Source organism: Enterobacter sp. NFIX59 (genome assembly GCF_900113755.1).
Lineage (GTDB): Bacteria > Pseudomonadota > Gammaproteobacteria > Enterobacterales > Enterobacteriaceae > Enterobacter > Enterobacter pseudoroggenkampii.
On record NZ_FOQN01000005.1, the window covers coordinates 114671 to 167214 of the forward strand.

The window sequence follows — 52544 nt, forward strand, 5'->3', positions numbered from 1 at the left end:
TCCGGTTACAACCGCGTTGCACCACAATGGGCTATTCACTATAGCCTGGCCTATACCAGCTGGAGCCAGTTCCAGGAGCTGAAAGCGACCGGAACCAATGGTCAAACGCTGTTCTATAAGGACGAAAGCTTCCACGACGCCTATCGTATTGCGCTGGGTACCACCTACTACTACGATAAAAACTGGACTTTCCGCTCCGGTATCGCATTTGACGACAGCCCGGTTCCGGCAGACAAGCGTTCCATTTCGATTCCGGATCAGGACCGCTTCTGGTTAAGTGCAGGCGCGACATATGCGTTCAACGAGAATGCATCCATCGATGCGGGCGTTTCTTATATGCACGGTCAGAAAGTGACGTTCCAGGAAGGCCCTTACGAGTTTACCTCTGAAGGTAAAGCCTGGCTTTTCGGTACGAACTTCAACTACGCGTTCTAATCGTACTGGAATCAAAAAAGGTGAGCATTGCTCACCTTTTTTATTTACTGTGAATCGATATCTTTTAGTTCGTTTTCGATAGCCTTCGCGTTTGGATTCTCTTCCGGCTTCAGCTTACCGCCGTTGGCGATAAAGTCATGATTCTGGAAGTACGCTTCACGCACCATAATGTACGGGTCAGAAGACTGGCGCAGCAGACCATCAGAGTCGAGCAGTTGCGCACGGGTTTCAATCCCTTCCACCGTCCATTTACCCACAGAAAGCGGCCAGGTCAGCCACGACAGAACCGGATACAGCGTATCGACCATATCGCCGCCGTCATCACGCACGGTGAAGCTGCCATAGAACGGCAGATGAACGTAAGGGCCGTAACCAACGCCATAATGCCCCAGCGTACTACCAAAACGGTGCGGCTGTTCACGCTGCAGTTTCGGGTTCGCCATACCTGCGACATCAATAAAGCCGCCCATCCCCAGAATGGAGTTCAGGAAGAAGCGAGTAAAGTGCACCATCCCCTGATACGGATCGCCCTGCAGGAAATAGTTCACCATTACCGCAGGCTCTTCGAGGTTGCTGGTAAAGTTACTTAATCCGTTACGCGCGGGCTGTGGAACATAATCGCGCCATGCTACTGCCACCGGGCGAACCACATACGGGTCCAGCACGTTGTAGTTGAAGCTATACATTGAGCGGTTAAATCCTTCGAGAGGATCGGAGCGTCCCGTTTGCTCACCGGAGCTGGCGCAGCCCACAAGCATCGTCGCGCCCAGCGCAAGCGCCGACAGCCGAAGTTTCATAAATATCTCCCTGTTCAGTATGGCTATCGTTGATTGCCATCCGTAACGGAGCCGTTGACGCTCCGTCTGTAAACGTGCAAGCGATTGTAACAGCACGTTTACCGATGTCTATGAGCACAATTACGGGCAGTAACCACCGTGACTCTGATCTCAGCATAGCCTGGCTTTTGGAATTCGTTTCGCTGGCAATTTTATAATGTCTTTTGAAAGAGATGTATCACCTTTGTTGCCATTGCCGCCAATTTAAGAGCATCCCCACAGGCATTCCGATAAAAGCCGCTACGCTTAACAAAAAGATCAACCTCCGGGAGCAAATATGAAAGACGTGGGCGAAGAAAAAATTGGCGAGAACAGTGAGGAACTTGAAATTGAAAGCGAGGAGAAAGCGCGCGGCGAGAAGATAGAAATTGATGAAGATCGCCTCCCCTCCCGCGCGATGGCCATCCACGAACATATCCGCCAGGACGGTGAAAAGGAGATGGAGCGCGACGCGATGGCCCTCTTCTGGTCAGCCATCGCTGCCGGGCTCTCAATGGGCGCATCTCTGCTTGCGAAAGGGATATTTCATGTGCAGCTGGAGGGTGTACCCGGCGGATTTTTACTGGAGAACCTCGGCTATACCTTCGGCTTTATTATTGTCATCATGGCCCGCCAGCAGCTGTTTACCGAAAACACGGTGACCGCCGTTCTGCCTGTAATGCAAAACCCCACCCTCGGCAATTTCGGTTTATTGATGCGTCTGTGGAGCGTCGTCCTGCTGGGTAATATCATCGGCACGGGCATCGCGGCCTGGGCGTTTGAACACATGCCGATCTTTGATGAACCCACCCGGGACGCGTTTGTGAAAATTGGCATGGATGTGATGAAAAACACGCCGGTGGAGATGTTCTCGAATGCCATCATCTCCGGCTGGATCATTGCCACAATGGTCTGGATGTTTCCTTCAGCGGGGAGCGCCAAAATTGTGGTGATCATACTGATGACCTGGCTGATTGCGCTCGCGGACACCACGCATATCGTGGTCGGTACCGTTGAAATACTGTATCTGGTCTTCAACGGTACGCTTCACTGGAGCGATTTTTTCTGGCCGTTCGCCCTTCCGACGCTGGCAGGAAACATCTGCGGCGGAACGTTTATCTTCGCGCTGTTAAGCCATGCTCAAATCCGTAACGATATGTCGAACAAACGCAAAGCCGAGCTTAAGGCACGGGAAAATGATGATAAATCGACAAAAAAACCGACCTGAATGGTGACTCTTTGAGCAGTCAGGCGGCGATGCGCTTAACGCACAGTGTAAATAAGGCTATACTCGTGCCGCCTCGTCCCCTTAGTTAAATGGATATAACGAGCCCCTCCTAAGGGCTAGTTGCAGGTTCGATTCCTGCAGGGGACACTTTGACTTCCACGCGTTGTTGAACAAATTCGCCTGTCCACCGCAGAATTCACTGCGACGAAGAATCCCTTTTTATTTGAGCGTAACGCGTTGCCAGCTGTTTAAGACGCAACTCCAGCTGGGTCTTTTCGGCTTCAGGAAGCACACCTCCTGCGGGATGCTGTGACAGGCGTCTGAGTTGTTCTTCAGCCGGTATTGTTTGGTTAAATGACTGTATAGTCGAAAAAACCACCGATTTAAGCTCACTCACCGTGATGTATTTTCCTTTCTGTTCATCCAGACTACTCAGCCGGTGGCTCAGTTGCTGAAGCTTCATCATTCCCTGATTCCAGCTGTTCATGGCTTCAACAGGCAACGCTGCCGCGTTAAATTTTTGCTGCCACTGCACGGCGAGCGGCTTCGCTTCCTCCGGCTGCAATGTCTGAAGTTGTGCTAACAGCTGAAGGCTGTAGGAAATATTCCAGTCAGGAGGCAGCTTCTCCAGTCGGGCAAGCTGCTGCTGCGTTTCTGTGATAAACGTGGACGGTAAAGTGCCTCGCTGTGCTAACGCCTCTTGCTGAGCAGGAGTAAGCACTCCAGGTAACGGCGCCAGCGAGGCAACAGCCTGAGTCGTTAAGGGATCGGGTCTGGACACAAAGCCCCCTCCCCACGCCACGGCGACGCAGACCACCAGCATAGAACACATCCCGGCGACAAAGGGCTTCCATGGTCTGACCGACCCGTGCGCTGTCGTAAGCCCCTCAGCATTAGGCTGGTTTTCCGGCTGCACAACATAGACCCATTTCACTTCGTCAAACGGCTCTGCCCTCTCCAGAGGTAATTCGCGACCGGGCATTATGCTCGCATTCAAATCTGATGCGTCATTACTGTTTTCCAACCGTTCGGCATTTGAACGTATCAACGTTCGTAACGTATCGAACTGGCTAAGGTGTTTGAGCTCAAGGCGCTGGAGCACCGCACTCAGCCGGGTAAGCAACGCTTCAGCACGATAAAGCTCACTAAGATGGCTGTTGTTGAGTGGAAGCATACGCATGCACTGCTGCAGGCGCTGGCTCAGGCTGCTCAGGATTTCCATACGAGCGTGTAGCGTCTTCGGCCAGAAAACGTGCCACTGGTGGCTAATAAGGGCCTCCAGAATCGCCAGCCCTTCGTTCAGACCAGTCAATCCAGACAGGTGAGTCCGGGCAAGGGTGTACCAGGCCGCAGTCTGCAACTCCACACCGTTTTGTTCAAACAGAGAGAGACAGCGTTTTTCGACATATTGCCAGTTCACATCCGGGCGAGCAGGATGCGTCAGCTTGCTGAGCTCATCGCGGAGGGCGGCGTAATCTGGCAGCGTGCGCGGGTCGCCGCCGGTTTTTAACGTTATATTTGTGGTCATCCTGGAGGGCCTGCATATCCGTGTGGTTAATTTCGTCAGTTGATGTGAAGGGCTATTTTGCGTTTAAAAGTGCAATGACTCAGAAATATCGCTATGGCAGCAGCGCTAAAATCAGACCGAAAAATACACCTTCATCAAATAGTTGTCCGGACCGGGATGAGGTATCAGGGGGAGTAAAGATCCAGCCATTTGCTTTCCCCACCCTCATGAACAGACGTCCTTGAGAAATCACCTTGTCCCCGGAATAGAAAGTCACCTCGACACAACCGGCGACGCCCTGTCCATACAGAAAGATCGGCATAAATTTGACCGCCCGGCTGTCATAGCGCAAAACGATACCGGAAATCTCAAAAGCCCCGCCCTCCACCAGCAGATCCGGAACGGATACGGTCAGTGGTTCCACTTTCAGTCCCGTATCCGTCAGCCACGCGTCCATTTGATCCTGAAGCTGGGCCATTCGCTGGCGAAACTCTGCAATATCAGCCTGACTCTTGCTGATAGCAGGAACAGGTGCAGGTTGGCGTGCCTGCAACTTCTGCAGGAACTGTGATTTTACGGACATGATGTTATCGGACCTTATATACGGAGAGTGGTGTCGAGATATTGTTGTTGCCTGAGATGCCTTAACAGGACCCGTCCTTCGGGCATAAATTCAGTCCCGTAGCGCACCAGGCCACTCCCTTTAAGTTCAGCGTCAATGGCATAGCGCAGTTCACCGGGGACGTTCTGTTCCAGCAGGACAACGGTTATTTTTTTCAGGCGTGGTTCATATTTGAGCAGGACGGCAGACAATATGCCCATCAGCTCATGGGCCGTTCCCGGCATGCCCTGCAGGATTTTGGTCATATCCGGCAGGCCGTAGTCAGGCAAATGCGCCAGCGTGCCGGCACGACAGTTGAGGATACGCTGCATGTTATCGAGCACGGACAAAATGACCTGGTTCTGCTCGCTGACCTGATGCAGGTCGAGGCCGCCGGTGAAGTTGCCATAAAGTGTTTCATACAGTGAAGGACGGGATGACTCACTCATCTTTCAGCGCCTGCAGAGTCAGTCGATTGCTGCCCGCATCAATCACCCGGGCCTTCTCCGGATCAAGCTCATCGCGGCTCAATACTACACGCCAGCTGTTGTTCTCCTGGTCAGGTGACATAAACATCCCGGCCACTGCCACGTACTGCGCATCGTTTTCCATTGGCATATCAACCGTTACCGCCCCCCCCGGCTGCAGCCTTATATCTTTCTCCGCCACGAGGTCTGCCTTGACGGCCTGGCTGTCGTCTTTAAACAATGACGGGTAGTCCGTGCTGTCAAAGGTTTTGCGGTCTTTAAGCTGATAAATACGCACCACCGTCGACAGAGCGACACCTCCAGCATTGCTGTTCACGGCTTCACGGGCACGAATATCGAGATGCAGGATCTTCACCTGCTTATAAAAAATCGATTTAGTCACGGCGACAGTGCCGTCCGTAACACTCTGAGTAAGTCCACAGCCAGCCAGCATCAGCGTAATGCCTACAGCCAGCGTAACCAGAGGAAATTTACCAGCGGTAATCGCCATCTTCATCAGTCTCCTTGCGGTGAATGTTTTCCTGTACGCGCTCGTAGCGGCCAAGATTGATGGTTATTGTTTTTGGGTGTGATGTTGTCTTAGCCGCATTCAGCGGTCGCATCACGGCAGTGCGGCCCAGTTGCACTGCACCCGCTTTGGGTTGAGTGCTCATTATCGCGTCCGGCAGCAGTCTACGGTCGACACACAACTGCAGGCGGACATCCAGGCGAGAGCCAAGATAGACGTGCAATAGCGCCATTAGATCCGTGTAAAGCACCCCGCCGGGCAACCAACCCGGTACTTCCACAGGGTCTGTGGTGGTCAGACGCATCAGTACCTGGCTGTTCACATCGGTGGCATAACTGCCCATCACCGGGCGATGCGTCAGTGTGACAGGCTGGCTAACGCTCATTCTCAAAGGTTTCTTCAGCGGTACCCGACGCCTGTCGTGGTGCCAGATTTTCGCCTGCGTATTAGGTGCCAGAAGACGTACCAGTGAAGCCATGCCTTCCGCAGTACGTCCTGGCAACAACATCACCGGCAGCAGCGCCAGAAAGCGTGAGGCAGGCGCCGCTATACTTTCTGTGCAGCCGTCAATCCCAAGCCCAGCCAAACCCAGCAGATACTGTGAAGTTCTGTCCTTACCGCCTTCTTCAAACGTTGCCGGATACGAATATTTACGCCAGATACGGTAGTACTGAGCAATCAGCCGGTGGTTGAAGATATCGAGGAAGTCCGCGTTAGCTTCGTACCCTTCCCGTCGCTGAGCGATGTCATCGATATAGTGCGTCGGCAGCGGAGACTCCACGCCGTAGAGCCCCATAAAGGTGGTACGGATTGTGGGTGGAAGGTGCGGATGTTCCGGTAGCTCTGCTCCTTTGATTTCAGAGGCTGGGAACCCCATCCCCGCATGGGGTCGGAAACGAACCGGCTCATGTCGCACCTGCCAGGTGCTGCCGGTGACCGGTTTATCCGGCTGGCCCTGCTCCAGTAGCTGACAGAAACGGTAAAAATTCATGTACGGCAGCCGGTCGCCCAGTTGCGCTATCAGCCTGGCAGACGCGGACTGTGATTCTCTTTCCACCGGATGCATTTTCCTTCTGGCTGAACAATGAGGGTAAGCTGGTTGAACTGGTTCATATCGGCATACAGCGCAAAGAATCGGTTGAGCATTTCACCGAACAGGTGAATATCACCCTCACCGGTGAAGCCGTTGCTGTCGAGGGTTACCTCGATATCCAGCCCCCGCAGCAGGTAGCCCTGTTCAAAGCGTTGAAGGCGATGATGCTTTACATGCTGAATCGCCTCCAGACGCCGGGTGTTCAGTTCATCTTCCTGCCAGTTATACAGGGCAAGCGTGCCGCGCAGCACTTCGGCGGTACTCATCATGTTCAGGAAACCGGATCCCAGGTGGCTCAGAACCCGCCAGTGGAAGCGGTCTTCAGAAGGCGGATAGACTGGCAGCGTTGGTTTGCAGAGGTTACGTACTGAAAGTTGCGTACTCACCACCTGCTCACAGCGGTCAAGCAGTGTGCTCTGTAATGCCCGGCGTGGTAACTGACCATTGGTGCCGGTGATTTGCAGCGACACGGCCTCACGCTCAAACAGGCGGTCATCTTCCCACTGGTGCCCGCCAAGGATAAGCCAGGTGTCATAGAGCCCAGTCACGCTGCGCTTAACGCGGGTGTGGTAATAACGGGGGGGAGCATAACGGCGCATCATCCCGCCCTTGTGCCTGAAGCTGCTAAACGGAACATACTCCGCGTCATTGGTGCGGTTTGAGCCAGTGACTGAATCCACCGAATAAATCTCGGTATGTCCGTCCTGCAGACGTTTTGGACGCAGCAGGTATTCGTTTTCAAGCCCGGTGATGGTGAGCGGGTCAGCCTCCAGCGTAAACAGGTTAATCACCGGCACGCAGTGGAGGCGAACCGCATCATCAGTGACCGGTAGGTCAGATGACCATGGCGTACTGAACACCACTTCAACATCAAAATACTCAGCCCCCGCTGGCGGCGTTATGCCCTCAAGGCCGTTAAGGTGGACAAACATAAACTTGTCGCGGAAGGTGAAATACTCCAGCAGAAGCTGGTAGCCGCTGAACGCGGTATCGCCTTTCGGCCACAGGCAGTCTTCGTCACGAAAGCCGCCCGGTGAGAAATATCCGTCAAGCCGGATACGGTCAGTTTGACCAGGCAGGCGCATATAGAGTGCGGCCTGCCGTTTGGTCAGCATAAGGTGTAGCTGGCTGCTGACCGGTGCATCCGCCCCTAGATAGAGGCTCAGGTCACTGAGGTCCGCATGGGACCAGTCCGCCTGTGTGCTGCAGGCAAAGCGCATTCGCAGTAACGAGCGCCCGTCCGGCTCAGTGGTCATGGTCACCCGAGAGATATTCAGCGGGTTGAGCATCACATCGCGGGTTGTGCGGTAACGGCAGACCGTATTTTTCGGCCCCACCGGGCGGGAGTACACTTCCAGCCCCGCGGGCATCACCTCTGCCATCTTAACGGTCTGAAGCGCAGGCGTGAACGCGACCACCGAGAGTGACGGAATGGTCCGCAGGTAATGTGGCCAGAGCATACTGACCAGTCCTTCAGTCAGCTCCGGCAGGTCGTCGTCAATCTTTTCGCGCAGCCGCCCCATAGAGAAAGCAAAGCCTTCAAACAGGCGCTCTACATACGGATCGGGTGTGCCGGCTTTATCCAGGTCCAGCATGGCTGCCCGGTCCGGATGGGTCTGGGCAAATTCTTTAGCCGCTTCACGGAGGTAGCGCATTTCCGCGTCGTAATAACGCAGAGTCAAATCTTCCATTTTTTTCTGCTCCTGTGCATTTAACCGCAAAGCACGGCACCACGTGCTGGATCGACAGCGATCAGCCCGGCAAGTAACTTGTCCATTAACGGTGTAAGTCGTGCCTTATCAGCCTCACTGCGGCCGGCTTTCAGGCGCAGGAGTTTCAGATGACGGGCCTGTACCTCGAACAGCAGCTCAGGCTCCCAGTTGCTGAGAGTCACGTCTCTGGCGCGATCACCCAGTTCAGCAAACAGATGCATCGCCAGCTCATTTTTACCGTACTGCTCAGCAATGCGGCCCATCAGCAGACGTAACAGCCACTTCTGGCGATCGGTGGTCACACCCGGGCGCTTCTGTAGCCAGGCCAGCGCAGTATCCGGGCCTTCACTGTCCGCCAGCACCACGGCTTCTGGCTCCAGCGCCAGAATGTCATCATTGCTGGCAGACATCTGAGCGGATGGGGTGTCATTGCCCCACCCGCCAGTTGTGTCCATCACGCTTTGCTGGATCCAGTTCAGCGTTACTTCATCCGCAAATGGCGTTCCGTCACTGAACGCGAGCGTTTCCAGACCGGACAGACGGGTGAGCAACCCTTTCAGGTCAGCGGCAATAATGCCAGCCAGAGTGTCCTGACCTGATTTCGTCAGGGCCTGGTGGATGTACCACTGCAAATCCAGCCAAAGGTGATTAGCACCGCGGGAAAAGGCGCTATCTGCCGTTTCAAGCATCTCTACCCAGTTCTGCTGCAGATAGAGACGTTTAAGTAACGCGCGCTGGTCTGCTCTTGGCGGTTCGATGCGGGTACGGCCCTGCGCATCCGGGGCCGGAATTGCCCGCAGAGTATCGTGACGCAGGCTCTTCATCAGATGGTGTGCGGACAGCCACCCGTCCGGCTGTTCGCGCAGATATTCGGCGAGCGTGCGGGCCTGTGCCAGCAAATCCTGACCGGAGGTGATACGTCCGATGACCGGGGCATCGTAGTGGCTAGCAGTCGCAGGGGTTTCGCAGGCACTGGCGTTCTGCGGCACAACCGCATCCACACCACCCGCTTTCTGCAAGCGGCTTTCAAGAGCACCATACAGCGTATTGAGTTCCGGTCGGATTTCATCCGGCTCATTTTCCGTCAGTTGCTCTATCAACAGCAGTGCCCCGGTGGTACGTATCGCATCGTTCCTGACCACTTCGGGGTACAGGGAAAGAGAGTCAGTCATTCGCGATCCCGCCAGCCATTCCAGTGCCGCCTTACGGCTGCGCTCACGCTGTGGATGCAGTTGTGTACCAAAGCGCTCCAGCAGGCCGCACAGCAGTTCAAGACCTTCAGCGAGCCCCTGCTCACCTTCGCGGTGCAGCTTTGCCCAGCAGTAGTAGGTGGCCACACGGATATCTTTGGCGGTCGTGGTCAGAAGCTTCTCTGCAAGCTGGCAGATAAGTTCGGTATCTGCACCTGAGAGTTTGTTGACCTCCTCGCGCATCTGCTGAAAGTCATCGTCATAACCCGGGTCGTCACCCTGAGGAGATGGACCGGACAGCGGCTGCAGCCAGCTATCCCAGAGCCTAACCCGCTCACGGGTGGTCGCAAGGAGTGGTTCCTGCTCAGTCTGGCAGGCGCGGAGTAAAGCGTTGAGCGTGCTCATCAATATACGTCCTCTGTATCATTGCTTGCGCTGGCGACCTGGTCTGATGCTGCCACGCCTTTCGTGCTGAAGATGGTCTCTGGCAGGCGGAAATTACGCAGTTTCAGCAGCGCCAGAGGACCCTCTCCCGCTTCGGTACGCAGGGTGTAATTGAGTGTTCGACCGTCCTGCGCCGTCCAGCTCAGACTGTAGCTGCTACCCACGCCCGAATAAGCACTGACGGCAGCTTTGTCGAGCAGTCGTATCCAGCCCCAGACGCCTAGAATATCCGCATACTGACGGGTGCCTGCCTGGGTGCTTATCCAGCTCAGGTTCGCACCAGGAGCCTCAGTATCCGCAGGCCAGGTGAAGCGCTTCCAGGCTGGCATCTGGTTAACGTATATCAGCTTCTGGCTGTCGATAATCATGGTGGTCTGCATCACGCCATCGGCAGTACCTGGACGTAGTTCGAAGTTCATCCCTGCATTGCCTTCGGTGAAGGCCACATCGGAGATATGACTCAGGGTGTTAATGGCATTGAGGAACTCTGGGTTAAAGGCCAGCCCCTGCGAGTTGATGCTGTCCGGCACCCAGTGGTTTCCTTCTTTGTGCAGCACGCCTTTGAGACGGGTCTGCAGGAACTGAGCGATACGCCCGGAATCCGCGTTGAGGTATTTGGCCAGCAGCGGCAACGAGACATCACTACTTGAGTTGTTAAACGGATAGCGGCTACCAAAGGCACTGTTCCACTCAGCCACTACCGCCTGCTGCCACTGGGCATTGAGGCTGTTGGCCGCAGGGGTCAGCACCTGCTGCCAGGCCTGCTCCATTGGATTCACAAACACCGTTCGGCCAAAGCCGCTCCACTCCTGCCCCAGACCGGCGGCAATCAGGCTGCCGTAGTCGCGGGTTTCGGTGAGGTCCACAGCTTTACCCTGAAATACGGTCTGGGCAATGGTCTGGGTCATCGCCTGCGGGTCGGCGGCATTGGTCACCTGCTGCAGACGCAGACGCACCTGCGTCACACGTGTCAGATACGACTGCAGACTCTGCTCTTGTGCTCCCGTGCGGCTTTTATCCATCAGTGCCAGGACCGGGCCAAAGGTCGCATCAAGCGGGCCATGAACACCGGCACTTTGGTCAATGGCATCTTTGTTGTCGCCACCCAGCAGATTTTTGGCTGATTTCACCAGTGAATCTGATATCGCTTCGCCTGTCTGTCCGGTACGCCCCTGAACATTCAGAGTGTTCATCAGCGCCACCAGAGGCGACTGACGCACGTCGGCCATCAGGGTCAACTGGTCAATGGAGTCCGACAGCGTGGTGGCCTGGTTCCAGCGCAGGCTGTTGAGGAATTCCAGCCAGGCGCCGCCAAAATCGGCAAAATAACGCTCCGTCAGGCGATTTTTAAGTGCTTCCGGGGAGATTTCATCCTGCTTATTGACCGGACGTTTGCTGTCAGTCAGCACCCAGTCGAGCTCGTCCCGGCGCGCCTTCACCACCTTCTCGATGGCGGGCTGAACGGCCTGCTCCCAGGCCTGACGGGTAAACATGCCAGGTACAATTTCGGTGGTGCTGAACAGGCGGGCAGCATCGGTATCACCTGTCATATCTTCAAGACGCATATCCACATACAGATGTGCCACCTGTGAAAGCATTTTCTGGTACAGAGTCGATTCGCTATTACGCACCCCCATCAGGCGAACCAGCAGGGAACGCGCCTGGCTGACCATGTTTTCATCAGCTCGCAGTTTCCACTCAGCATGTGTGACCAGTTGTGCACCATAAAACGACAGCAGCGACGGGGCCACGCCTAGCCAGATACCGTCCTTCACACCGTCACGCTTCAGCCAGTCCTGAAGCAGCACCGTGCTAAACCAGGCACCATCCATATGCTCAGGACGCGCCAGCATCAGGTAAAGTTTCAGCTGGTCATAGGTCGCTTTTGCCCTCTGCTCGCGCAGCGGGCTATCCGGAGGCAGCGCGTTAAAGGCACTGACCTGCTTCTGCAGATGGTCTGCAGCCGCATCCCGCAACAGCGGCAACGCGCTGTCCTGATAGCGTGGCCAGAGTGCGGCCAGCAGGGCGTTATTCTGGCTCAGCCCGGCCTTTTCATACCACGGCACGCCATGCTCAGAGCGGTACTGCAGACGGGCCATGGTTTTCTGAAGTTCAGACAGCGCGTGCAGGCGCTGCTCCAGCGGCTGATTCTGTAGGGCGGCAAGTGCGGTCTGGGCATTCGCACCTGCAATCTGGCTGCGGTTGGTGACATACGCGATGCCCATCCACATAACCCAGCTCACCATCGTGAGCGCAGCAGCAGATGCCATTACCTTGCGCCATGGAATACCGGGCTTGCGAGGACGCAGCCCGTCAGGAAGCGTCCGGACTGATTCAGGCAGAACATTCCAGCGCTTATCCATGCCCCAGTGGTGCGGCACAGTGCGTTCTGCACCGGCTGAAGGCTGACTGAACACCACACCGGCCAGCGGCAGCGGGCGATACGGATTGAGCATCACCGACAGCGGTGCGGTCACGCTTTCCGGCTCACGAATGAGCTGATCGGCAAGGGACAGCAGGAAGTTATGCCTTACCTTGTCACAGGTCTGCTGCACACCCTGTGAGGTCAATGCCGGCGTCAGTGCCGCGAGTTGGTCAGCCAGCGCTTCCAGACTGCATCCGGCGGGCAGCAGACAACCTGTCGCCTGCACGATGCGGCCTTCCGGCTTACCGGCGCGCGGATGTAGGGACCAGACGTACAGGGGGAGTTTCCAGCCAAGCGCATCCATGCGGTTACTGATGGCATGAGACAGGGAATCCATGATGCTTTCAGAGGGAACCGGTAACGGTTGCTCCAACCCCGGCGCTAAAAGCCTATCAAATGCTGAGGTGACCCACACCATGCCATCCACCGGACGGCGGCGCAGCTTACGCAGTGCGGTCAGCCAGACACTGTCGGCTGGGGTGTTGAGGTCACCGCCCCACAACAGCAACGTGCCGCGATCTTCCTGCCAGAGCTGGGTGGTGAGGCCGGGATTCAGTTGCTCAACTTCAGCCGCCGTACCGGTTATCAGGAGGATGCGCGTTTTGCGTCCCCAGCGACGGCCATAGAGGTTGCGCATAGCAAGGTGGAGAATATTAATCGTTTCACTGCATTTTCCTTGCTCCGCACGCGATATGTGTTCCGTTTGATGACTTTTCCCGGTTAATTCACGAAGCTGTTTCATAAAACTTAAAGAAATAAACCATTGCCACAATCGGACAAATAAATCATCACAGAGTAAAATGAACAAACATAAGCCCGAGACAGCCAGGGAAGCCGCCATTTTTTTCTCTGGAGAACGAAGATAAACAAAGGGATTTTCAGTCCATATCAGTCCACCGCCTATAGCCGCAATGAGCAGTACGACTAGCCAGGTACTGAGGCGTTTTTTCTTTTTCACATCACTATCCTTTGCGTAGCATTATGCAGGGCGGACAATAGCCATTTGGGTAGTTCGAGCGCCAACAAGTAACCACTGAGGCAAACCCGAAGTAACAGCATGTTCGCAAGCGCAAATCAGCGTTATATTGCCCACTGCAGCAGCTGGCCTGCCAAAGGCATCATCCAGAACCTGCTCCCCTTTTTTAGCAGTTAAAAATCCCCACTTGTCCATCATCTGAAGAACAACGGACAGTGCATCGTTTTTCACCTGGGCCCGCCAGAAATACCAGGGTAATCCAGAAGTTACTTTTCCCCAATTTGCAGTATCCGCAACACTATTTTCGGCATCTCCCACAACAACTGGGCGGTGTATCCACGCTTGCGGTTTAATATGCAGCCGCTCCATGCACAAAGGAGAAGCCAGCAATAAAGCGGATACCGATTCCGCCTGTCGATCGCGGGCCAGTAGAAATAAATTGATTTCAACGGAAAGGAGCAGCGTATCATCCTGTTTGTCGAGCCACTCATCTACCCACATCAATCCATTGTTTTCGGTACTGATGGTAATGTCGTTAACAGCATGTAATTCAGGAAAAGCTCTTCGCCAGGTAGTGAAAATTTGCTCATCTTTCAACACGCCATCATGATGAAGGCGAACAACGAAGTTACCGGTGAATTTTGCTATCTCTCCGTGTAACTGCTGGCTAACGCGGGTCAGTACCACATCCAGGAAGGACAGATACTCGGCTTCATTACGTACTTTCGATGCCGTATGGAGTGAGGCCGAAGTCAGCGTGGACTGAAGAGATGGATAATAGTTTGTCTGAAGTGCATTTGATCCCTGCAAAAGTGCTGCAGCAAGTTTGTTACTGGCAACAGGCGTGGTATAGCTCATCCCAAGCACTCCAACGGCTTGCTGCCCCAATAAAACTTGTTCATTATGCTGCTTTTGGTGTAAATGATTCCACCACATCACGCGATCTCGTTCGTTCTCATAGTGCCTTAATCTGGCAATATAACCGGCCATTCCCACCGAGAAAGGAATAAGAAGCGAACAAAACCAGAACCAGGCGGAATGCGTACTCAACCCTTTTGGCCAAAAAGAAAGCACCAATAAGGCTCCCGCAATCAGGATAATAACAATCGCTAGAACCCAGCGAGACTTACTCGGAGGAACGGGTAATGGCTCTGCCTTCGGGATCTGTTTAAGATCAACTGGCATAATTAACGTTTTCCGGCAACAAGTAATGAAGAAATGAGCGTACAACCACAGCCGCAGCGATGGCCATGTAATGCAACAGGTCTGCCATTAATTTTTGAACCTTCATCGCCCTCTGCAATAAACGTTTGACCATGCATAGGGCAGGTTACTTTATCCATCAGACAAGCAACCTCTAACCCCATAAATTTCACACCGGAACTTCCTTCAATTACAGTGCCACCGTGAGTCGTTTTATCATTAATTCGAATTACACCCTGCATAATTATTCCTTTAAACCAGATAATACATAGCCCCGAGTAACACCATCGCGATAAAGATAAGCCAGAGAAATATGGAGCGATATTTATCCACCAAGCTTTTTTTGAGTTCCCAACCTGAGCCATTGACAATACTAAATACAGGACTCTTTATATCTGATGAACTAAATTTATAAGAATACTGTTCTCCAATCGCCCCATCTTTTTTATCCCCCAGGATTTTTCAAAACTAAATTCTTTGCGACTACCCCATTGAACTTGTTTTTTTAAACCCACTGCCTCAATGCTTAGTTCAGTTTCGATATCGGTTGATTTTTCTCTGTAACTCACTCTGTTCTTTGCTTCATTAAAAATCAATGTCAATTTGTATTGCTTCTTCAGGCCATCAACGCCGAATAACTCGATCCATTTCGCATCCACAATCTTCCATGAAGCAACTAGCTTATCTCCTTGCTCAATTACAGAAAACGGAATACCGCCATCCTGATTCAATTCCATAAGTCGACATTTTAATTCCGAAAGAGGAATAACTCGATCACTATTCATATCACCTCCTGTTATTATCGTTATAAATACCTGAAGTGTTTATAAATGAACATTAGTAAAAGTGAGTCAGTCATTCTTTTATTGGGTCAGGTGCATTAACTACACATCGAACCGTAGTGCTAACAGGATAAGGGTTATCTGTAATTCTGAAACCACGGTAAAATGTTAATCCTACATCACCGGTGGGGTCTGGGTTATTACCGCCACGCAATACTTTTCGGTATTGGCCTGTTCGCTCATCCTTAATAACAGGTTTCTCAGGCCCTTGCGGATTTTTTTTGTCGGCTACATTATAATAATTAGGATCATACCAATCCTTCACCCACTCATAACCGTTATCGGCCATGCCATAAAGTCCAAGAGGCGATGGAGGATATGCATTGACGGGAAAATGAACGGATGTGCTATTAATCCCGACCATATCCTCTACAGCCTGGCGATCCACATCCGTAGCATAATTTACTCCCTTCCCATTTTTTTTATTTTCTCGCCACACACCATCATCAGTTGCTACAAGAATATACTGACCACGGCTACGAGCAGAATATTCCCACTGAGCTTCAGTCGGGAGTGAAAAGGGTAAACCAGTTACCCTTCCCAACCAAACACAGTAATTATTGGCTTCAGTCCAATTCACTATGGCTGGACTATTTTTGAAATGATTCATTTCTGCCAATGTAGCATTCTTCCATTTTTTGTCGAATATTTGGGCAGGCAGATTATTAATTTTGAGGTAGAACTTATAGTCCTCATGGGTAACTTTAAATTTACTTATGGAAAAACTGCTCAATTCAATTTCATGAAGTGGTTTAGTATCTTTTTCTGAAGAGCAGTATGGGCCGTCTCCCCTCATTTTCTTGCAGAAATCGCCCATCCAGAAAGTCCCTCCTTTTACATAGACTAAATCCGCTTTAACACGGCTTAGATAGCGCTGAATCTCTGCTTGTTCTTGCGGGGTATGTTTTATTGAGTTCGTTGAATCATCACAACCGCAAATAATAAGAACCAATAAAATACTCCATTGCTTTTTTATATTTTTCAATTTACAGGCTCCGCATTATTAACCACGCATCGGACTGTTGTGCCATCAGGGTAATCACTATCTGGAATATTATAACCGCGGAAAAAAGTCAGACCAACATCGCCAGTAGGATCCGGATGATCTCCTCCGCGCCGCACCTTCCAGTACTGCCCGGTATCCTCATCTTTAACAACAGGTTTTTCTGGCCCCAGAGGATCTTTCCTTGGGGAGTGTTGATAATATTCAGGGTCATACCAATCCTTAACCCATTCATAACCATTATCTGCCATGCCATATAAACCGAATGAAGTTGGTGGATACTTATCAACTGGAAAAAACACAAGCAAACCATTTACCCCAAACCGTTCTTCAACTTTATTTCGGTCTTCATCAGTTGCATAGTTTTCTCCTTCTCCATTTTTCTCATTTTCTCGCCAAACCCCATCATCCGTTGCCACTAAAATATTCCTTCCACGGCTACGTGCGGCATATTCCCATTGGGCTTCAGTGGGGAGGGAAAAGGGTAATCCAGTTTCATATTTCAACCAATTACAGTAGTTATTTGCTTCATTCCAGGTTACTATAGCAGGACTATTATTAAAGTGCGTCATTTCAGCTAATATATCATTCCTCCATTTTTTTTCGAAACGCTTCTCTGGCAAACCTGCCATTTTTAGATAAAAATTATAGTCTTCATGTGTGATTTTAAATTTACCTATCGAATAACTACTGAGTTCTACTTCATGAAGTGGTTTTGTGTCTTTCTCTGGTGAGCAGTAGGGACCACCATCCCTCATTTTCTTGCAGAAATCGCCCATCCAGAAGGTACCCCCATGGACATAGACTAAATCCGCTTTAACACGGCTTAGATAGCGCTGAATCTCTGCTTTCTCTTGCGGTGTATGCTTTATTGCACTCGCTGAATTATCACAACCACTGACAAAAACCATTAAAATGAGACTATATTTACCCAGACGATTTTTTGACATTATTCATTTCTCTCCCATTTTTGGTTATACTGGGTATCTACAGGCACAAAATGACATAACGAGGAATAAAACGGGTTTTCGTCACAGTGTAAAAAATACTGTTTCGAACAGTTCGGTGAGAATGCATATCCGTAGGCAGGGCTATTTTTCAGGCGACTCATGACTTCATCAAAATCCCTCAGGTTTAACTTATCAATAATAGCCTCGAGTTCTTTATCCCGGTTGAATCCTATCTGTAAGAATATTGCTAAATCTTCCTGAGCTAGCTTGACGATTGCCTCTTCCTTGCCAGGGCGGACGCTTCCATCTTTTGTTATGCGTGTCAACACCTTCTTCCATTCCCGCTTCGTCTGAATGCTGGACAAAATATGTAATACAGCTTTCTTTCTATTTTTATTGGGGTCAGGTAAAAAACCATCCCCCTGATTATTGATATCTATACGGTCATATGCACCGTCACCCATAAGGATATATAGAGCAATACCCTTTGCCTCAGGAGAAAATAGATACACACTGCCAGGCTTAGCATTAATCACGTTCGCAAAATCATTACGCTCTGTTGATCTACGCTTGGCATCAGTTAGCTGCGTTGATATTTTATCAATAAAATCATTAAAATCCGACTTTATATCTTCAAATTCAGCAGAAATACTCTTATAATATTCCTCATAAATAGCTCGCCCCCCCATAATCAAAACATAAGATAACGCCATAAACGCTTCTTTAGTAATTATAGTCAAATGCTTATAATCAATGCCATATAACTGATAAATAACCCAGATAGCAAACTCAGGAAACAGTTCAGGCGTAATTTCACCTTCTACCTCGCCTTTCGCACCTGCGCCCAGACAGAGGCTACCTTTAATATGGAATCTGAACTTACCTTTTACGAAACGGACTTTAAATTCACCACTCAAACCTATGCCTAACTCCGCATCGCCCCCAAGAGTTAGCGAAGCGAAATCCTGAAATTCCCCCAGATACGCTCCTTTTTTCTTCTCTGACTGACTAATGGGAGGAAGAATTTCTTTTAGCGCCGGAGAATCCAGCCCAAAGGTATGCAACATATTCGGGAGTTCGTCAACCAGCGAATCGAAAGGCTTTAACCATTGCAAAGCCCCCCCCATGCTACCACCGACTTTTGCGCCACCAAAGGCTTCCCCTTTAAGTTCCAACCCTTTTGGGTTCTCTTTGCTGTCTTTAATTGTTACGCCTTCTTTTTTTCGGGTAGCGAAACGCGAACCAGGCGTTCGGTTTCCCATCAGCAACTGCTTATTACCAAACGTAACAAACTGCAGGTTGCCTTCCGCCTGCGCCGAGGCGCCTACATACCCCCTCAACTCCCCCTCAATCTTTGCTCTCAAAATCCCAATTTTCGCTTCCTTGGTATCACTTACCATAAATTTTAGTTCCCAGCCGACCCGATCTGGAACATAAATAGTTGAATTCACTTTGCCGCAAAAGACGGTCAAAGCCGCTTTCGCCTCGCCTTTAATATGTACATTCCCCGTATCCGGGTTCCAGGTATTCAACGTTGAGGCATTAGCCGTAAGCCTCAAGAATTGCGCGCCAGCAGAAACATCAATATAATTACCGTCTTTACTATATTCTTTATATTGATTATTCCATGCATTAGCCCATTCAGTCAGCGTAGCTTCATAGCTAATATCTCCACTGACCGTCATGGTGTTATCCATCATCTGCTTGATGGCATTTTGTGCAGCAACTAGCTTAGTTTTTAACGCACCGATATTGATTCCGGTAATATTGCCTTTATCATCCTTAGTAAAGATCGCATCACCGCTGAATGTATCAACCGAAAGAATAGTAAATTTGCTTTTAAGCGCGTCATAATCAGACTGTTTTATATAAGAGTAGCAACGTCCAAACATTCCTTTATTTAAGGGTTGAACAGGAATCATCTCAATCACGGGTTTATAACCCGTACTCTCATCAAATTCACCTAGTTCAGCCTGAAGATTTTTCGTTGCTTTGTCGAGAGCAGCTTCAGCCGTAGTGATCTTATCCTCATATCCAGGCAATTTATCTTTATTCGCAATATCTTTCAGATTATTACCATAATCCTCTATTGCCTGAGAATAATTGATCTTGGCCTTATGTTGTTTATCTATTACCTCGCTAAGCTTGCTCATCAGTTTTTCAAGCTCCGCGGCATCGCCCTCATCAATAAAAATTAACTCAAGCGTCTCTATGCGAAAATAACACTGACATGACTTGTGCAGAACAACTTTAACATTTTTTTCGACTTTACTTAAAGAATGTTCCGCAACGGGTGTTCCTTGTTTGTTCACTATCCCCCCCTGATTATTCAAAAAATAATTTGATTGCTTTAGGATCCACACCATAATGGGCCTGTGTATATCCATTCTCATCCGTGACGCCACGAATAACCTGTCCATCCTCTGTCTCGATCCGATAAGGAATGTACGGTTTAGGCTGATTATTAGCCTGATCTTTTATTTGGAATCCACCATTCATAGGATTATGAAACTCGGGATCACTCACCGTCACAGGAGAAAGAGCCTGTTCAAGCGACGCACTTCCCCCCCATAAGATAGACCCGCTTTTGAGATCTATTTTACCGGGAGCTCCGATTTCCACTGCGCCGTCTTTGATTTTTATATAGGCACCACCTTTACTAGTCAGGGTTATTCCCTGAGCCGCGTTCAACACAATCTCACTGCTGACGCTGTTGAGGTTCATTGCTTTGTCAGACTGAAGTCGCATGGCATCGGTTTGCGCCTGAATATCCACTTTGCCTCTTGCGGCGAATATCTTCATCCCCATCTTTTGGGCAAATAAGCTTATGGCTTCACCCGCAGCTACAGTGAGTTTTTTCATTATGCCCATATCCACATTCTCACCTGCAGTTGCAGTCAGCGTATGACCTGCAGAAATCTGGATATTTTTTGGTGTCACAAAACCAATACCGGCAGGCGCTGAAGCCAGTAGTCCAGCCCCTTTTAATTGCGCAAGAACCTTACCAAGCTGTTGTTGAGACCCCGTATCGGCTTCCATTGCTCCGGATGCTTTGGCGCTTTCTGCCAGGGAGGTCACCAGCTGTAGCGCGTCCTGTAACTGTGCAACAGCTGCATTCATATCCAACATTTTTCCCTGCGCTTTGGGTTGATCATCGGCGCTTATGAAAATTCCTTTTCCACCCCGGATACTCACCCAGTCATCCGTTCGCAACTCAGCGCCTTCACCGCGCAATGCCCTTTCTGCATTAACCAGGTGTCCTAAATTAAGCTGCGTCTTACCCCCGTACTCCGTGCTGAGCTTGATATGCTCCTCACCCCGCTTGTCCTCCATCCTCAGCTTGTTCAGGCCGGCTGTGCGGATAACATTGCGCGTGCTGTTGGCCTCAGTGACGTGGTCGACGTGGCGGGAGTCGTGCATGGCATGGGCAATATACGGCCGATCCGGATCGCCTTCATGGAAGGCAATGGCGACTTCAGTACCCTGGATCAACGGGAAGTGGAATCCGTATTTGTCCCCACCATAAGGCTTGGCAAAGCGCACTGGCATGCTTTCCATGCCCTGCTTTTTATCATCACGGTCGGCATCAAACTTCACCCGGTACATGCCGGATGCATCCTGCCAGGCGTAGATGTCGTTATCTTTGGCACTGGTCACACGCGCCATCAGGGTGCCGCTGACCACCGGACGCTTTTTCGCGGCTGGACGCCAGCATCGGTTCTCGTAGTACGGCATCGCTACCCATGTCACTTTCAAGGCATTCTTACGGCTGCCGTAGTAGCCAGTGCGGATAATAACAACACCATTCTCCGTTTCACGGGGTAGTGTCGGCGAGATAGCGGTTTCGGTAATGGTAAGAACCTGCGCCGGGCCCAGGGTGTGGTCCGTACTGCTGCCGGTCACTGTAGTCTGGGCGGACAAAAAACGTTCATGCTCCAGACGAGCCCAGAAGTTACCGGTTTCGGTTGCAGGGGTAATTTTGTCACCCCGCTCGAGGTGACGCGGACGATAGTGATACACATCACCATAAGTGATACCGTCACCGTCGCCCCGGGTCATGTCTGCCGGGACGGACGTCAGAATATTCTGCGCTTCGCGATGGTTATAGTCGCTGGCGGTGACCGAACGTTCCACCACGTTGTGCCAGACGTGGATATCCCACACCGAGTCAACGGCATTGTCATTGGTGCCCGAAGGGCTGTTAAGTGGCAGTTTTTTATCGAATGTCCAGGCGCTCTGCTTATCCGCAAAGTGCACCACTTCAGTCTGGGTATCCGGTTGAAGGGTGAAGAAGTAAAAAATCCCCACCTCAGCCAGCAGACGTTCGATAAACGCGAGGTCACTTTCCTGGTACTGATTTATCTGTTCCCGTTTTGGGTAGGTTTGTTTAAGCTTGAATTCATATTCCCACCCCTTCAAACCATGCTCACCAAGAATTTGCTCTACCACTTCAGGCACTGATTTGTTGACGAAGAAACGGTGAGTACGAAACTGCTTATCCAGTAAGGATATAAAAGGTTCCAGAATAATTTCATACGTAACCTGATCGCGTGAACCGGCCAGGCGTCGGAAATTTGTCACCACACCATGAACAATTTTACCGACAACAGAATCTAATAGTTTCCCCACCCCCATGCTCAGCGTAGCGGTTTTACTTAACATCATTTCAGCCGTAAGATCCGGATGTGAACTGGTAAAACGAATGGTGTAATGATAGAGAGCACTCATTTGTTCTAAACCATCAAAACGTTCCACATCCAATGGATAAGGGCAGGAAGGAATATCCAGTTTATAGCGATTAAGGATACCCTCTGTCATTTTAAATGTATTTTCCATTTCTATAATTCCTGTCCTGGGTTAGAATGATATTAAATAGAACCAAACTCAACAAACATTATAAATATTACCTATAATGCCCCCATTCATCATAAATATATTTCAAGGCGAATTTATAAAGTCCATAACCTATGAGAAAGGCTACTATACCTGCCCCACCCAGAATAAAGCGGTAAGGATCGGCTGAAAAAAAGAAACAGTAGAAAGAGTAAACCATACTGATAGTTCCTAGCGTCATCCCGATACTGGCTACGATCCGTGAAATAATGATAAGTATAAAATCCTTTATATTCATAAACCTCCAAAGAAGTATTCGCAGACATTATTAAACTCTTCAGGATTTATCTTTTCAATTTCACAAGCCGTCTCATAAGGCCTAACAATGTCCTCAACAAGATAATAAAAAAGATCAAAATCACCCATACTGTTTAATTTCTCATACATTATGGGGTTTCTTTCACGCAAGTACCGCGATGTATAAATAGATCTTGATGCCTCAGCACCAACTCCCAATACACCACCAGCAACAGAACCAGAAAAAAAGGCACCAACTCCTTGAGATATAATCGCCCTTCCGAGGTTAACCCCCGTAAACTGCGAGAACATCATTTTACCTATAACACTTCCAGATATATTTCTTGAAAAATATGAAATTTTCTGCGTGTCTACATGAGAAACAAAATCATCTATAAATGGTTTAATAACCTTATAAATAACCTCATCGTTAAAAGTTACTTTTTTAACCAGTGCTGCTAACCGAAATTTATCATCCTGATTCTCTCTGCGGTGTTCCGTATCTATAAAATCATAGCCAAGATAGGCAAGGCTGACGGGTAAGGAAATAACACCTTTCGCCACAGCACCGATAAACCCAGCCCCATCGATATGAATGGCCTCAAGCATATCTCTGGCAATCTCTTTTGCGCTGTCCATAATTGCTACCCTTTAGATAAACCAGTTAATCAAACGCCAGCACAATCCCTTCTTCGTCATCCCAGCCCAGCGTCAGGCTGTGTGGCTTCTGCTTCGCGGCCATGTGCGTGAGCAGCTGCTGGCTCAGCACCGGCAGAATTTGCTGATTGAGCAGGCTGTCGACGTTGCGTGCGCCGGTGTCCGGCTGCAGGCAGGCGGCAGTCAGGACGTCATACAGGCTCTCATCAATGTGCGTGGTCAGGCCGTAGTGTCGATGCAGGCGCTTGCTAACCTGTAACAGCTTCATTTCCACGATGGTACGCATAGCCGCTTCCGCCAGCGGACGGTAAATGACGATCTGGAAGCGGGCCAGCAACGCGGGCTGGAAGTGATCGCGCAGTATCGGACGCAGCAGCTCGTGAAGATCGCCTTCGCTGGCCTCCGGCTGTTCGTCGAGCAGCTGCATCAGGTGGTCGCTGCCAAGATTAGAGGTCATCAGAATAACGGTGTTACGGAAGTCGATTTCACGCCCTTCACCGTCGCGCATAAAGCCGCGGTCAAAGACCTGGTAAAACAGGTTCATCACGTCGCGGTGGGCTTTTTCGACTTCATCGAGCAAAACCACACTGTACGGTCGCTTGCGCACGGCTTCGGTCAGGATCCCCCCCTGGCCATAACCGACGTAGCCCGGCGGCGAGCCCTTTAGCTGGGAAACCGTATGTGGTTCCTGGTATTCAGAGAGGTTAATCGTAATAAGTGACTTCTCGCCGCCGTACATGACATCGGCCAGCGCAAGCACGGTTTCAGTTTTCCCCACGCCGCTCGGCCCCACCAGCAGGAATACGCCCTGCGGGCCATTCTCGGAGATGAGACCCGCTTTTGCCGCACGCAAACGCCGGGCGATGGCCGCGAGCGCTACATCCTGCCCGACGACACGTTTACCCATTTCATTTTCCAGGATCAGCAGTTCGGTCTGGTCATCTTTCATCAGCGATGACAGCGGAACGCCTGTCCAGTCAGCAATCACGTTGGCAACGGTGCGTACATCCACATCCAGAGAGAGCAGCGGGTTGCTGTGCTGCATGCCGTTCAGTTCCTGCTGCAGCGCGTGCGTCTCGCTTTGACGGGAGATGTCCTGGCGGCTTTCCAGCAGTTGTTCGGAGAGTTTCAATTCCTGCCCGTACTGCGTTTCAAGCTCGTCGAGAGCAACGATGAGAGCGTTCTCTTCCTGCTCAATGACGGTCAGGCGTTCACCATGGCTCTGATTGCCGACAGCAATATCTTCCAGCAGCGCCTGCTTCTCTATTTCAAGTGAGGTAATCTGCGAGCGAATGCAGGTCAGCTGTTCCGGCACCGTGTCGAGGCTCATGCGGACGCGCGCTGCGGCGGTGTCGAGCAGATCAACCGCCTTGTCCGGCAACTGGCGGCCCGTCAGATAGCGGCGGGAAAGCGTAACAGCAGCGCGCACCGCATCGTCGGTAATGTGCACGTGATGGTGCTCGGCGTAACGAGATTTCAAACCACGGAGCATCAGGCAGGCGGTGTCGTCGTCAGGCTCATCGACTTTTACCATCTGGAAACGACGCTCCAGGGCCGCGTCGCGTTCGAAGTACTGCTTGTACTCGCTCCAGGTAGTGGCCGCAATGGTACGCAGTTCGCCACGCGCCAGCGCCGGTTTTAGCAGGTTCGCTGCATCGGCGCCCCCTGCCTGGTTGCCCGCGCCGATGATGGTATGCGCTTCATCAATAAATAGCATGACCGGGGACGGGGATTGCTGCACCGCATCGATAACGTTTTTCAGCCGCTGTTCGAACTCGCCTTTCACGCCTGCACCGGCCTGCAGCAGGCCCAGGTCAAGGGTACGCAGAGTGACCGTTTTCAGTGATTCAGGCACATTACCCTCGGCAATACGCAACGCCAGACCTTCAACCAGTGCGGTTTTCCCCACGCCCGGCTCACCGACCAGAATCGGGTTGTTTTTGCGGCGACGAGAGAGGATATCCACCATCTGGCGGATTTCTGTGTCACGGCCAAACACCGGATCGATCTTCCCTTCCTTCGCTTTGGCGGTGACGTCGAGGGTGAATTTATCCAGCGCGTTCTGCAGCGCAGGACTCAGTTCCCCCTCTTTCATTTCCGCACCAGCCGGACGCCCGACAAACTCCACCTCACCACCATGATTCTGTGCCAGCTCGGCTTCGCGCTGCATTTCCGGACGCTCATCCGATTGCGCATCCAGCAAAGGTCGCAGACGTTCCAGCTGGCTCTGAGCAAGCGTTAACAACGGCCAAAGGCCGTCACAACGTGCCAGTTTTGGTTTTTCCACCAGCGCCATCAGCAGATGGACGCTGCGAATGTGCTCTTCGCCATTGAGCGAGGCCAGTAGCCAGGCTTGCTGCATCAGAGTCTGGATGTCATCAGAGAGCTGGGGCCGATGGCGCACGGAGCGAGGTTGTCTGTCGAGCCAGCCAAGCAAATCCTGCCAGATGCCATCCATATCCCATTCATAGCGACGCGCCAACACCGTCAGGTCACCTTCCCCCTGCTCCAGCAGCTTCAGCAGCCAGTGCTCCGGCAGAATTTCGGCATGGGCACGGGTCTGACAGAGCGAAGCTGCGCCTTCCATCGCTCGGGCACAGTAAGGGTTCAGACGACGTAACAGGATGGCTGGATTTTCCATGAGATTCTCTCTTTGTCGGTTCCTGGACACGCTACCGCCCCTCGCTGTTCACCAAAGCGCATAAGGTCAGGCAGGCAGATTGTTTTTTCTTTGCTGAGTGCCCGCATCTCAGGCACTCAGCAAAAAACTGCGGACAGGAAAACCTGCCCGCATCAGGATTACGCCGTGGCGCGTTCGTTCCAGGAATCGGAATGAATGATGTTGCCGTCTTTGTAGGTCCAGGTGATTTTTTCGTAACGCAGTTCAACGCGTTCAAGGTGGTTGTGCTTCTCTTTAGAAGAATCCTTGATGTCATACATTTCAGGATTCACTTTCACTACCTTCACGTTTTCCAGTTTGGTGTTGAAGTACTCCACTTCCTGGCCCGCGTCGTTGATTTTGTACCACTTGAATTCAGCGGATTTCAGGGTCTGACCGGTGGTCACCGCCTTGTACAGGTACGGGCTGGAGGAATCGATTTCCTTCGTGAACTGGAACGGCGTGTGGATACGGGTGCCGGTCAGCTTGCCGGTGTTGTTGTCGGTTGGGATGTACAGGTTATGCTCCTGTGCAACCACTTCGATGCTGCCTTCACGATCCTGAACGTCAACAGACCCTTTGATGTCCGCGCCGCCGTCGTCCTTCAGCCAAAGATAAACAGGAATTGCCATGTTAATTACTCCGTTTTATTTTCTGAGACGCCATCATCCTGCGATGGCGCCGGGTGTTTGCCGGGTATCTGACAGGCGTTGGCCTGCGGTACCAGACTGATTTCGACACGGCGGTTGAGCGCTCGCCCTTCCAGGGTGTCGTTGGTTGCGACAGGACGGCTTTCGCCATAGCCCTGCACCGCAAAACAGCTTTCGGGCACGTCGCCCGTGTCCCGCATCCAGTTGCGCACCGCTTCGGCGCGTTTCAGAGACAGCGTCTGGTTCAGCTGCGGATTGCCGGTGTTATCGGTATGCCCAGACACGACAATCAGCCAGCCTGGTTTCGCTTTGATGCCAACCAGTGAATTCACCAGCATCCTGGTGGAACCCGCATTCAGCACGGACTTGCCGGAATCGAACAGCGACATGCTGTCGAGGCGAATGGTTCTCGGTCCCTGGATGATTTTCTTAATGACCGGTGGAGGCGGTGGCGGAGGTGCCCAGTCGCTGAGAGCGGCCTCAACGAGCGGAACCAGGCGCAGCCCCTGATATAGTCCCAGGCGATAACGTAGTGGTTCCCCACGACGCAGCCAGTCGTCGAGCAACGCACCATCAGCCCGCAGACGCTGCTGCGCATGCAGTTTCGGTTCAACAGGCTTACCGCTCAGTTGGTGATACAGTGCAAGATGATCGCCAACGTTACGGATGAGGCGCTGGTTGTTCATCCAGGACGCCAGCATCGCCAACGCAAGGAAAATGCCCCCGAGTAGCCCGGCATAACCCCAGAATACCTTCCGACGGCTAATACCATGTCGGCGTGGTAACGCCGGCAGAAGCAGTTCAGGTAGCGGCAGTGGCTCTGTGGTCACGGCCGCATCCGGCGGCAGCGCCGTCACAGAGGTAATGTGCTGTTGCCAGAGATTGCCCGCGATACCGTTCACTCGCACCATGCACATGCCCTGCACACAGGGCTTCATCACGGGTAACTCACCCCGCCGTACCGACAACAAGTCATTCACCGCGCTCTTCTGCCAGGCAAGCAGACTGTCCAGCCACAGGATCTGACTCAGACGGGAAAAACGTCCGTCTGACCCAGTATCCCGGGCCCACTCCGTCAGTGACACATTGCCCTGACCAGGCTGATAGACCTGAATACCGCTCCGCTGGCTTACCGTGGTAAACCAGACAGGCTCGGCTTCCCCATACGCCGCCGGTGGTGACACCCAGGTTACGGTCCATAATGGAGGGAGCGTGCCGAATGCCGCGCGACACTGGACGACAGCACGCTGCCAGCCCCGAAGAGACTGGGTAAAATCATCGCTGGATATGTGCTGCTCAGGCACAACCGCCAGCATGACCGAGATTTGCGACACCAGAGCCGGGCGCACCAAACTCAGGTGCTGTGCTAAGAGCGGTAGTTGCTCTGCATCCTTTACCCACAGATACCAGCCCTGCCGGGTTTCCCGGTAACGGGTTCCGGACACAAAGAGTGGAGCGTTATCACCACAGACAAAGATAACCGCCCCCTGAAAATCTTCCGGCGGCAGGCTTTCATCCACGATCTCACGAACAGCGGTTGCCCTCGCCAGAGAACCCCGACGCTGGCACCAGAAAATAACTCCGGCCGCCAGAGCAACCAGAAGACCGAGTGCTACACGGCTGCCCGTGGACAGTGGCCAGAATCCCAGAACGAGCCACAGCGCCAGAATGGCACCCAGGGCAGTTAACAGACTTCGGTACATATCCCGCATCGCTTACCCCGGCCTGACGATCTGGCTTACCAGTTCGGTAAGCGAAGACGAAAGGAAGAACCAGAGCGCTGCCAGGGCGACAGCGGCCACAACCCAGCTCAGCCAGTACCAGCGACGGCCGCTGCGCAGACGCGATGCGCGGGCAACAATGGGGGCATCTTGTGCCAATGTGAAGGCGGGCACCCGCTCTGCGAGAGCGCGAACAATATCTTCCCTACGCTCATCATCCTGAGCGCGATACTGTCCCACGAACCCCAGTTGCAGAGCCCGGTACATACAGGTCAGGACGGCGGTATCAGGGGCTGTTTCTTTCAGCAGGTTACGGATCCTTTCCCACAGCTCTTCACCTGCGTTGAGGGTACCAAAGAAGTGTGCCTGCAGCGGGTCACGGCGCCAGGTCAGGTAGCCAGCATCGGTGGTTCCCCGGTTCATCACGCTCTCATCAAGCAGTGCACACAGGGTATACACCATATGGTCACGGCTGATGTCGCTGTAACCAGCCTCAGTGAGCGCCGCTTTCGCCTCTTGCACCAGACGGCAGGCCCTCCGGTATAGCCCTTCCCCGTCACGGACTTCCTGACCGCCCCGTATCTGGCTGGCCATCAGCCAGCCCGGGTAGAAAATACGTTCTATCTGGCTGAGTTCAGATTTATTCATGTACGCAGCACCGCAAAGAGTTCGAGATCAACATCCCCCAGCGAGCGCGGGGTATAGAAGGTGCAACAGCCCATCTCAAGCATGGCGCGAGCCGCCTCACTGCTCAGATCCAGCGAGAAATACTGATTCTCAAGGCGCAACGGGATAGCGGCCGGAACATGCGTCAAAGGCTTAATCAGCATCCCACTCAGCGCTACATTCACCACATCCGAAACATCATCAAAGCTGCCCGCTTTACACAACTGCGGGAATTTTGTCTGAAGCTCATGGTTCGGCATGGAAGAACGTACTGAGAGGTAGAAGTCCGCCCCTTCGCGCAGACGCGCGTCGTGCAGGGCACCTTTCCAGATCTGGTCCTGATGCTCGAGGTGGATTCTTACGACCCGCGACGGCAGGCTCGCTTCAAAGAGCTTGTCCAGCAATGCCAGCAAAGGCGGGAATACCCGTTCCGGTGCATCGTGCTGATAAGCAGGAATGTCCCCGGCGTCATGTTCCAGGGAGAATGTCAGCAGGCTGCCGGCAAGACGAGTCAGTTCGCGGTACAGGAGTTCCGGGTGACGATCGGGCGTCTGCAGAAGTTCCGTTAACACCGGCTCGGCGCTGTTCAGCGCATTCAGCAGCCAGAACAGGGAGACATCCGCGACAGCAAAGTCTGCCATCCGCTCATTGCTTTCACGGCGCATAGCCATCAGGCGACGGCGGCGGGCCTGCAGACGAACCAGCAGGTCACCCAGTTCGGTGGCCAGCGACGGGCTTGCAGAAAGGGAAAGCATCGGCGGAATGAAAGCCGGGTCCCGGCTCCACTGCCCCTGAGCATTACGCACCAGGCGGGTCACCGGACAGGTCAGGTATGCCGTATTTTCCTGGCTGGACAAACGCAGGGTCAGCGCATGACGCAAAATGGCCAACTCCCCGCTTTCATGACCAGCCAGTTCCTGCACCACCACACGTTCGGCTTTCCAGCGACGCGGGCGTTCACTGTCCTGTCCGTTATCGAGGTTGCCACCACTGGCGCTCAGCAGCGGCAATGCGGCAACCACCTCAACAGCCTCTGAGCCGTTTGCGGCAGACAAATCACAGACCGGCGGAATATTATCCGCCAGATCCGTATCAACAATCGTGCCATCCTGGAAACTTACGACCAGACGGATGGCATTCAGACGCGAGAGCGCAAGTGCAGCATCATCAAATTCTGCCGCAACCACGCCCCAGGGATGAGAAATACCCATCCGGGCGACCATGCTGGCAACGTGCTCACTCCAGCGGACCTGCTGCTGGAACTGTTGCGGGGCCAGAGCGGCCCCATCCTCCCAAAGTGGGCGGTAAATTTTCATCCCTGATCACCCCTCGCCTTACGATTTCGCTTTCGGCATCTGGGAAACCAGCGACAGGTTTACGTCCATCCCTTCCACCTGGAAGTGCGGGATCGCATACAACTTCACGCGGAAGAAGCCCGGGTTATCCTCAATATCTTCCACCACCACTTTTGCATCACGCAGCGGATGAGATGCCTGCAGTTCGTCGCCCGGATCGGTCATTTCGGTCACCAGACTGCGGACCCAGGTGTTCAGCTCCAGCTCCAGAAGTCGGCGATCCTTGGTGGTACCGATGTTCTCGCGCTGAATCAGCTTCAGGTAGTGGGCAATACGCGACAGCAAGAAGATGTACGGCAGGCGGGCGTTGATGCGGCTGTTGGCCGTTGCATCTGCGGTATCATACAGCGCCGGTTTCTGGGCGGAGTTGGCTGAAAAGAAGCAGGCGTAGTCGCGGTTTTTATAGTAGGACAAAGGAATAAAGCCCAGATTCGCGAACTCGAACTCACGTGTTTCAGGGATCATGACCTCAGACGGGATTTTTACCTGATTGCCGGTACCCAGGTCATAAAGATGGATAGGCAGATCCTGAACCGCACCGCCAGCCTGCGGGCCACGGATTTGTACACACCAGCCATTATTGATAAAGCTACGCACCATGTTGGACGCGAAGGCAAACGACGCATTCGTCCACAGGTATTTGTCGTGATCCGGACCTTTGACTTCTTCAACATAGTTGAAGCTGCGAACCGGAACAGTATCCGGGCCATACGGCAAACGTCCCAGTACGCGGGGCATCACCAGACCGATGTAGCGAGCGTCGTCCGTATCGCGGAACGATTTCCACTTGATGTACTCTGCGCGGTCAAAATAGTTACCAATATCTTTAATCGCCGCGACGTCTTCCATTGACTCCTTGAGGAAGAATTTTGGGCCTGCCGAGCCGATAAACGGCATATGTGCAGCTGCGGATACTTTAGAGATGTTGCGCAGCAGAGCGACATCCTGAGCTGAAGCATCGAACTCATAAGCGGAAATCAGCGCCGCAATCGGCTCGCCGCCCGGGGTATCATATTCATCAATATAGGCGTGTTTATACAGACCACTCTGGATGATTTCCGGGCTGTCTTCAAAGTCCTGGCGCAGGTCTTCTTTAGACATGCTCAGAAGCTCAATTTTCACGTTCTGGCGAAAATCCGTTTTATCAACCAGCGACTTCACGCCGCGCCACAGGCTCTCAACCGCCTGAAACTCTTCATGGTGCATAACGGCGTCGAGCTGGCGGCTTATCTGGTAATCGAGCTCAGCGATGTGGTGATCGATCAGGCTTTTATCCAGTTTTTCGACCTTCGAGCCTGCCTTGGTCAGGCATTCCAGAAAGACCTGCATACCTGCGGTGAGACGCTCGTCAGCGGTCGCATCCGACATTGCCTGCGCATCTTGCCAGATATCCAGCGCGCTCAGCTCGGAGACAGGGTTCAGATTGATTTTCTCAAACAGTGAGGCGTATACCCCACCCACAGCAGGGCGTTCCAGCACCACGCTTTCCCCGCCAGCAGTATTATTTTGTACAGACATGAGCATTCCTTGATTAATCCGTTAAAACAGCATGATGGTTAAGGTTTTTTTGAAGCCAGTGCGGATAGTTCATTTCGCAACTCAGCACTAAGTGACTGGTCAAGAACGATTTTCTCCAGCTCTTTTCGGAAAGTCTGGTTATCCAGCAGGTTGGCTTTCAGATCGCGGAGCAAGTTGCGCATCGCCAGCATCGCCTTCAGCTGTGGAATTTGGGCTGCCACCTGCTCTGGCGTGAAATCTTTCATGCTCTGGAAAGTCAGCTGAATGTTGTCCTCACCACCATCGTCAGACAGCGTATTTTTAACGGCCAGATTAACTTTTGGGGAATATTCGGAAAGAACGCTATCAAAATTATTTTTCGTGATGTTAACTTTTTCACGCTCAGATATTGAAGAAGACTCCCGCCCATTACTGAAATCACCTGTAACCAGTAATTTCAATGGCAATTCCATTTTCTTGCTTGCCCCGCCAGTATGCAGGTCAAGCTTCAGGTTAATACGTGCCTTAGGCACCTCATTCTGAAAACTATCAGCCATCTCATCACCCCTTTTTGTTTTGGTATGCCAACTTCACGGTATCGTTCTTGATGCGCAATATTAGAATAATGATCGAATCAAAATCAAATACACAGATCTTTTATCTGAGATAAGAAATTTCTTAAGAATTTTCCACTAAAACATTATGGCGAATTACTCTGCCATCTCAGAAAAAGACACTGCTTTTGGTATGCAAACCGAATATTTGTATCGAAAAAATGATCGCATACAGATAGACGGCAGGAAAAATACGTTATATTGATTTGCATCAAAATGTTGAGACCAAAAATCATGAATTGAGGGCAATGTATTATTGCAGCACGATAAAAACAGAATACTTTTCAATAATGGATACAAACTGAATTATTGGTTGCATAAATAATACATGAGAATTTTCACATGGAATTTTCCTATTCGCGAATGTTGAAGCGATAAATAAACTTCACAAGTGCGTAATCGGTCACGAATAAGTACGCAGCTCTTTTATCCACACACCCTCATCAGAAGATGCTCTCTCTTCCCGGATAGGGCAGACGGCATACTCTTGCATGCGAGTGATTATAAAATCTGTAAAATCAAGCACCTTCCAAACTGCCGCTTTTTTAATCAAAAACGAGTAATAGCACATATCGTATAACGGTGCTACATTACGCCGCCCGCCCAAATCAGCAGTGGCCAGGCAACGCCGTAAAGTTCGGTAAAGCCTGCAACCATCACCTTGAAGAACGGTCTTATCGGCACGTCGTATCGCAAACTCTGCGCTACCTTTACAGGCTTCACATAGGTTTTACTATTTTGTCTCAATCCAAATTTCAACGCGCGTTTTTACACCCGCGTTACTGGTTTACATGGTTTGGTCTTGGCGTTCTCTGGCTGCTGGTTCAACTTCCGTACCCTGTACTGCGTTTGCTGGGGTCGAAACTGGGCAGCGCTTCCCGCTTCTTCCTGAAACGTCGCGAATCCATCGCGCGTAAAAATATTGAGCTTTGCTTTCCGCAGTACAATGCCGAAGAGCGCGAGAAGCTCATCGCTGAAAACTTTAAGTCTATCGGCATGGCGCTGCTTGAAACCGGCATGGCCTGGTTCTGGCCGGATGAGCGTGTCCGTAAGTGGTTTGATGTAGAAGGACTGGATAACCTTAAACGCGCGCAGATGCAAAAACGCGGCGTGATGGTCGTTGGCGTTCACTTTATGTCGCTGGAGCTGGGCGGCCGCGTGATGGGGCTTTGTCAGCCAATGATGGCAACCTACAGACCCCACAACAGTGCGCTGATGGAGTGGGTCCAGACGCGTGGCCGCATGCGTTCCAATAAGGCGATGATCAGCCGTAATAACCTGCGCGGTATGGTCGGTGCTCTGAAGAAAGGTGAAGCCGTCTGGTTTGCACCCGATCAGGATTATGGACGTAAAGGCAGCAGCTTTGCGCCCTTCTTTGCGGTGAAAGACGTTGCGACGACTAACGGCACCTTTGTCATTTCGCGTCTGTCGGGCGCTTCCATGCTGACCGTAACGATGGTGAGAAAAGCAGATAAGTCAGGCTATCGTCTGCACATCTCCCCTGAAATGGCTAACTATCCGGAAAACGAGTGCGAAGCCGCAGCGTTTATCAATAAAGTCATCGAAACTGAAATCATGCGTGCGCCAGAGCAGTATCTGTGGATGCATCGCCGTTTCAAAACCCGCCCTCTTGGCGAAGCCTCTCTCTATATTTAAGTCTTTCAGGAAGGTTAGTTTCGCTAAGAAACTAACCTTTTCAATCACCTGTCATCCCGTTGAGAAGCCCTCTTTCGTTGCGTCGCCCAAAGTGAATTTATTGCGATGCGAAATCAAACTGTCGCCGTTCCACGACACTCGTAAGTAACGGAAATTATTTAAAAAAATGCCTCTTGTCACCCCTCATTTTTAGGCGTACATTAGCGCCGTCTGGCAACAGGAAAGCACAGAATTCTGAGCTGGAGTGAGCGGCGTAACGGGAAAATTCTCATTTCCGTTTTGACCGGATTTCAGTTCTCTATAATCAGGTGGACTCTGTTTTTAAATGCGTACCACAAGATACGCGGAGCGATGAAACGTGAAATATTTCTTTATGGGCATTTCGGTGATTGTTTTAGTCTGGGCCGGAACCTTTGCCCTGATGATCTAGTGAAGAATATGCAGTCAAAAAAACAGGAGCCATCGGCTCCTGTTTTTTTATGTCATGACGACGCGGGATGTTCAGCGGCGCTCTTTGAAGTGAGAAGACCGTCGGCCCGGAACATACTCTTGATGCCCCTCACCGCCTGACGGATACGATCGCTGTTTTCAATCAGGGCAAATCGCACATGGGTGTCGCCGTAATCACCAAAGCCAATGCCCGGTGACACACACACCTTCGCATCCTGCAGCAGCTTTTTGGCAAACTCCAGCGATCCCATCGCCGCGTACGGCTCCGGAATTTTCGCCCAGACGTACATGGACGCCTTCGGCATTTCCACCATCCAGCCTGCTTCATGCAAGCCCTTTACCAGCACGTCACGGCGGCGCTTATACTGGGCGGCAATCTCGTGAACGCACTGCTGGTCGCCTTCCAGGGCAGCGATAGCCGCGACCTGTAGCGGCGTGAAGGTACCGTAGTCGTGGTAACTCTTAATGCGCGCCAGTGCGCTCACCAGCGTTTTGTTACCCACCATAAAGCCAATACGCCAGCCTGCCATGTTGTAGCTTTTTGACAGCGTAAAGAACTCTACCGCCACGTCACGCGCCCCCGGGACCTGCATAATGGAAGGGGCTTTCCAGCCGTCATAGACGATGTCAGCGTAGGCTAAATCATGAACCACCAGCACGTCATAACGTTTAGCCAGGGCGACGACTTTCTCGAAGAAATCGAGCTCCACGCACTGGGCCGTTGGGTTCGACGGGAAACCGAGGATCATCATCTTCGGTTTCGGATAACTTTCGCGAATCGCACGCTCCAGTTCGTTAAAGAAATCGACACCTTCCACCAGCGGAACGGAACGGACCTGCGCCCCGGCAATCACCGCGCCGTAGATATGGATCGGGTAGCTTGGATTAGGCACCAGCACCGTATCGCCATGATCCAGCGTGGCCAGCATCAGGTGTGCCAGCCCCTCTTTCGAGCCGATGGTGACAATCGCTTCACTTTCCGGATCGATATCAACCTGATAGCGATCCTGATACCAGCGCGAGATCGCGCGACGTAATCTGGGAATACCGCGAGAGGTTGAGTAGCCGTGCGTATCCGGACGCTGGGCAACCGTGCAGAGCTTTTCAACGATATGCGGCGGCGTTGGGCCGTCAGGGTTACCCATGCTGAAATCAATAATATCTTCGCCGCGCCGACGCGCAGCCATTTTCAGTTCAGCAGTGATATTGAAAACATAAGGGGGGAGACGATCGATACGCGTAAAACGGCGTTCAGGACTGAATTCAGCCATAGATTCCTCAGATTAACGTTAGCGCCCGGACCGTCCGAGCGACGCTGCCACCGATGTGGCATGCTTAGAAAATAACCTGAAAAAAATCATGCTGTCGAGAGGGAAATGAAAAAAAAGCGATCGCCTGAAAACCGGAACCCGGCAGTGCCAAAAAGCGGAAGCCCCTGTTTCAGGGTTGGCTTTCTGATAGCCGTTATTTAACAGGATGATATCAAAACAGTTACCTGACGATGCGCTGGTTATAAAAAATCAGGCCGTGTCCGTTACCGCCGGACAATCCCCTTTAAGATTTATGGTTTTTCCTCATTTGATAAACCTGACGGATAGCTGGTCAATACGCGCCAGGTTTTTTATCATGGTTCTTTCCCGTTTTCCCAGGTCTACTCGTGCACGAAATATTCACTATGCTGCTGGCGGTTTTTGACCGTGCGGCATTAATGCTGATTTGCCTGTTCTTCCTCATCCGCATTCGCCTGTTTCGCGAGCTGTTGCACAAATCCGCCCACTCGCCAAAAGAGCTGCTGGCCGTTACCGCCATCTTTTCGCTGTTCGCCCTGTTCAGCACCTGGTCAGGCGTGCCGGTAGAGGGCTCGCTGGTTAACGTGCGCATTATCGCCGTGATGTCCGGCGGAATTTTGTTTGGCCCGTGGGTGGGCGTTATCACCGGCGTGATTGCCGGAACCCATCGCTACCTGATTGATATCGGCGGCGTAACGGCGGTGCCCTGCTTTATTACCAGCATTATCGCCGGGGTGCTCTCCGGCTGGATCAGCCGCAAAATCCCGAAAAAACAGCGCTGGCGCGCCGGGATCGTCGCAGGCATGGTGTGCGAAACGCTGACTATGATCCTGGTCGTCGTCTGGGCCCCCACCACCGCGCTGGGGCTGGATATCGTCTCGAAAATCGGGATTCCGATGATCCTGGGCAGCGTGTGCATCGGTTTTATCGTGCTGCTGGTGCAAAGCGTTGAAGGGGAAAAAGAAGCCAGCGCCGCCCGTCAGGCCAAGCTGGCGCTGGATATCGCCAACAAAACGCTGCCGCTTTTCCGCCACGTTAATGCGGAATCGTTGCGTCAGGTCTGCGAGATTATCCGCCACGACATCCACGCAGACGCCGTCGCCATCACCAATATTGACCACGTGCTGGCCTATGTTGGCGTCGGGGAACACAACTATCGCGATAATGATGACACCATCAGCCCGACCACCAGACAGGCGATCAATTACGGTAAAATCATTATTAAAAACAATGACGAAGCCCACAGAACGCCGGAAATCCACTCCATGCTGGTTATTCCGCTGTGGGAGAAAGGCGTCGTGACGGGCACGCTGAAAATTTATTACTGTCACGCGCATCAGATCACCTCCTCCCTGCAGGAGATGGCGATTGGCCTGTCGCAGATTATCTCCACTCAGCTGGAAGTCTCCCGTGCAGAACAGCTGCGTGAGATGGCAAATAAGGCAGAGCTGCGCGCGCTGCAGAGCAAAATCAATCCCCATTTCCTGTTTAACGCGCTGAACGCGATCTCCTCGTCCATTCGTCTTAATCCGGACACCGCGCGCCAGCTGATTTTTAACCTGTCCCGCTATCTGCGCTACAACATCGAGCTGAAAGATGACGAGCAGATCGACATCAAAAAAGAGCTGTATCAGATCAAGGATTACATCGCCATTGAACAGGCGCGCTTTGGTGACAAGCTCACGGTCATTTACGATATTGATGAAGAGGTCAACTGCGTGATCCCGAGCCTGCTTATCCAGCCGCTGGTCGAAAACGCGATTGTTCACGGAATTCAGCCCTGTAAAGGCAAAGGGGTGGTCACCATCAGCATCACCGAAAGCGGTAACCGGGTACGCATTGCCGTGCGCGATACCGGCCACGGGATTGACCCAAAAGTCATTGAGCGCGTGGAGTCTAACGAGATGCCCGGAAATAAAATCGGCCTGCTGAACGTGCACCACCGGGTCAAGCTGCTTTACGGCGACGGACTGCATATTCAGCGTCTTGAGCCGGGCACCGAAATTGCTTTTTACGTCCCGAATGAGCGTTCTCCCGTTCATTCGACAACATCACTGTTGCCCCAGGTGGAGTAACCCATGAAAGTTATCATCGTAGAAGATGAATTCCTGGCTCAACAGGAACTCACCTGGCTTATCAACACCCACAGCCAGATGGAGATTGTGGGTACGTTTGATGATGGTCTGGACGTGCTGAAGTTTTTGCAGCATAACCGGGTCGACGCCATCTTCCTGGATATCAACATTCCGTCGCTGGATGGCGTATTGCTGGCGCAAAACATCAATCAGTTTGCCCATAAGCCGTTTATCGTTTTCGTTACCGCCTGGAAAGAGCACGCCGTTGAGGCCTTCGAGCTGGAGGCGTTTGACTATATCCTTAAGCCTTACCAGGAGTCGCGGATTGTCAGCATGCTGCAAAAGCTGGAGGCCGCATGGCAGCAGCAGACCGCCCCCGCTAGCGCCACCCCAACGGTACGGGAAAACGACACCATTAATCTGGTCAAAGATGAGCGCATCATCGTGACGCCGGTCAATGATATCTACTATGCCGAAGCCCATGAAAAGATGACGTTTGTTTATACGCGGCGGGAATCTTACGTGATGGCGATGAACATCACCGAGTTTTGCAGCAAGCTGCCTGCGTCGCACTTTTTCCGTTGCCACCGGTCGTTCTGCGTGAATTTAAACAAGATCCGCGAGATCGAACCCTGGTTTAACAACACCTACATTTTGCGCCTGAAGGATCTGGATTTTCAGGTGCCGGTGAGCCGCAGCAAGGTGAAAGAGTTCCGCCAACTGATGCACCTGTAAAGAAAAAGCCCTCTCCCGCGGGAGAGGGCCATGCATCAGAGAATTTGACCGAGAACCTGACGCAGGTGGGCACCCGACCCCAGCAGGCCTGGATTATCATGCACGATCAGATAAACCGGAATGTCCTGCACGTAGCTTCTGAAACGCCCTTTATCCTCAAACCCGCCGCGGAAGCCGGAGGCTTTGAAGAAGTCGAGGAAGCGCGGCACAATTCCGCCTGCGATATAAACGCCCCCGAAGGTGCCCAGCGTCAGCGCCAGGTTGCCGCCGAAGCGTCCCATAATCACGCAAAACAGCGACAGGGCACGACGGCAATCAATGCAACTGTCCGCCAGCGCGCGTTCGGTGACGTCTTTCGGCTGCAGGTTTTCCGGCAGACGACCGTCAGATTTCACAATCGCACGGTACAGGTTCACCAGCCCCGGACCCGAAAGGACACGCTCGGCGGAGACGTGGCCGATCTCAGCGCGTAATTCTTCAAGGATAATGCCCTCTTCTTCGCTGTTTGGCGCAAAGTCTACGTGGCCGCCTTCACCCGGAAGGCTCACCCAGCGCTGAGCAACGTGCACCAGATGTGAAACGCCCAGGCCGGTACCGGCCCCGTAAACCGCAATCGGCTTACCTTCGACAGGTTCAGCGCCGCCAAACTGGATCAGATGCTCCGGCTTCAGCATCGGGATCGCCATGGACACCGCGGTGAAGTCATTGATGATTTCAAGATGCGCAAAGCCGAGGTTTTTTTTCATCTCGGCGATGGAGAATGCCCAGGTATGGTTGGTCATTGCGACCCAGTCGCCGGTTATCGGGCAGGCAATAGCGATGCAGCCATCTTCAACGCTAACCTGATGCTCGTCCAGATAGACGCGGACAACGGCCTCAAGGCTTGGATAATCCAGCCCTGAGTAGGTTTTCGCCCGGGAAATTTCACCGCTACTTACATCGCATAATGCGAGGCGCGCGTTCGTGCCGCCCACATCACCTACCAAAGCATACTTTGTCATTCTTCTACTGCTCCGCTAAAGTCAGAATAAATCTTTGGGACACTGTAAATTCAAGGCGTGATAACAACAACGGCCGTAAGGTGAATGCCCATGGATTATCGATCTTCGTCACAGAATAACTTTACCGTTTCAGCACCTTTTGCACTATTGCCATAAAGCTTAATGTGCAAAGTAACGTAATACCGTTTTGTACAAGGAAATCATCATGCTCCACCCGCGAGCCAGAACCATGCTGTTGCTGGCCATTCCGGCGCTAATCATTGGCGTGGTTTCAAGCCTGGTGCTCATTGTCGTGATGAAAGTCGCGTCGGTGCTGCAAACACTATTATGGAACGCACTTCCTGCAGGACTGGGCGTCACCGCTGACTCCCCTGCCTGGATCGTTGTGATGCTAACGTTGACCGGTATTGCGGTGGGCCTGGTGATCCGTTTCAGTCCTGGCCATGCTGGACCAGACCCGGCACAGGAACCGCTGATTGGTGCCCCGGTTTCTCCTTCGGCACTGCCGGGGCTGATTATCGCGTTGATTCTCGGTCTGGCCGGTGGCGTCAGCCTGGGACCAGAGCATCCGATTATGGCGGTCAACATTGGCCTGGCGGTTTTCCTCGGTTCACGCATTTTGCCCCGCGTCGGCGCGCTGGACTGGACCATTCTCGCCTCCGCAGGCACCATCGGAGCGCTTTTCGGTACACCCGTCGCTGCCGCACTGATCTTTTCGCAGACGCTCAGCAGCAATAACGACGTCCCCCTCTGGGATAAACTCTTTGCGCCGCTGATGGCCGCCGCCGCCGGGGCGTTGACCACCAGCCTGTTTTTCCATCCTCATTTTTCCCTCTCACTCCCCCACTACGGCCAGATGCAAATCGCCGATATTTTCAGCGGCGCCATCGTCGTTGCTATCGCCATCGCGCTGGGGATGGTGGCGGTATGGTGCCTTCCACGTCTGCACCGGCTAATGCATAGACTCAAACACCCGGTGTTAATTCTGGGGGCTGGCGGTTTGATCCTCGGTATTTTAGGGGCAATCGGTGGGCCGGTGACGCTGTTTAAAGGTCTGGACGAGATGCAGCAGCTGGCCTTCAGCCAGGTATTTAGCGTCTCCGACTATCTGCTGTTTGCCGTAATCAAGCTGGCAGCGCTGGTGGTGGCGGCCGCCTGCGGTTTCCGCGGTGGACGCATCTTCCCGGCGGTCTTTGTTGGCGTCGCGCTGGGGCTGATGCTGCACGAACATGTCGATGCGGTGCCGGCGGCGATTACCGTCTCATGCTCTATTCTGGGACTGGTTCTGGTGGTCACGCGCGACGCGTGGCTCAGCCTGTTCATGGCGGCGGTAGTCGTACCGGATTCGACGCTTTTCCCTCTGCTTTGTATCGTGATGTTGCCCGCCTGGCTCCTGCTGGCGGGCAAACCGATGATGATGGCCTGGCGAAACGACAAGTAGTCAGGCGTTATTGCGCGCTTCCAGCGCTTTGGTAAGCGCCCCCAGCAGCGGTGGGATATCTGCTTTCGGCAGCATCACCTCAATCAGCGAGAGCCGCTCGTGGTGCGCTACTTTTTCAAGGACGTCCGCCAGCTGCTCCGCTTCACTGACCCGCCAGCACTGGGCCTGAGGATCAAGGCTCAGTGCCTGCGGGATTTGCGTCCAGTTCCATAGCGCAATGTCGTTATACCGCTGCTCAGGCCCGTGGATCGCCCTTTCTACCGTGTACCCTTCGTTGTTAAGGACCAGAATGATGGGGTGCTGTTTATCCCGCAGCATCGAGCCTAGCTCCTGAATGGTGAGCTGTGCCGCGCCATCCCCCGTCAGCACAATTACGCGCCGGTTCGGGCAGGCCGTTTGTGCGCCAAATGCCGCCGCCAGCGTATAGCCGATCGATCCCCACAGCGGCTGGACGATAAAATTCACGTCAGCCGGCAGACGAAGGTCGATCGCGCCGAAGGCCGAGGTGCCCTGATCCGCAAGAATGATGTCCCCCGGGCGGATAAACGTCTGCAACGTTTGCCAGAAATTTGCCTGCGTCAGCGAGCCATCCGGCTGCGGGTAGGCCATCGCGCTTTGAGAGGCCGGTACCGGCGTATCGTGTACGTGCTGTTTACACAGCTCCACCAGCGTTTCGATTGCCTGGAGCATGGGGATGCCGGTAAACCAGATATCACCGACGCGTGAGGCGTGAGGCTGAACTTCTATCGTTTGAGCCGGGGTAAGCTGATGCGTGAAGCCGGCGGTCAGGGTATCGGTAAATCGCGTGCCGATGCACAGCACGGTATCCGCCCCTTCAATCGCCTCTTTTACCGCGCCAGCGCTCGCCGAACCGCTGTACGTGCCGTAAAAACCGGCGTGACGCTCGTCAAATATGCCTTTACCCATCAGCATGGTGGCGTGCGCCATCGGCACGTCCTTGACCCATTTCTGTAGCGCATGCTTCAGGCCATGGCGCAGGACAAGGAAATCGGCCAGCAGCGCAGTACGCTTGCTCCTGGCAAGCCTGTTCTCTGCGGCATCCCGGAACGCTTTCAGGCAGGCGCTATCGGCATGCGCGTGCCGGAGCGTGAGAGCGTTTACAGGCGGTGTGGCGGCCTTTTTAGCCACGTCGGCGGGCAGCATCAGATAGCCGGGACGACGTTCCCGGAGCATGGTCGTTAATACCCGGTCGATTTCATAACAGGCGTTTTGTTCGGTCAGGATCGCCTGTGCAGCGGTGATCGGTTCGCTCATATGGTAAAAATGACGAAACTCACCGTCGCCCAGCGTATGGTGCAGCAGCTCACCTCTTTGCTGTGACGCCGTACCCGGCGCGCCCACAATATGCAAGACCGGAACGTGCTCGGCGTAGCTGCCCGCAATGCCGTTCATGGCGCTTAACTCTCCTACGCCAAATGTCGTCAGCAGCGCGGCGAAGCCCTTACATCGGGCATATCCGTCAGCGGCGTAAGAGGCGTTTAACTCGTTGGCACAGCCTACCCAACAGATTTCCGGGCTGTCTATCACATGGTCGAGAAACTGCAGGTTATAGTCGCCCGGCACGCCAAACAGATGATCGGCTCCACAATCTGTAAGACGGTCCAGCAGGTAATCGGCGACGCAGTATGGGGTACGCATAAACAGGTATCCTTCTAATGTTTTGACCTCACCTTGAGTATTAAATAAGCGTGATGGCTGTCCAGAATTGGCGATAAGAAGACCATGGAAAGAATGCTTTACAAAAAAGGCTGCGCTATGCTGCTTTTTTTCACGTAAATGTAAACGCATACACTGATTTTTTACTTCAGCGCCAGAGGTTACGAAAATGGGTTATCAGCCGGATAAAAATCGTTACGGGACAATGGAGTATCGCCGCTGCGGGCAAAGCGGGCTCAGGTTGCCCGCCATCTCGCTTGGGCTGTGGCATAACTTTGGTGACACCACCCTTATCGAAAACAGCCGTCAACTTTTACAGCGTGCGTTCGATCTGGGCATTACGCATTTCGACCTTGCCAACAACTATGGCCCGCCGCCCGGATCCGCGGAACGTAATTTCGGCCGTATTTTGCAGGAGGATTTCCTGCCCTGGCGCGACGAGCTGATCGTCTCTACCAAAGCGGGTTATACCATGTGGGAGGGGCCTTACGGCGACTGGGGATCACGCAAATATCTGCTGGCAAGCCTCGATCAAAGCCTGAAGCGCATGGGGCTGGAGTATGTGGATATCTTCTATCATCACCGGCCAGATCCGGAAACGCCGCTGCAGGAAACCATGAAAGCGCTTGACCATGTGGTGCGTCAGGGGAAGGCTCTGTATGTCGGATTATCCAACTACCCGGCTGTTCTGGCTCGCCAGGCGATTGATATCCTTAATGACCTCGGGACACCCTGCCTGATCCACCAGCCGAAATACTCCCTCTTTGAACGTGCGCCGGAAGCGGGACTGCTGGACGTGTTGCAGGAAAAAGGGGTCGGCTGTATTCCCTTCTCGCCGCTGGCTGGCGGACAACTGACCAATCGCTATCTGAACGGCATTCCTGCAGACTCACGCGCGGCAAGCGGCAGTCAGTTCCTTAAACCCGATCAGCTCACCGAAGAGAAGCTGGAAAAAGTCAGGAAGCTGAATGCCCTGGCAGAAAGTCGCGGCCAGAAGCTGTCCCAGATGGCGCTGGCCTGGGTATTACGCCATGAGAATGTGACGTCAGTACTGATTGGGGCAAGTAAAGCGGCGCAGATTGATGACGCCGTGGGCATGCTGGCAAACCGCCATTTCTCTGCGGAAGAACTGTCCCGTATAGAAGGCATTCTGAACAGCTCAAAATAGAACCACTTTTAGCAAAAAGTGCTCTCCCTCAGGAATTCGGAGTTGAGGCGATGAAACGAGGCTTTACCAACTCGTAAAATTGCGTTAACAGGCCCCACAAAGGCCCCGATCGTGAAGGAGAAAGAGTATGTTCAGGTCACTGATTCTTGCAGCGGTATTACTGGCTTCAGCCCCGCTGATCGCCACTGCGGGCGAAATCACCCTGTTGCCATCAGTAAAATTACAAATTGGCGATCGTGATGACTACGGCAGATACTGGGACGGTGGCTACTGGCGCGACCGTGACTACTGGAACCGTCACTATGAGTGGCGCGGAGACCGCTGGTGGAAACATGATAACGGCAGACACCGCGGCTGGTATAAAGACAGCGCCTACGAGCGCGGCTACCGTGAAGGGTGGAACGATCGTGATGACCGTCGCGGCGGCTGGGGTCGCGGCAAAGGTCACGGACATGGCCACCACGGTCATGACGATTAACAGCAAAAAGGAGCCTCACGGCTCCTTTTTCTTTTAGAGTCCCAACGCTGTCCCAATCAGCAGCCACAGGTTCAGCGCCACCACCACCACTACGATGGCCCACCCGGTCCGTTTCACCAGCGTTGAGTTGACCAGTTCACCCATCAGGTTTTTGTCGCTGGTAAAGATCAGCAGCGGCACCAGCGCCAGTGCGATGCCAAAGCTTAGCAGCACCTGGCTCATGACCAGAATTCGCGTTGGGTCGAGCCCCATCAGAATCACCACAAATGACGGCAGCATGGTGACGGAGCGACGCACCCACAGCGGAATATGGAACCGGACAAACCCCTGCATCACCACCTGGCCTGCCAGCGTGCCCACCACCGTGGAAGAAAGACCGGCAGCCACCAGGCTAAGACCAAATATCGTGGCGGCAGCATGGCTCAGTAGCGGCTCCAGCGTGAGATACGCCTGGTCGAGATCGGCAATACCGGTGTGACCGTTAAAGTGGAAAGCGGCAGCTGCGGTAGCCATCATCGCCAGATTGACAAACCCGGCGATGGTCATGGCGATCGCCACGTCCCATTTGGTGGCGGAGTAACGCTCTTTGCGCGTCCCACCGTGGAGATGCTGCGTCAGCGAGGAGTGCAGGTAAATCACATGCGGCATGATGGTCGCCCCCAATACCCCGGCGGCCAGGAACACCGCTTCCGAGGTTGGCAGGCTTGGGATCGCCATCCCTTTAGCGAGCTGCGCCAGATTCGGCTGTGAGAAAATCAGCTCGACGATATAGGCCGCCGCGACAAACAGCAGCAGACCGCCAATGACCTTCTCCAGCGGCTTTTGACCCCGACGCTGTAGCATCAGGATCAGGAACGTGGCAATCCCGGTGAGTACCGCCCCCTGCAACAGCGACACGCCCAGAATCAGCTTAAAGCCGATCGCTGCGCCGATAAACTCAGCGAGGTCAGTGGCCATAGCGATGATTTCCGCCTGAATCCAGTAGAGCCAGACGGCCGGACGCGGATAATGGTCGCGAATTTGCTCCGCCAGGTTTTTGCCCGTGGCAATCCCCAGCTTTGCAGAGAGCATCTGAATCAGCATCGCCATCAGGTTAGCCCAGACGACCACCCACAGCAGCTTATAGCCGAAGCTGGCCCCGGCCTGAATATTGGTCGCAAAGTTACCTGGATCGATATAGCCAATGGCAGCGATGAACGCAGGTCCCATTAATGCGAACCGCAACTTGCGCGCGGCTCTGCCACTGCTACCCTCTACGCGACTGTTTGTCATTTCTGCCTCTGAAATATAGCCTTTGCTATGTTTAATGCTATCAAAATGAGAATGATTATCAAGTTCATTTGTGAAGTTTACAGTGATTTCTCTAATAGCTTTGAACGATAGACGGGCGGGTAAGTGGGGCGATCTAACAGAAACTGAAATCGCGCGCGCTTTTGTGAAGACTAGCACACAAACTTAACTTTTCACTCATTTACCTAACATAACAAAAATGTATTGTGGATCACTATTTTTGAGACTCGTCACAGGATGTAACTATAGTGTGTCCTCGATCTCGTTTTCTTTTCCCTTGTTACATAGAATGTGCACGAAAATTAAACCTGCCTCATATTTGGAGCAAATATGGACCGCGTCCTTCATTTTGTCCTGGCACTTGTTGTCGTTACTGCACTCGCATTGCTGGTCAGCACAGACCGCAAAAAAATTCGTATCCGTTATGTTGTCCAGCTGCTGGTCATTGAAGTTTTACTTGCGTGGTTCTTCCTGAACTCCAACGTAGGCCTCGGCTTCGTAAAAGGCTTCTCCGAAATGTTCGAAAAACTGCTCGGATTCGCCAATGAAGGGACCAACTTTGTCTTCGGTAAAATGAACGACGAAGGTCTGGCGTTCTTCTTCCTGAAGGTTCTCTGCCCAATCGTCTTCATCTCCGCACTGATCGGTATTCTGCAGCACATCCGCGTTCTGCCGTTCATTATTCGTGGAATTGGCTTCCTGTTATCCAAAGTGAACGGCATGGGCAAGCTGGAATCCTTTAACGCCGTCAGTTCCCTGATCCTCGGTCAGTCTGAGAACTTCATCGCGTATAAAGATATTCTCGGCAAAATGTCCCGCAACCGCATGTACACCATGGCGGCAACCGCAATGTCTACCGTTTCCATGTCTATCGTGGGTGCGTATATGACCATGCTGGAGCCGAAGTATGTTGTTGCGGCGCTGGTTCTGAACATGTTCAGCACCTTTATCGTTCTGTCGCTGATCAACCCGTACCGCGTTGACGCCAGCGAAGAGAACATCCAGATGTCAAACCTGCACGAAGGCCAGAGCTTCTTCGAAATGCTGGGTGAATACATTCTGGCTGGTTTCAAAGTTGCGATTATCGTTGCCGCCATGCTGATCGGCTTCATTGCGCTGATTTCTGGCCTGAACGCCCTGTTCGCCGCGGTGCTGGGTATCTCCTTCCAGGGGATTCTGGGCTACATCTTCTACCCTGTTGCATGGGTGATGGGTGTTCCTGCGCACGAAGCGCTGCAGGTGGGCAGTATCATGGCAACCAAGCTGGTATCTAACGAATTCGTTGCGATGATGGATCTGCAGAAAATTGCCAGCACGCTTTCTCCGCGCGCGGAAGGCATTCTCTCCGTGTTCCTGGTCTCCTTCGCTAACTTCTCGTCCATCGGGATTATCGCGGGCGCGATTAAAGGTCTGAACGAAGAACAGGGTAACGTGGTTTCTCGCTTTGGCCTGAAGCTGGTTTACGGCTCTACGCTGGTGAGCGTCCTGTCTGCTTCCATCGCGGCACTGGTACTGTAACGTTTACCGTTAAACAAAAAACCGGGAGCCTGGCTCCCGGTTTTTTTATGCCCGCAACTCTTCCAGCGGTTTGGGTTTACCTATCAGGTAGCCCTGCAGGTAATCCACGCCGAAGCGAAGCAGCATCTCCCGCTGCTCAGGTGTTTCTACATATTCCGCTACAACGCACAGCGATTTCGTCTTCGCCAGATTACACATCGACTGGACGATCATCGCATCCATATCGTCTGTACAAATGTCTTTAACAAAACAGCCGTCAATTTTAATGATATCTGCCTGCAGGCGTCTGAGACGCTCGTAGTTGGCGTAGCCAGTACCAAAATCATCAATGGCAATCCGGAAACCGTAATCCCGCAGTTGCTGAATATTGTGGATGCTGCAGCCAGAGTTTGAGAAGGCCTGCTCTTCGGTGATCTCAATCACGACGGCCTGCGGCGCAACGCCGTAGCGTTCAAAGAGCGCGCAAATCTCGTTCGCCACCTCTTTTTGCATCAGCGTGAGCGGCATCAAATTGACAGAGAAACGGGCACCGGCCTGCGTTGCAGGGTGATCGCGCAGCCATACCAGTAATTTTTCCATGACGCACATATCAAACCGATGGCTGAGGTTGAACTGGGCAATCAGCGGAATAAAGCGGTCAGGGGTGAAGATCTCGCCCTCGCTCTCCATACGCGCCAGGATTTCGTAATACCCGCTCCCGTCCGCCTTCTGGATCGGTTGCGCGTATAAATGGAACTGCCCCGCCTCAAGGGCATGCTTAATTCGCGCCAGCATCAGGACACGCTCTGTCGTTTGGCCTGATGCCGCCTCAAGGCTATTTGTGAGCGCGAGAACGTTTTGCTCTCCGCAGGCCTGCTCTGCCAGCCAGCTCAACTGTCCCAGCGTGTGATGCAGCTTTTCGCCGTTTTCGACCATTCCCCAGGACGCGCCAAATTCAATATCCAGCCCGGTGTTGTTCCAGAAAATCTTACGGCTGTTCAGCCGATCGACCATGTGCTGGAGACGCTCGGCGGTTCCCGGTCCCAGTAATACCAGCACCAGTTCGCTTCCCGGAAGCTGGAAGAGCGTCTCATCTTTCTGCAAAAGCGGCTGTAGCGACGTGGCGATCGTACGTTTGCAGTGGACCCGCATGATAATCCCGTAGTGGCGGCTCAAAAACTCCAGGTTATCCATACGCAGAATGCACACTTTGGCTTCCGGATGAATCTCGAGGTAATCCTCCAGCGCACGAATATTGGGCAAACCGGTCAGCGGATCGGTCAGCGCCCTGCCCTGCCAGCCCCGTTTCAGCCACTCGCTGCGCTGGTAAATTCGTGACATGTAAAGCAGACAGATAGCAAAAGAGATAAGCACGGACAGGATAAAAGAGAGCGAATGGCCCGATTCCACCCCGTTAAGGAAGTTGTAGTTGTAGGTCAACAGCAGGAGCGCGGATGCAGCCCACAGCAGAGAGATAAGCGCATAGCTCAGGCGGCTTATCGCTAAGGTAAAAAGAATAAAAATCAGCGGCATCAAGTAGCCCGCAATGACCGGTGATTCAAAAGGACCACATAAAATGACGAGAATGAAGCCTAAAAGCATCAGCCAGACAAAAATAAATAATAGATTCTTGTGATTAAACACGGGCTTCACGCTTCGCCGCCAGAAGGTCATGGCATAACGAGGATTAATTATCATTCTTAATGGGTAATAGAACATCATGGTAAAAATCAATGCCGCACATATCAGGCTTTGTATATCCACAACGTTATAAATTACCGTTCCTTCGCCGAAAAAGGTGGAAATAGTCACCGGAAAATCAAACAAATAGCCTGCCATATACATCGACAGTTTAATACCTAATGGCACAATAAAACCGAGCCAGAATATACGTAGCCCGATGTGCTTGTTAGGGATGCTGTGACGCCAGCGCTTGCCCAGCATGAGGCGCAGCAGGCCGCACGCCGCAAACAGCGCAAAGGTCTGACAGAACAGTAAAACTGAATATTGTAGCGGTGCTAAATTAACATAAAATAAATTAGTGACAGTAAAACCTAACACAATGGGAAGAATTGCCCTGCGCCCAAATAGCAGAATTACTGCCAGCATAACGCTTAGCGGTAGCCATGCTAAATAAACGTCGTGACCATTAACCATTGCGCGGGGGGAGAGATAACGGGAGACAGGTACCGCAATCAGACAAAGTGTCAGGGCAATTATAAATATCTTTACATTATTGTACGTTTTTCTATTCATTAAGCTGATGAGTATATTATCCGTTCGAATCATTGACCGGGTGGATAATAGGTTTATTAATTGCACGAATCAAGTTCAAGTCTATTTATAGACTGCTTTATTGATGTCGATTGAAGTGAGGTACGAGAATACCTTCTTTTTGATAACAAAATACGGGAGAGTGTGTTACAAACACATAAAAAAAACCCTCGTCTTTTGACGAGGGTTTACAATTTTGGTGGAGCTAAGCGGGATCGAACCGCTGACCTCTTGCATGCCATGCAAGCGCTCTCCCAGCTGAGCTATAGCCCCACATGTTACTTTACTAACCGCACTCTGTTGGGTTCAGAGTTTGGTGGAGCTAAGCGGGATCGAACCGCTGACCTCTTGCATGCCATGCAAGCGCTCTCCCAGCTGAGCTATAGCCCCATCGTAAAGCTGTCATGTTGACGGGCGGCATAATATGAATTCCGCTGCGGAGTGTCAACGGCAAAATCAATTCAAGCCATTCAATCGCCGAAAAATCATGCAAATGAATCACTTTGCGAGCCTGCTCGCAGTCAGGAGTTAAGCCTGTCACGTTTTCACGTAAAACGGTGCTATAAAATGAGCCGTTAATTAACCCCACAGATATTCAGGAAATTGCATGATCAAGGAACGAATGACGCCAGAAGAGTTAGCCCTCCTCACTGGCTATAGCCGCCAGACCATCAATAAATGGGTACGCAAAGAGGGTTGGATTACATCACCAAAGCCAGGCGTCCAGGGCGGGAAAGCGCGCCTGGTGCATGTGAACGAAAAAGTCCGTGACTTTATCCGCAGCGCACGTCGGGCAAGTGAAACGTCCGAACTGCCGGAAGGCACCAGCCATGACGGTTCGCTTCACACCCTACTCCTGACGCTGGCCAATGAAATGACGCCGGAAGAGCAGAAGCAGATGACATCGCTGTTAATGCGGGAAGGGATTACCGGATTGTTGCAACGTTTAGGGATTCGCGATCAGAACTGATATGAAAAAATTACGTAGCAAAATGACCACGGAAGAGCTGGCGGAGTGTTTAGGCGTGGCCAGACAAACGGTTAATCGCTGGATACGCCAGCAGGGGTGGAAAACGGAAGGACTCAACGGCGTAAAGGGGGGTCGGGCTCGGCTCATTCATGTTGATGCGCGCGTGAAGGAACATATTATAAGCCTCCCGGCGATCCGTAACCGTCAGGCGGTTTACCATCTCGCGGAGGCAACGTCTGCCTATAATGGACCCTCTTCAAACCTGTCTCCGGGCATTATTGAGACGCTGGAGAGTATGACTCCGTCAGAGCAGAAGCGTCTGGACGCTTTATTGAAACGCGAGGGTATACACGGTTTTCTTACACGTCTGGGTATCGCGGAAAAAGAGGCATAAAAAAACGGCAGGTTACCCTGCCGTTTTTGTAGACGTGATTACTGCTGATTTTCACGTTCAGCGATGAAGTCCAGCGCCTTGTTAATGCGCGCCACGCTGCGTGATTTGCCGATGGCATGAACCGTTACGTCCAGCGCCGGAGACTGACCCGCACCGGTCACCGCAACGCGCAGTGGCATACCGACTTTACCCATGCCGACTTCCAGCTCGTCTGCCGTTGCCTGAATGGCGTGATGCACATTCTCAGCGGTCCACTCGGTGAGTGCAGCCAGCTTATCACGCACCACTTCCAGCGGCTGACGCGCAACCGGACGGAGGTGTTTCTTCGCGGCGTCCGCGTCGAACGCATCAAACTCTTCATAGAAGTAGCGGCAGCTTTCGGCAATCTCTTTCAGGGTTTTGCAGCGCTCGCCGAGCAGTTTCACCAGATCCGCCAGCTCAGGGCCAGTGCGGGTATCAATATTTGCCTGCTCAATGTGCCACTGCAGATACGTCGCCACATATTCTGGCGGCATGGTATTGATGTAGTGATGGTTCAGCCACAGGAGCTTGTCGGTATTAAATGCGCTCGCTGATTTGCTCACAGAGCTCAGAGAGAACAGTTCGATCATCTCTTCGCGGCTGAAGATCTCCTGATCACCGTGGGCCCAGCCCAGGCGCACCAGATAGTTCAGCAGCGCTTCCGGCAGATAACCGTCGTCACGATACTGCATGACGCTCACCGCACCGTGACGTTTAGACAGTTTTTTGCCGTCATCACCGTTGATCATGGAGACGTGCGCATAAACAGGCACCGGCGCGTTCAGCGCCTTCAGGATGTTGATCTGACGTGGCGTGTTGTTGATGTGGTCTTCACCGCGCACAACGTGGGTAATTTCCATATCCCAGTCGTCAACCACAACACAGAAGTTGTAGGTTGGGGAACCATCGGTGCGACGGATGATCAGATCGTCCAGCTCCTGGTTGCTGAATTCGATCGGGCCACGGATCTGGTCGTCAAAGATCACCGAGCCATCCTGCGGGTTAGCAAAACGCACGACGCAAGGCTCATCAGCAGCATGCTCGCTGTGGTCGTGGCGGCAGCGGCCGTCATAACGCGGCTTCTCACCGTTCGCCATCTGCTCTTCGCGCAGCTCATCCAGACGCTCTTTTGAGCAGTAGCACTTATACGCCGTGCCCGCGACCAGCATCTCATCAATGACGGCGTTATAACGGTCAAAGCGTTTGGTCTGGAAATACGGGCCTTCGTCCCATTCCAGATTCAGCCAGTTCATCCCATCCATAATGGCTTCAATTGCTTCCGGCGTGGAGCGCTCAAGATCGGTGTCTTCAATACGCAGCACGAACTCACCTTTGTTGTGGCGTGCGAAAAGCCAGGAATAGAGAGCGGTACGTGCACCACCGACGTGCAGATAGCCTGTCGGGCTCGGCGCGAAGCGAGTTTTGATTTTCATGAAATGGCCTTACGTTATAAAGATGCCGGCAATCGGCAAATCCTGGGGAAAAAACGATGGGCAATATTCTATCACTGTGGGGGGAATCCTCAATGTTGATCCCTTTATCATGACCGGGTTTGCGATTTTTGTTTAGAAATCATGCGCCACAGCCCGTTTCGCGATCGTTTTGTTTAATTTTACGACGAACGAATAAAAACTTTAGAAAATGCGTTGACTCATTTTCAACTCTCCCTATAATGCGACTCCACACAGCGGGGGTGATTAGCTCAGTTGGTAGAGCATCTCCTTTACACGGAGGGGGTCGGCGGTTCGAGCCCGTCATC

At 52.5% G+C, this 52544-nt stretch carries 43 protein-coding genes and 3 tRNA genes (1 of these 46 cut by a window edge); 13 read left to right on the top strand and 33 right to left on the bottom strand.

The window, feature by feature from the left end:
* Positions 1–435, top strand: the 3' portion of a protein-coding gene (gene fadL, locus BM007_RS17140) for a long-chain fatty acid transporter FadL (protein WP_024907658.1). Its footprint begins 849 nt before the window's first position; 435 of the gene's 1284 nt are visible here — the last part of the coding sequence; its start codon lies off the left edge, out of view; the stop codon is at positions 433–435.
* A gap of 44 nt (positions 436–479) precedes the next feature.
* Here fadL and mlaA read toward each other — a convergent pair whose 3' ends face one another.
* The gene (gene mlaA / locus BM007_RS17145) at positions 480–1232 is read right to left on the bottom strand and encodes a phospholipid-binding lipoprotein MlaA (RefSeq protein ID WP_024907657.1); all 753 of its coding nucleotides are present in this window, start codon (positions 1230–1232) and stop codon (positions 480–482) included.
* A gap of 316 nt (positions 1233–1548) precedes the next feature.
* Between mlaA and BM007_RS17150 the strand changes: the two genes are divergently transcribed.
* Complete coding sequence (locus BM007_RS17150; protein WP_032646643.1) at positions 1549–2478, top strand: formate/nitrite transporter family protein; 930 nt, start codon at positions 1549–1551, stop codon at positions 2476–2478.
* A 75-nt stretch (positions 2479–2553) separates the two neighbouring features.
* Positions 2554–2625 (top strand) — tRNA-Arg (locus tag BM007_RS17155).
* A gap of 49 nt (positions 2626–2674) precedes the next feature.
* Here the strand turns inward: BM007_RS17155 and BM007_RS17160 are convergent.
* The 24 genes from BM007_RS17160 to BM007_RS23245 all read right to left on the bottom strand — a co-directional run bounded on the left by BM007_RS17160 (position 2675) and on the right by BM007_RS23245 (position 33092).
* Entirely contained in the window at positions 2675–4006 is a 1332-nt protein-coding gene (locus BM007_RS17160; protein WP_090419995.1) for a VasL domain-containing protein, read from the bottom strand.
* A 91-nt stretch (positions 4007–4097) separates the two neighbouring features.
* Complete coding sequence (locus tag BM007_RS17165; RefSeq protein WP_090420000.1) at positions 4098–4568, bottom strand: hypothetical protein; 471 nt, start codon at positions 4566–4568, stop codon at positions 4098–4100.
* Positions 4569–4582: 14 nt separating this feature from the next.
* Entirely contained in the window at positions 4583–5035 is a 453-nt protein-coding gene (gene tssE, locus BM007_RS17170) for a type VI secretion system baseplate subunit TssE (protein WP_090420003.1), read from the bottom strand.
* Entirely contained in the window at positions 5028–5564 is a 537-nt protein-coding gene (gene tssJ, locus BM007_RS17175; protein WP_175557810.1) for a type VI secretion system lipoprotein TssJ, read from the bottom strand. The genes tssE and tssJ overlap by 8 nt, the downstream gene beginning before the upstream one ends.
* Positions 5545–6648 carry a type VI secretion system baseplate subunit TssG gene (gene tssG, locus BM007_RS17180; RefSeq protein WP_090420010.1) on the bottom strand — a complete coding sequence of 368 codons (1104 nt, stop codon included), beginning with the start codon at positions 6646–6648 and terminating at the stop codon, positions 5545–5547. Before tssG ends, tssJ begins: the two co-directional genes overlap by 20 nt.
* Complete coding sequence (tssF, locus tag BM007_RS17185) at positions 6603–8366, bottom strand: type VI secretion system baseplate subunit TssF (protein ID WP_024907650.1); 1764 nt, start codon at positions 8364–8366, stop codon at positions 6603–6605. The genes tssG and tssF overlap by 46 nt, the downstream gene beginning before the upstream one ends.
* Before the next feature lie 20 nt (positions 8367–8386).
* The gene (gene tssA / locus BM007_RS17190; protein ID WP_024907649.1) at positions 8387–9982 is read right to left on the bottom strand and encodes a type VI secretion system protein TssA; all 1596 of its coding nucleotides are present in this window, start codon (positions 9980–9982) and stop codon (positions 8387–8389) included.
* Positions 9982–13188: an ImcF-related family protein gene (locus BM007_RS17195; RefSeq protein ID WP_254780654.1), complete on the bottom strand. Its 3207-nt coding sequence runs from the start codon at positions 13186–13188 to the stop codon at positions 9982–9984. The genes tssA and BM007_RS17195 overlap by 1 nt, the downstream gene beginning before the upstream one ends.
* A 237-nt stretch (positions 13189–13425) precedes the next feature.
* Positions 13426–14607, bottom strand: a complete 1182-nt coding sequence (locus BM007_RS17200; RefSeq protein WP_061714699.1) for a hypothetical protein — start codon at positions 14605–14607, stop codon at positions 13426–13428.
* Between the two features lie 2 nt (positions 14608–14609).
* Positions 14610–14867 carry a PAAR domain-containing protein gene (locus BM007_RS17205; protein WP_071994475.1) on the bottom strand — a complete coding sequence of 86 codons (258 nt, stop codon included), beginning with the start codon at positions 14865–14867 and terminating at the stop codon, positions 14610–14612.
* Positions 14868–15014: 147 nt separating this feature from the next.
* Complete coding sequence (locus BM007_RS17210; RefSeq protein ID WP_024907646.1) at positions 15015–15410, bottom strand: hypothetical protein; 396 nt, start codon at positions 15408–15410, stop codon at positions 15015–15017.
* Positions 15411–15480: 70 nt separating this feature from the next.
* Positions 15481–16452, bottom strand: coding sequence for a formylglycine-generating enzyme family protein (locus BM007_RS17215; RefSeq protein ID WP_228117548.1), 972 nt, complete (start codon positions 16450–16452; stop codon positions 15481–15483).
* Positions 16449–17420: a formylglycine-generating enzyme family protein gene (locus BM007_RS17220; protein ID WP_090420016.1), complete on the bottom strand. Its 972-nt coding sequence runs from the start codon at positions 17418–17420 to the stop codon at positions 16449–16451. Before BM007_RS17220 ends, BM007_RS17215 begins: the two co-directional genes overlap by 4 nt.
* Entirely contained in the window at positions 17420–19732 is a 2313-nt protein-coding gene (locus BM007_RS17225) for a hypothetical protein (RefSeq protein WP_024907643.1), read from the bottom strand. The genes BM007_RS17220 and BM007_RS17225 overlap by 1 nt, the downstream gene beginning before the upstream one ends.
* Before the next feature lie 13 nt (positions 19733–19745).
* Positions 19746–22256: a type VI secretion system Vgr family protein gene (locus BM007_RS17230; RefSeq protein WP_090420018.1), complete on the bottom strand. Its 2511-nt coding sequence runs from the start codon at positions 22254–22256 to the stop codon at positions 19746–19748.
* 291 nt (positions 22257–22547) lie between these two features.
* Positions 22548–23189 carry a hypothetical protein gene (locus BM007_RS17240; protein ID WP_061714694.1) on the bottom strand — a complete coding sequence of 214 codons (642 nt, stop codon included), beginning with the start codon at positions 23187–23189 and terminating at the stop codon, positions 22548–22550.
* Positions 23190–23214: 25 nt separating this feature from the next.
* The gene (gene tssH / locus BM007_RS17245; protein WP_090420024.1) at positions 23215–25848 is read right to left on the bottom strand and encodes a type VI secretion system ATPase TssH; all 2634 of its coding nucleotides are present in this window, start codon (positions 25846–25848) and stop codon (positions 23215–23217) included.
* 158 nt (positions 25849–26006) lie between these two features.
* Positions 26007–26498 (bottom strand): Hcp family type VI secretion system effector, encoded by a 492-nt coding sequence (locus BM007_RS17250; protein WP_090420027.1) that lies wholly within the window; start codon positions 26496–26498, stop codon positions 26007–26009.
* 5 nt (positions 26499–26503) lie between these two features.
* Positions 26504–28228 carry an OmpA family protein gene (locus BM007_RS17255; RefSeq protein WP_090420032.1) on the bottom strand — a complete coding sequence of 575 codons (1725 nt, stop codon included), beginning with the start codon at positions 28226–28228 and terminating at the stop codon, positions 26504–26506.
* A 3-nt stretch (positions 28229–28231) separates the two neighbouring features.
* Positions 28232–28885 carry a type VI secretion system protein TssL, short form gene (tssL, locus tag BM007_RS17260; RefSeq protein WP_048990073.1) on the bottom strand — a complete coding sequence of 218 codons (654 nt, stop codon included), beginning with the start codon at positions 28883–28885 and terminating at the stop codon, positions 28232–28234.
* Complete coding sequence (gene tssK / locus BM007_RS17265; protein ID WP_090420035.1) at positions 28882–30219, bottom strand: type VI secretion system baseplate subunit TssK; 1338 nt, start codon at positions 30217–30219, stop codon at positions 28882–28884. The genes tssL and tssK overlap by 4 nt, the downstream gene beginning before the upstream one ends.
* Positions 30220–30237: 18 nt before the next feature.
* Positions 30238–31782 carry a type VI secretion system contractile sheath large subunit gene (tssC, locus tag BM007_RS17270; RefSeq protein ID WP_045909385.1) on the bottom strand — a complete coding sequence of 515 codons (1545 nt, stop codon included), beginning with the start codon at positions 31780–31782 and terminating at the stop codon, positions 30238–30240.
* A gap of 32 nt (positions 31783–31814) precedes the next feature.
* Positions 31815–32312 (bottom strand): type VI secretion system contractile sheath small subunit, encoded by a 498-nt coding sequence (gene tssB, locus BM007_RS17275; protein WP_090420038.1) that lies wholly within the window; start codon positions 32310–32312, stop codon positions 31815–31817.
* Between the two features lie 642 nt (positions 32313–32954).
* A complete protein-coding gene (locus tag BM007_RS23245) occupies positions 32955–33092 on the bottom strand; it encodes a hypothetical protein (RefSeq protein WP_159427010.1) in 138 nt (45 codons plus the stop codon).
* Between the two features lie 12 nt (positions 33093–33104).
* Here BM007_RS23245 and lpxP point away from each other — a divergent pair, with 12 nt between their 5' ends.
* Positions 33105–34025, top strand: coding sequence for a kdo(2)-lipid IV(A) palmitoleoyltransferase (lpxP, locus tag BM007_RS17280; RefSeq protein WP_090420251.1), 921 nt, complete (start codon positions 33105–33107; stop codon positions 34023–34025).
* A gap of 358 nt (positions 34026–34383) precedes the next feature.
* The gene (gene ypdK, locus BM007_RS17285; protein ID WP_099458937.1) at positions 34384–34455 is read left to right on the top strand and encodes a membrane protein YpdK; all 72 of its coding nucleotides are present in this window, start codon (positions 34384–34386) and stop codon (positions 34453–34455) included.
* A gap of 52 nt (positions 34456–34507) precedes the next feature.
* On the opposite strand, the gene alaC is transcribed toward ypdK, so the two are convergent.
* A complete protein-coding gene (gene alaC, locus BM007_RS17290; protein WP_090420042.1) occupies positions 34508–35746 on the bottom strand; it encodes an alanine transaminase in 1239 nt (412 codons plus the stop codon).
* Positions 35747–36132: 386 nt separating this feature from the next.
* On the opposite strand from alaC, the gene BM007_RS17295 reads away from it, so the two are divergent.
* A complete protein-coding gene (locus BM007_RS17295; protein ID WP_024907633.1) occupies positions 36133–37839 on the top strand; it encodes a sensor histidine kinase in 1707 nt (568 codons plus the stop codon).
* Positions 37840–37842: 3 nt separating this feature from the next.
* The gene (locus BM007_RS17300; RefSeq protein ID WP_024907632.1) at positions 37843–38574 is read left to right on the top strand and encodes a LytR/AlgR family response regulator transcription factor; all 732 of its coding nucleotides are present in this window, start codon (positions 37843–37845) and stop codon (positions 38572–38574) included.
* A 35-nt stretch (positions 38575–38609) separates the two neighbouring features.
* On the opposite strand, the gene glk is transcribed toward BM007_RS17300, so the two are convergent.
* Entirely contained in the window at positions 38610–39575 is a 966-nt protein-coding gene (glk, locus tag BM007_RS17305) for a glucokinase (protein ID WP_048029635.1), read from the bottom strand.
* A gap of 205 nt (positions 39576–39780) precedes the next feature.
* Between glk and BM007_RS17310 the strand changes: the two genes are divergently transcribed.
* On the top strand, positions 39781–41016 hold the full coding sequence (locus tag BM007_RS17310; RefSeq protein WP_048990063.1) for an ion channel protein: 1236 nt from the start codon (positions 39781–39783) through the stop codon (positions 41014–41016).
* Here the strand turns inward: BM007_RS17310 and ipdC are convergent, their stop codons facing one another.
* Entirely contained in the window at positions 41017–42675 is a 1659-nt protein-coding gene (gene ipdC / locus BM007_RS17315; protein WP_090420045.1) for an indolepyruvate decarboxylase, read from the bottom strand. It abuts the gene before it with no gap.
* A 187-nt stretch (positions 42676–42862) separates the two neighbouring features.
* Between ipdC and mgrA the strand changes: the two genes are divergently transcribed.
* Positions 42863–43861 (top strand): L-glyceraldehyde 3-phosphate reductase, encoded by a 999-nt coding sequence (mgrA, locus tag BM007_RS17320; RefSeq protein WP_090420047.1) that lies wholly within the window; start codon positions 42863–42865, stop codon positions 43859–43861.
* A gap of 127 nt (positions 43862–43988) precedes the next feature.
* A complete protein-coding gene (locus BM007_RS17325) occupies positions 43989–44339 on the top strand; it encodes a DUF2502 domain-containing protein (RefSeq protein ID WP_024907627.1) in 351 nt (116 codons plus the stop codon).
* A gap of 33 nt (positions 44340–44372) precedes the next feature.
* On the opposite strand, the gene BM007_RS17330 is transcribed toward BM007_RS17325, so the two are convergent.
* Entirely contained in the window at positions 44373–45611 is a 1239-nt protein-coding gene (locus tag BM007_RS17330) for an Nramp family divalent metal transporter (RefSeq protein WP_024907626.1), read from the bottom strand.
* 348 nt (positions 45612–45959) lie between these two features.
* Between BM007_RS17330 and BM007_RS17335 the strand changes: the two genes are divergently transcribed.
* Entirely contained in the window at positions 45960–47147 is a 1188-nt protein-coding gene (locus tag BM007_RS17335) for a NupC/NupG family nucleoside CNT transporter (RefSeq protein WP_024907625.1), read from the top strand.
* A 45-nt stretch (positions 47148–47192) separates the two neighbouring features.
* On the opposite strand, the gene BM007_RS17340 is transcribed toward BM007_RS17335, so the two are convergent.
* The 3 genes from BM007_RS17340 to BM007_RS17350 form a co-directional block, all read right to left on the bottom strand.
* On the bottom strand, positions 47193–49382 hold the full coding sequence (locus BM007_RS17340; RefSeq protein WP_024907624.1) for a sensor domain-containing phosphodiesterase: 2190 nt from the start codon (positions 49380–49382) through the stop codon (positions 47193–47195).
* A 215-nt stretch (positions 49383–49597) separates the two neighbouring features.
* Positions 49598–49673: transfer RNA gene (locus tag BM007_RS17345), tRNA-Ala, on the bottom strand.
* A 41-nt stretch (positions 49674–49714) separates the two neighbouring features.
* Positions 49715–49790: transfer RNA gene (locus BM007_RS17350), tRNA-Ala, on the bottom strand.
* A gap of 217 nt (positions 49791–50007) precedes the next feature.
* Between BM007_RS17350 and BM007_RS17355 the strand changes: the two genes are divergently transcribed.
* Together BM007_RS17355 and BM007_RS17360 are read left to right on the top strand one after the other, a co-directional pair.
* Entirely contained in the window at positions 50008–50370 is a 363-nt protein-coding gene (locus tag BM007_RS17355; RefSeq protein ID WP_048992413.1) for a YfeC-like transcriptional regulator, read from the top strand.
* Between the two features lies 1 nt (position 50371).
* The gene (locus tag BM007_RS17360; RefSeq protein ID WP_032645222.1) at positions 50372–50764 is read left to right on the top strand and encodes a YfeC-like transcriptional regulator; all 393 of its coding nucleotides are present in this window, start codon (positions 50372–50374) and stop codon (positions 50762–50764) included.
* 38 nt (positions 50765–50802) lie between these two features.
* On the opposite strand, the gene gltX is transcribed toward BM007_RS17360, so the two are convergent.
* Positions 50803–52218, bottom strand: coding sequence for a glutamate--tRNA ligase (gltX, locus tag BM007_RS17365; protein ID WP_090420052.1), 1416 nt, complete (start codon positions 52216–52218; stop codon positions 50803–50805).
* Between the last annotated feature and the right edge of the window lie 326 nt (positions 52219–52544).

Bases quoted from the DNA above. Each gene is read 5' to 3' on its own strand.
- mlaA (WP_024907657.1), bottom strand. From the start codon at position 1,232: ATGAAACTTCGGCTGTCGGCGCTTGCGCTGGGCGCGACGATGCTTGTG.
- BM007_RS17150 (WP_032646643.1), top strand. From the start codon at position 1,549: ATGAAAGACGTGGGCGAAGAAAAAATTGGCGAGAACAGTGAGGAACTT.
- BM007_RS17160 (WP_090419995.1), bottom strand. From the start codon at position 4,006: ATGACCACAAATATAACGTTAAAAACCGGCGGCGACCCGCGCACGCTG.
- BM007_RS17165 (WP_090420000.1), bottom strand. From the start codon at position 4,568: ATGTCCGTAAAATCACAGTTCCTGCAGAAGTTGCAGGCACGCCAACCT.
- tssE (WP_090420003.1), bottom strand. From the start codon at position 5,035: ATGAGTGAGTCATCCCGTCCTTCACTGTATGAAACACTTTATGGCAAC.
- tssJ (WP_175557810.1), bottom strand. From the start codon at position 5,564: ATGGCGATTACCGCTGGTAAATTTCCTCTGGTTACGCTGGCTGTAGGC.
- tssG (WP_090420010.1), bottom strand. From the start codon at position 6,648: ATGCATCCGGTGGAAAGAGAATCACAGTCCGCGTCTGCCAGGCTGATA.
- tssF (WP_024907650.1), bottom strand. From the start codon at position 8,366: ATGGAAGATTTGACTCTGCGTTATTACGACGCGGAAATGCGCTACCTC.
- tssA (WP_024907649.1), bottom strand. From the start codon at position 9,982: ATGAGCACGCTCAACGCTTTACTCCGCGCCTGCCAGACTGAGCAGGAA.
- BM007_RS17195 (WP_254780654.1), bottom strand. From the start codon at position 13,188: ATGAAACAGCTTCGTGAATTAACCGGGAAAAGTCATCAAACGGAACAC.
- BM007_RS17200 (WP_061714699.1), bottom strand. From the start codon at position 14,607: ATGCCAGTTGATCTTAAACAGATCCCGAAGGCAGAGCCATTACCCGTT.
- BM007_RS17205 (WP_071994475.1), bottom strand. From the start codon at position 14,867: ATGCAGGGTGTAATTCGAATTAATGATAAAACGACTCACGGTGGCACT.
- BM007_RS17210 (WP_024907646.1), bottom strand. From the start codon at position 15,410: ATGAATAGTGATCGAGTTATTCCTCTTTCGGAATTAAAATGTCGACTT.
- BM007_RS17220 (WP_090420016.1), bottom strand. From the start codon at position 17,420: ATGTCAAAAAATCGTCTGGGTAAATATAGTCTCATTTTAATGGTTTTT.
- BM007_RS17230 (WP_090420018.1), bottom strand. From the start codon at position 22,256: ATGGAAAATACATTTAAAATGACAGAGGGTATCCTTAATCGCTATAAA.
- BM007_RS17240 (WP_061714694.1), bottom strand. From the start codon at position 23,189: ATGGACAGCGCAAAAGAGATTGCCAGAGATATGCTTGAGGCCATTCAT.
- tssH (WP_090420024.1), bottom strand. From the start codon at position 25,848: ATGGAAAATCCAGCCATCCTGTTACGTCGTCTGAACCCTTACTGTGCC.
- BM007_RS17250 (WP_090420027.1), bottom strand. From the start codon at position 26,498: ATGGCAATTCCTGTTTATCTTTGGCTGAAGGACGACGGCGGCGCGGAC.
- BM007_RS17255 (WP_090420032.1), bottom strand. From the start codon at position 28,228: ATGCGGGATATGTACCGAAGTCTGTTAACTGCCCTGGGTGCCATTCTG.
- tssL (WP_048990073.1), bottom strand. From the start codon at position 28,885: ATGAATAAATCTGAACTCAGCCAGATAGAACGTATTTTCTACCCGGGC.
- tssK (WP_090420035.1), bottom strand. From the start codon at position 30,219: ATGAAAATTTACCGCCCACTTTGGGAGGATGGGGCCGCTCTGGCCCCG.
- tssC (WP_045909385.1), bottom strand. From the start codon at position 31,782: ATGCTCATGTCTGTACAAAATAATACTGCTGGCGGGGAAAGCGTGGTG.
- tssB (WP_090420038.1), bottom strand. From the start codon at position 32,312: ATGGCTGATAGTTTTCAGAATGAGGTGCCTAAGGCACGTATTAACCTG.
- alaC (WP_090420042.1), bottom strand. From the start codon at position 35,746: ATGGCTGAATTCAGTCCTGAACGCCGTTTTACGCGTATCGATCGTCTC.
- BM007_RS17300 (WP_024907632.1), top strand. From the start codon at position 37,843: ATGAAAGTTATCATCGTAGAAGATGAATTCCTGGCTCAACAGGAACTC.
- glk (WP_048029635.1), bottom strand. From the start codon at position 39,575: ATGACAAAGTATGCTTTGGTAGGTGATGTGGGCGGCACGAACGCGCGC.
- BM007_RS17310 (WP_048990063.1), top strand. From the start codon at position 39,781: ATGCTCCACCCGCGAGCCAGAACCATGCTGTTGCTGGCCATTCCGGCG.
- ipdC (WP_090420045.1), bottom strand. From the start codon at position 42,675: ATGCGTACCCCATACTGCGTCGCCGATTACCTGCTGGACCGTCTTACA.
- mgrA (WP_090420047.1), top strand. From the start codon at position 42,863: ATGGGTTATCAGCCGGATAAAAATCGTTACGGGACAATGGAGTATCGC.
- BM007_RS17325 (WP_024907627.1), top strand. From the start codon at position 43,989: ATGTTCAGGTCACTGATTCTTGCAGCGGTATTACTGGCTTCAGCCCCG.
- BM007_RS17330 (WP_024907626.1), bottom strand. From the start codon at position 45,611: ATGACAAACAGTCGCGTAGAGGGTAGCAGTGGCAGAGCCGCGCGCAAG.
- BM007_RS17335 (WP_024907625.1), top strand. From the start codon at position 45,960: ATGGACCGCGTCCTTCATTTTGTCCTGGCACTTGTTGTCGTTACTGCA.
- BM007_RS17340 (WP_024907624.1), bottom strand. From the start codon at position 49,382: ATGAATAGAAAAACGTACAATAATGTAAAGATATTTATAATTGCCCTG.
- BM007_RS17355 (WP_048992413.1), top strand. From the start codon at position 50,008: ATGATCAAGGAACGAATGACGCCAGAAGAGTTAGCCCTCCTCACTGGC.
- BM007_RS17360 (WP_032645222.1), top strand. From the start codon at position 50,372: ATGAAAAAATTACGTAGCAAAATGACCACGGAAGAGCTGGCGGAGTGT.
- gltX (WP_090420052.1), bottom strand. From the start codon at position 52,218: ATGAAAATCAAAACTCGCTTCGCGCCGAGCCCGACAGGCTATCTGCAC.